Genomic DNA, 56,313 nt, shown 5'->3' with positions numbered 1-56,313 from the left:
GCGACGACCCCGCCGATCCGTCCCGCTGGCGGGCCTGGACCGGCGCGGGCTTCACCGCCGCCTTCCCCGATCCGTACCGGGGTGCGATCCGGGCGCCCGCCTCCTGCCGGCCGGTCGGGCCGTTCCCTGGACCCGTCGGGGCGGTGATCCGCCACCGGACGAGCGGCGCCTTCATCGCGGTGTTCATGGCGAAAGCCGGAGGCGCGTACGAGACGTCCGGCTTCTACTGGACCACCTCCCGCGACCTCCTCACCTGGGACCGGCCGCGCCTGCTCATCGCGGGCAAGACCCTCTACGACGATCCCTGCATGGCCGGCGGACGGATGATCGCCTATCCGTCGCTCCTCGATCCCGCCGCGCGGGGCCGCAACTTCGACGATGCGGGGGACACGGCGCTCCTCACCTATGCGAGCCTGCGCGTCGAGGGCTGCGCGATCACCTCCGACAGGGACCTCCTGCGCCGGCCCGTGGCGATCACCGTCTGGCCGTGACGGCCCCGGCTTGACCCGCCGGCACGGGGAATGCACGCCTTCCTGTCAGGGAGAGCATCTCATGGCGAGCGACACCCACGACGAATCCGTGATCCGCGACGAGACGGCCCTGCGCGCCGGCATCGGACCGGTGCGGGCGCTGGCCGCCGAGAAGGTGCTCGACCACCTCGACGCCTATGCCCTGCGCTTCATTGCCCTGTCGCCCTTCCTCGTGCTCGCCAGCGCCGACGGGACGGGCGACGTGGACGCGAGCCCGAGGGGTGACGCCCCCGGCTTCGTGACGGCGCCGGACGCGCGCACCCTGGTGATCCCCGACCGGCGGGGCAACAACCGGGTCGATTCCTTCGTCAACATCCTCACCAACCCCAATGTGGGGTTGATCTTCTTCGTGCCCGGCATCCCCGAGACCCTGCGGGTCAACGGCGCCGCCGAGATCACCCGCGACCCGGCGCTGTTGGAGCCCCTCGTCGCGCAGGGCAAGGTTCCCGAAACCGGCCTCGTCGTGCATGTGCGGGAAGCGCTGTTCCATTGCGGCAAGGCGCTGATCCGCTCCCATCTGTGGGATCCGGCCCATCATGTCCCGCGTGACGGCTTCCCGAGCCTCGGCCGCATCCTCGCCGACCAGACGCGGGCGCTTCCCGTCGAGGAGGCGGAGGCCTCCATCGCCGAAGCCTACGTGAACCGGCTATACTGACCGCCACGCCACCGCGAGGAGCCTCGCATGGACGATCCGAGACCGCCCGCCAACCGCGCCCGGGGCACCAGCGCCACGGGGGCGCAGACCCTCGGGGCCGGGGCGGCGGGGGCCTATGCGATGGGGGCGCTCGCCCTCGGCGTGGTGGTGTTCGGCGCCTTCGCCGTCGGCCGCCTGTCGATCGGCCGGGCGCGGATCGGCTCCCTGGAGATCGACGAGCTGACCGTGCGCCGGCTGCACATCCTCCGCGAGGAGTGAGACGGTTTCCGGCTGAACGGCACAGTCCTACCCCCGCCGTCTTTGCGAGGCGGAGCCGAAGCAATCCAGCGCGCGACATGTCCGAAGAGGGCCGCGCCGCCTGGATTGCTTCGCTGACGCTCGCAAAGACGATGAGGGCACCGAAGCGAGGGATGAGCGGCGCTCACCGCCCGTCGAACCACGTCTTCCACTGTGGGACGGCCTTGGCGAAGTTGCCCCGGTGGCTGGTGGGGCCGGTGGAGACGGCCTCCACCCGGTCGTTGCCGAGGGACTTCTGGTAGGCCATCGGCAATTGCCCGAGCTCGGTGCGAATGGCCTCGTCGGCCTCGCCGTAGAAGGTGCGGACGGGCGTCTTCACCACCCAGCGGTAGCACTGCGTCTGCGCCACGAGGCGGCCATAGGCTGAATCCGCGAAGAAGCGCGGGTCGTAATAGGCGGGCTTCACGACCTTGCGCAGGTCGGTGGGCACCGCGCTCGGGTCGAAGGGCAGGCGCTCGTAGGCGCGCTTGGCGAGGTCGTAGACCTCGTCGGTGAGGAGCGAGCGGGCGAGCCCCGGCACGCCGTAATAGTTCTCGAAGGAGAAGGCCGACAGGATGAACAGGGTCGGCACCCAGGTCGCGTCGTTCTTGCGCGGATAGTCGAGGAAGCCGCTCAGCGCCGCGAAGACGTCGGCCGGCGTGCTCGCGGTGGCGGTGGCCTTCACCGGCACGCCCGAGGCTTCGAGCTTCTCCAGCATCGCCAGGGTGACGAAGCCCCCCTGCGACCAGCCGCCGAGATACAGGTCGGCTGTGGCGACCTTGAGGTCGGCGAGCACTGCGCGGGCGGCCATCAGCATGTCGGTGGTCGCCTGCTGGTGGCTCGCCTTGACCATGTAGCCCTCCGGCTCCTCCGAGAGGCCGAGGCCGAAATAGTCGGCGCCGATCAGCACGTAGCCCTGCCCGGCGAACTGGGCGAGCATCAGCTGGGTCTCCGGCGATTCCCCCGGGAAGGAGGGCACCTGCCGTTTCCCGTAGACCGTGCCGTGTTGGTACGACACGATCGGCAGGGCGGCCTCCCCGGTCTCCGGCACCGCGACGAGGCCCGACGCCACGGTCGGCCTGTTCCCGCGCTCGGGAATCACCGAGGGGTACGTCACCCGGTAGAGCCTCACTGCGTTCCGGGCCGGCGTGTAGGTCACCGGGATGCCGGCGAAGGCCGGGGTGTCGGTGGTGAGGATGTGGTTGAGCCTGTCCGCGTCCCAGCGGCCGATCGCCTCGTACTGGACGCCGGAGGCGATGCGCACGGGATCGGCCGTCGCGGGGGCCGATCCCCAGATCAGGGCCAGCAGAGCCAGCAGGCGGACGAGGGCGGCCGCGATTCTCACCGGGTGACGTCACGCGCGGCTGAGCGGACGGGGCTCTCTCGCTACACCGGAGGATGCTACGGATTGATGAAGATCTAGGAGAGTTTTCGCAACCTGGGGATTGTCGAATCACAAGAACAAAAGTAGAACTTGTGGGTTGCCTCAGGTGCCTGTGGGATCCTGTCCGGCCGGCATTGCCGAGGGGTGGAGACGAGCGCATGTGTAGGCGGCAAGTGTAGCCCCGTGAGATGCGGAACGCGAGGAGAGATCGATGGCGGGCAGCGTCAACAAGGTGATTCTGGTGGGCAATCTCGGGCGCGACCCGGAGATTCGCCGACTCGGTTCGGGCGATCCGGTCTGCAACCTGCGGATCGCGACCTCGGAATCGTGGAAGGACAAGGCCACCGGCGAGCGCAAGGAAAAGACCGAGTGGCACTCGGTCGTGATCTATAACGAGAACCTGTCGCGGGTGGCCGAGCAGTACCTGCGCAAGGGCTCGAAGGTCTATGTCGAGGGCCAGCTCCAGACCCGGAAGTGGGCCGACCAGTCGGGCGTCGAGAAGTACACGACCGAGGTGGTGCTGCAGCGCTTCCGCGGCGAGCTGACGATCCTCGACGGGCGCGGCGGCGGTGGCGGCGAGTTCGCCTCCGAGGAGGAGGGCGGCGGCCAGATCAGCCGTGGCGGTGATTTCGGCGGCGGTGGTGGCGGCGGCCGGGGTGGCGAATTCGGCGGTGGCCGCGCCCAGGGCGGCGAGCGTCGCCCGGCCCCGTCCACGGGCGGCGGCGGTGGCCGCGCGGGCTACGACCTCGACGACGACATCCCGTTCTAGGGGCGGCCCCTCTTTTCCCTCTCCCCGCCTGCGGGGAGAGGCCCACGGACATCGTGTCGTGTCCGTGGGAAGCGCAGGCGAAGCCGGAGCGGTGGTGAGGGGGCTTCCCGCGAGAGGCTGGTCCGGTGAGCCCCCTCACCGTTGGCTGCCGCCTCGCCGCGCCGACGACGGGGTCGTCGCGGCCCTCTCCCCGCAAGCGGGGCGAGGGGAATGCTCACTGTCGACGCTCTCTCATACCCGCCCGTCACCCAGGCACGGGCAACCCCTCTCCCCGCCTGCGGGGAGAGGCCCACGGACACCTTGTCGTGTCCGTGGGAAGCGCAGGCGAAGCCGGAGCGGCGGTGAGGGGGCTTCCCGGAGGAGTCTCATCCTGCGCGCCCCCTCACCATCGGCTGCCGCCTCGCCGCGCCGACGACGAGGTCGTCGCGGCCCTCTCCCCGCAAGCGGGGCGAGGGGAATGCTCACCGTCGACGCTCTCCCAGACCCGCCCGTCACCAAGGCACGGGCATCCCCTCCCTCCACAGGCGGGCAGAGGGGATGCTCCGCTACCCCCCCGTGACGCTCATGTGCCGGGGCACGGCGGCCGGGCGCTGGCGCTCGATGACGAAGTCGTGGCCCTTGGGCTTGCGCGAGATCGCCTCCTCCACCGCCCGGGCCAGCACGGCATCGTCCTGCGTGGCGCGGAGCACGGCGCGCAGATCCGCCGAATCCTCCTGGCCGAGGCAGAGGTAGAGCTGGCCGGTGCAGGTCAGGCGTACCCGGTTGCAGCTCTCGCAGAAATTGTGGGTCAGCGGCGTGATGAAGCCGAGGCGACCGCCGGTCTCCTCCACGCGCACGTAGCGGGCCGGGCCGCCCGTGCGGTCGGGCAGCGGCGTGAGGGTGTAGCGGCTCTCCAGGCGCTGGCGCACCACCGAGAGCGGCAGGAACTGGTCCGTCCGGTCGGTTTCGATCTCGCCCAGCGGCATCACCTCGATCAGCGTCATGTCCATGCCGAGCCCGTGGGCCCAGGCGATCATGTCGGGGATCTCGTCGCCGTTGACGTCCCGCAGGGCCACGGCGTTGATCTTCACCTGCATCCCGGCCTTGCGCGCGGCCTCGATGCCGCCGAGCACCACCGGCAGGTCGCCCCGGCGGGTGATGTCCTTGAACTTGGCCGCGTCCAGGGTGTCGAGGGAGACGTTGACGCGCTTCACCCCCAGAGCCGCCAGTTCGGGCGCGAAGCGCGCGAGCTGCGTGCCGTTGGTGGTGAGGGTCAGTTCCTTCAACACGCCCGAGTCGAGGTGGCGCGAGAGCCGGCGGAACAGGTGCATGATGTCCCGGCGCACCAGGGGCTCGCCCCCGGTGATGCGCAGCTTGCGCACGCCCCGCGCGATGAACACGCCGCAGAGCCGGTCGAGCTCTTCCAGGCTCAGGAGGTCGCGCTTGGGCAGGAATTGCATGGTCTCCGACATGCAATAGGCACAGCGCAGGTCGCAGCGATCCGTCACCGAGATGCGCAAGTACGAGATCGCCCGCTGGAACGGGTCGATCAGCGGCGCGGGCCTCGCGCCGGCCGGCAGGACCGTCGAAGGGAGGGAGATGTCATCGGCCATTATGCCAGATATGATGGCCGGAACGCCCCCGGGCAAGCGTGCCCAGTGAGCGCAACCCCCGATTGCCGCAACGGTGTGACCCGTGAACCCTGTCCAGACCCAGGACCAAGGCCAGGATTTCTGGCCGACCGAGCTGCGCCTGTCCCCGGACAAGCGGATCCTCAACGTCGCCTTCGAGGACGGCACGCGCTTCGCCCTGCCGGCCGAATACCTGCGGGTGTCGAGCCCGTCCGCCGAGGTGCAGGGTCATTCCCCCGCCGAGCGGAAGGTGCTCGGCGGCAAGCGCAACGTCGCGATCCTCGGCGTGGAGCCGGTCGGCAACTACGCGGTGAAGCTCACCTTCGACGACATGCATGACACCGGCCTCTACGGCTGGGGCTACCTGCACGAACTCGGCCGCAACTACGTGCGGCGATGGGAGACCTATCTCGGCGAACTCGCGGAGCGGGGGCTCGACCGCGACACGGTGGCGCCCGCCAAGTCCGGCGGCTGCGGCTCGGGCTCCTGCGGCTGCCATTGATGCCGGGCTTCGCCTGCACGATCCCTGCGGTGCCGACGGTGCAGCAGGACGACGCCTCCGTGCGCGTCACGCGCTGGGATTTTACGCCCGGCGCGGTCACCGGCTGGCACGAGCACGGCTGGCCCTATGTCGTGGTGATGCTCGCCGACGGCATCCTGCGGGTCCATGACGGACAGGCGGTGAGCGAGACCGCCCTGAAGGCCGGGGACACCTACACCCGCCCGGCCGGCATCCGGCACGATGTGATGAACGGCGCGGATCATCCGATCGCCTTCATCGAGATCGAGCTGAAGCGGCCCGGCGCCCTTTAGAGGCCCTACTCCTCCTCGCCGCCCTCGCCGCCCAGCGACCATTCCTTGACCCGCGCGAGGTGGTCGTAGGCCCCCGTGCCCTTCGCGTATTGCGGGTAGGGGCGTGAGGTGAAGGCCGCCTCCCCGGTGAGGAACCGGGCGATCAGGCCGCGCAGGCGCTGCATGTGGTCGGCGACGATCGCCTCGACGCTGCGCTCGTCGCCGCGGGGCGGCTTCACGGGGATCGGCACGAAGGCCTTCCGCCCGCCCGAGGCTTGGACGTAGAGCAGGTCCGGCGTCTGCGCGGTGCGCGGCAGGTCCTTGAACGCGCCCTGCATCAGCATCGCCGCCTCCAGCGTCAGCTGCGGCGAGAAGCCGGCGAAGATCTCCTTCGCGCTCGGCACGGTGCCGGTCTTGAAGTCCACGATGCAGGCGGTGCCGTCCGGCCGGAGTTCGATCCGGTCGGCGCGGGCGCGCAGGGTGAAGGTCTCGCGGCCGAGCGGAATCGTCCAGCGGCCGAACATCTCGGCATGGACGCGGGTGAGGCCGGGCCGCCGCTCGGCCTCCCAGGGCAGGTAGGCGAGGGCCATTCGCGTATACCGCGGCCGCCATTCGGCAAAGAGGCTCGGATAGGCCTCGCTGATCGGCGCGAAGACCTTCAGAGCGATCTGATCCAGGCGCTCGTGCGCCAGCGGCGGCAGTGCCTGCGGATACGCGGTGGCGAACTCCGAAAAGATGCGGTGGACCAGGGTGCCGCGCTCGCCCGCGCCGGGCTGTGCGGCCAGCGGTTCCAGGGGATCGAGGCCGAGGACGTGCCGCGCGAAGATCGCGTAGGGGTCGCGCACCAGGGTCTCGATCTCGGTGACGCTGAGGCTGCGGGGGAACAGGGCCGGGTCGGGCTTGGGCGCGGGCCGCTTCAGGCGCGGCTGGGCGGGCGCGGCATCGAGGGCGGCGGCGAGGCCCGACAGGCGCCGCCCGGCGTTCAGCGCCGTGCCCCAGGCCTCCTCGCCCGCGAAGGCGCGCATCCGCTGGATCAGCCGCGAGGGGACGGTGGGCGAACCGTCGCGCTTGAGGGCGCGGGTGATCACCACATCGTGGCAGCCCAGGGCCTCGGTGAAATCGTGGGCCATCTGGCCGATCCGCCGCTCCGGCGGGTCGAGGCCGATCCGCTCGCGCATCGGGCGGTTCAGGAAGGCGTCGGTCACGGTGCGCACCGGCCAGACGCCCTCGTCCAGGCCGCCGATCACGATGCGGTCGGCCTCGAGCAGGCGCGCCTCGATCAGCCCGAGGATGCGCAGGCGTGGATGCGGCGAGGGTCCGGCGCAGCCGACCTTCCGCTCCCGCGTCAGGGTGGTGAAGAAGCTCGGATAGTCGGCGAACTCGCCCTCCATCCCGCCGGGCTCGGCCATGTCGAGGTCGTCGAATAGGGTGTCGAGGCAGGCGAGCGAAGCCTCGGCCTCCGCTGCCTCGTCCCCCTCCGGGCCGGAGAGCAGGGCCTCGCAGGCTTTCCGGTGTCCGGCGGCCAGGGCGACGAGGTCGTGGGTGCCCCTGCCGTCTGGGCCGGGGAACTCGGCGAAGGCGCCGTCCAGCCGGTCGAGGATCGAGGCGGCCAGCTCCCAGTCGATCTCCGTCAGGCGCCGCTCGGCCCGGGGCGGGCGGCGGTCCGGGTCCTCCCCCGTCCGCCGCGCGGCGAGCGCCCGGCGCAGGCCCGCCAGGGCCGGGGCGGGGGCGGGGCCGCGCAGCAGGCCGATCTCCAGGGCGGCGGCGCCGCGCACCAGATCCGCGCGGGCGAGGCCGAGGCGCACCATCGGGTGCGACAGCAGGGCGATGAGCCGGGCGGGGAGGGAGTCGGCCTGTTCGCGGGCTAGGTCGGCGGCGAATTCCGCCGCGAGGCGGGCGAGGCGCCCGGCCGGGGCGGCGGCCAGGGCCAGCCCGGCGGAATCCTCCGCGACGATCCCCCAGCGCAGCAGCTCGACGGCGACCCGGCCCGCGAGCCCCCTGTCGGGGGTGACGAGGAAGGCCGTCGCGCCGGGCGTCTCCAGGGTCTCGCGCAGCGCCAGCGCGGCGACCAGCGCCTCCTCGCGCTCGTCGGTGGCCTCCACCAGGGCGAGCCCGTCGAGGCCGAGTTGCGCGGTGGCCTCGCGCTCGGCCGGGTCGAGAATCGACCACGCATCGGTGGTGTCGGCGGGCCGGAGCGCCTGGGAGAGCATCCGGGCGCGGGCCGTCCCGGCGTCGTCGGGGGTGCCGAGCGCGACGATCTCCGTCCGGTTCATGGCGAGGCCGCCCGGCCCGAGCAGCCGGTGCAGGATCGCCTGCGGATGGCCGTGGGCGATGGTGCGGGTGAAGCCCTCGCCGGTCTCGATCCCGTCCCAGCCGGCCTCGTCGAGGTCGAGATCGAGCCCCGGCAGCACCACCGCGCCGCGCGGCAGCCTCGCCACGGCGGTGATGAGCTTGGCGGTGGCGGGCACCGAGCCGAGGGAGCCCGCGACGATCACCGGATCGTCCGGGGTCTTGGCGAGGCGCTCGCCCTCCGCGAGGATCAGGCTGCGGGCGCGGGCGACGGGGTCGGCGAGCTGGCGCGCGTCGAGGAGCTTCGGCCAGTTCTCGGCGGCGATCTTCACGAAGTCGAGGGTCAGGCCGAAGTAGCGGGAATACTCCGCCTCCACCGCCCCCGCGATCTCCGACCAGGGCAGGCCCTCGACGGTGAGCGAATCCATCAGCCCTTCGAGGTCGCCCGCCAGCCCCACCGCGTCGGCGGGGGAGGAGGGCACGAGGAACGGCACCTCGTCCTGCAGGGGCAGGAGCGAGCGGTCGACGGTCTGCGCCCAGGCGCGGACGAGGCGGGCGAGGATCAGCCGCCGCTCCAGCGGCGCGATGGGCGGCCGGGCCGGGGTGGCGCCGAGCAGCGGATCGGCGGCGAGGTCGAGTTCGGCCTCGTCCGCCTCGCCGAGCGGCACGGTGCGCGGCAGCAGCGCCGCGTCGCCCAGCCGCGCGGCCAGGATCGCCGACAGGGCGCGGGCCGCCCGGCGGGTCGGCAGGTAGATCGAGACGGAGGCCAGCGCCAGCGGGTCCCGCGCCACCGGCCCGACCAGCTGCCCGGACAGCAGGGCGTCGGCCACGGCCGGCAGGAACGGCACGCCACGGGAGACGGTGAAGACGGCCTGGCGGGCGGTCATGAAGCGGGCGGGGTTTCGGAAGGCGAGGACGGGCTTCGCGGGAGGCCCTTATACACGCTCCGGCGGGGCGCCGCCCCCGATTGACGCCCGCCGATTGACGCCCGCTTGGCGGGGTGGGAAAGCCATTACCATGAGCATGCCCGCCGATCCCCGTGCCGCCCTCGGCCTGCCGGTCCGAGAGGCCGATGTCGCCGCCATGAAGGCGGAGGCCGCGTCCTGGTTCGCCACCCTGCGGGACCGGATCGTGGCCGCCTTCGAGGCGATCGAGGACGAGGCGGAGGAGCCCCTGCACCCGGACGCCCCGCGCGAGCCCGGCCGCTTCGTCCTGACGCCGTGGCAGCGCACCGACCACAGCGGCGTGCCGGGCGGCGGCGGGGTGATGGCGATGCTCAAGGGCCGGGCCTTCGAGAAGGCCGGTGTCCACATCTCGACCGTGCATGGCGAATTCGCACCGGAGTTCCGGGCTCAGATGCCCGGCGCGGCGGAGGATCCGCGCTTCTTCGCGACCGGCATCTCGCTGATCGCCCATCCCTGGAACCCGCACGCGCCCACCGTGCACATGAACACGCGGTTCGTGGCGACGACCAAGGCATGGTTCGGCGGCGGCGCCGACCTGACCCCCGTGCTGGAACGGCGGCGCAATCAGGACGACCCGGACAGCCGGCACTTCCATGCCTGCCTGCAGAAGGCCTGCGAGGCCCACGGGGCGGATTATGCCGCCTACAAGGCGTGGTGCGACGAGTATTTCCACCTCAAGCACCGGAACGAGCCGAGGGGCATCGGCGGGATCTTCTACGATTACCGCTGGAGCGAGGAGCCCCAGGCGGACCTCGCCTTCACCAAGTCGGTCGGCCTCGCCTTCCTCGACGCCTATCCGCCAATCATGCGCGGGAACATGCGCAAGGCCTGGACGGAGGAGGACCGCCACGAGCAGCAGGTCCGGCGCGGGCGCTACGTGGAGTTCAACCTGCTCTACGACCGGGGCACGATCTTCGGGCTGAAGACCGGCGGCAACGTCGCCTCCATCCTGTCCTCCCTGCCGCCGACCGTGCGCTGGCCGTGAGGTCGCCCCCGCGATGACCGCTGCTTACGCGCCGCAGCAGGACGCGGCCCTGAAGGCGATCGACGCGTGGCGCCGCGACGGCGGCGCGCAGGTGTTCCGGCTGTTCGGCTATGCCGGCACCGGCAAGACGACGCTGGCCCGGCGCATCGCCGAGGACGTCGACGGCACGGTGGTGTTCGGCGCCTTCACGGGCAAGGCCGCCTCGGTGATGCGCCAGAAGGGCTGCCACGAGGCAGCGACGATCCACTCGCTGATCTATCGCACCAAGGAGGCGGAGGAGGGCGGCGGCCCGACCTTCACCCTCAACCGCTCCGGCCCGGTGGCCAAGGCGGACCTCATCGTCATCGACGAATGCTCGATGGTCGATTCCGACCTCGGCAACGACCTCCTGTCCTTCGACAAGCCGGTGCTGGTCCTGGGCGATCCGGCCCAGCTGCCGCCGGTGCGCGGCGGCGGCTTCTTCACCGAGGCCGAGCCCGACGTGATGCTCACCGAGGTCCACCGGCAGGCCAAGGACGACCCGATCGTGCGCATGGCCATGACCGTGCGCGAGGGCGGCCGGCTGGAGCGGGGGGAGTTCGGGGAGAGCCGCGTCGTCTCCCGCCGGGACCTCGATCCGGCGCAGGTCATGGAGTGCGATCAGGTGCTGGTCGGGCTCAACAAGACGCGGCGGCTCTACAACAACCGCTTGCGGGAGATCGCCGGCCACACCGATCCGATGCCGGCGGTGGGGGAGAAGCTGGTCTGCCTGCGCAACGACCGGGTGAAGGGCCTACTCAACGGCTCGACCTGGACGGTCCATGCGCTCCGCGCCCCGCCCCGGCCGGACATGGTCCGCCTCGACATCGTGCCGGAGGACGATCCGGCGCTGCGCCGCCGCCCCACCGACATCAAGGTGCTGCGGGCGATGATCGCCGGCTCCGATGAGGAGATCCCCCTCTACCAGCGCCGGGAGACCGACGAGTTCACCTACGGCTACGCGCTCACCGTGCACAAGGCGCAGGGCTCGCAGTGGGACAAGGTGACGTTGTTCGATGAATCCTACGCCTTCCGCGAGCACCGGGCCCGGTGGCTCTACACTGGGCTGACGCGGGCGGCGCAGGCGATCACCGTGGTGGTGTGACGCGCCTTCCCCTCTCCCCGTCCTGCGGGGAGAGGCCCACGGACACCTTGTCGTGTCCGTGGGAAGCGGAGGCGAAGCCGCAGCGGCGGTGAGGGGGCTTACCGGAAGAGGCGCATCCGGCGCGCCCCCTCACCCCCGGCTGCCGCCTCGCCGCGCCGACGACGGGGTCGTCGCGGCCCTCTCCCCGCAGGCGGGGCGAGGGGACTGCTCACCGTCGACGCTCTTCTATACCCGCCCCTCACCCAGGCACGGGCAACCCCCTCTCCCCGCTTGCGGGGAGAGGCCCACGGACACCTTGTCGTGTCCGTGGGAAGCGGAGGCGAAGCCGCAGCGGCGGTGAGGGGGCTTACCGGATGAGGCGCGTTCGGCGCGCCCCCTCACCCCCGGCTGCCGCCTCGCCGCGCCGACGACGAGGTCGTCGCGGCCCTCTCCCCGCAGGCGGGGAGAGGGGGCTTTAAACCCGGCAGGCCTCGAAGCCCTTGCGGATCGTCGCCTCGTCGAGGTTGCGGCCGATGAAGACCACGCGGCTGACACGCTTTTCGTCCTTCCCCCAATCGCCCTGCACATCCCCGTCGAGGATCATGTGCACGCCCTGGAAGACGAAGCGCTTCGGCTCGTTCGGGAAGGCGACGATGCCCTTGCAGCGCAGGATGTCCGGACCCTGGACCTGCGTGAGGTTCGAGATCCACGGCATGAACGTCTCCGGGTCCACCTCGCCCTCGATCTTCGCGGAGATCGAACGGATCTCCGCATCGTGGTGATGGTGGTGGCCCTCCTCGAGGAAGTCGGGCTCCAGGTCGAGGATGCGGTCGAGGTCGAAGGCGTTGCGCTCCAGCACCGCGTCGAGGGGCACCGCGCAGTTCGTCGTGCGGTGGAGCTTGGCCAGCGGGTTGATGGCGCGGATCTCGCCCTCCACCCGGTCGAGGTCGGCGGGCGAAACGAGATCGGCCTTGTTCAGCAGGATCACGTCCGCGAAGGCGATCTGGTTCTTCGCCTCGGGGGCGTCCTTCAGGCGCTCGGTCAGCCACTTGGCGTCGGCCACCGTCACCACCGCGTCGAGGCGGGCGGCGTCGCCGACATCCTGGTCGACGAAGAAGGTCTGGGCGACGGGGGCCGGGTCGGCGAGGCCCGTGGTCTCCACGATGATCGCGTCGAACTTGCCCCGGCGCTTCACCAACCCATCCATGATGCGGATCAGGTCGCCGCGCACGGTGCAGCAGACGCAGCCGTTGTTCATCTCGAACACTTCCTCGTCCGCGCCGACGACGAGATCGTTGTCGATGCCGATCTCGCCGAACTCGTTGACGATGACTGCGTAGCGGCGCCCGTGATTCTCGGTGAGGATGCGGTTGAGCAGGGTCGTCTTGCCCGCGCCAAGATAGCCGGTGAGCACCGTGACCGGGATCTTGCCGTCCGTCTGGGGGGAATGTGCCATAGCGGCCTGCCGTGTTCGCGAAGGGTCGTCGGGGTTTGCGGCTGTAACATTGTCACGCGAGCCCGCCAACGGAAGACCCCTGGTCCCCCGACCGTCACAGGTCCGTCATGCCCCTCCCTCACACACGGGGGGACCCCTCACGAAACCGTCGTTTGCCGCGCGGCAGCCGAGGTTCTAACCCCCCTCCCGAGACGGTGGCGCGCGTGTCTTCGTGCCATTGCCTTGGAAAAGCGCCAACCTTCGGTTCAACGCTTGCTTCCGAGGCAAGCGCGAATCGCGGTCGATGTCTCCCCGCCCGGCTGAAACGACTTCCATGGACGCCCGCAACCCCCTTCACCAGGATCAGGCAGGCACCTCCCGCACGCGGCCCGTCCGTCGGCGACGGGGCCTCGGCCTTCTGGTCCTTCTCGTCATCCTCGGGGGTGTCGGCGCCTTCGCCTTCCTGCGCCCGCAGGAGGCGCGCGACCTCGGCGAGCGAATCGTGGCCGCGGCCAAGGGCCTGTTCGCCTCGGACGACAAGGACCCCGGGATCGATGTGACGAAGGCCTCCCCGGTGGAGCGGGTGTTCCGCCCGAGCAAGGAGCAGCGCGCCTCCTTCGAGATCCTGCCCGTGGCGACCCAAGTCTTCCGGCCGGAAGGCGCGGCGGAGGGGCGCATCGCCCTCAACGACGACGACAACGTGCCCGTCGTCTCGCCCTATGCCGGCCGTGTCACCAAGGTGCTGGTCCGGGCGGGCGACGACGTGAAGGCCGGGGACGTGCTGTTCGTGGTCGAGGCCACGGACATGGTCCAGGCGCAGAACGATTATCAGGCCGCCCTCAACACCCTGCAGAAGCAGCAGGCCCTGCTGAAGCTCGACCAGACCATCGCCAACCGGCAGCAGGAGCTGTTCCAGGCCAAGGCGGTGGCCCTGAAGGACTACCAATCCGCGCAGAACGACGTCATCGCCGCGCAGAGCGACCTGAAGACCGCCGAGGCCGCCCTCGACGCGGTGAAGAACCGCCTGCGGCTGCTCGGCAAGTCCGATTCGGAGATCGCGGCCTACGAAAAGAACGGCACGATGAGTCCGGAGACTCAGATCCGCGCGCCCATCGCCGGCACCATCGTTCAGCGCAAGGTCGGCATCGGCCAGTACATCAGCGCCTCCGGCGACCCGCAATTCGTGATCGGCGACCTCTCCACCGTCTGGCTCATCGCCAACGTGCGCGAGAGCGAGATCCCCAAGATCCGCATCGGCCAGGAGGTCGAGGCGAAGGTGGCGGGCTTCGGCACTCGCATCTTCAAGGCCCGGGTCAACTACATGGCCGCGAGCCTCGACGCCGCGACCCGGCGGCTCGCCGTGCGCAGCGAGGTCGACAACCCCGACCGGGTGCTCCGGCCGGAGATGTTCGCCACCTACACGATCATCACCGGAAAGGGCGAGCCGAGCCCGAGCGTGCCGCTCGGCGCCGTCGTCTACGAGGGCGGGCGCACCCATGTCTGGGTGGCGCGGCCGGACGGAGCGGTGGAGGCCCGGGACGTCCAGCTCGGGCTGATCAACGCGGACAACGCCCAGGTCGTCTCAGGCCTCCAGGCTGGTGAGCAGATCGTGACCCGCGGCGCCCTGTTCATCGACAGGGCGGCCACGGGCGACAAGGCGTCGTGAGGCGGGCCCGATGAACGGTCTGATCGTCTTCGCGCTCAAGCAGCGCGTCCTCGTCTGCCTGCTCTTCGTGCTGATGCTCGGCATCGGCTACGCGGCGTACACCAAGCTCAACATCGAGGCCTATCCGGACCCGGTGCCGCCGCTCGTCGACGTCATCACCCAGAATCCCGGCCAGTCGGCGGACGAGATCGAGCGCTACATCACCATCCCGCTCGAGGTGGCCCTGGCGGGCATTCCCAACGCCCAGGTGGTGCGGACGATCTCGCTGTTCGGTCTCTCCGACGTGAAGGTGCAGTTCAACTACGAGTACACTTACAACGAAGCGCAGCAATGGGTGCTCAACCGCCTGTCGCAGGCGCCGCAGCTCCCCAACGGCGCCCAGCCCTCGATCTCGCCCACGAGCCCGGTCGGCGAGATCATGCGCTACAAGCTCGTCGGCCCGAAGGGCTACTCGCCCACCGACATGAAGACCCTGCAGGACTGGGTGCTCCAGCGCCGCTTCAAGGCGATTCCCGGCGTGGTGGACGTGACGGCCTTCGGCGGCAAGGCCAAGGAATTCGAGATCGCGGTCGACCTGAACCGGCTCCAGGCGCAGGGCCTGACGCTGGTGCAACTGACGGCCGCCCTGAACAACGCCTCGATCAACGTCGGCGGCCAGACGCTGAACGTCGGCCAGCAATCGGCCGTGGTGCGCGGCGTCGGCCTGATCCGCGACATGGACGACATCAAGGACACGCTGATCAGCCTCGTGAACGGCGTGCCGGTGCTGGTGCGGGACGTGGCCGAGGTGCGCGTCTCCAACGCCCCCCGGCTCGGCATCGTCGGCCACGACGACCAGCCGGACGTGGTCGAGGGCATCGTGCTGATGACCCGCGGCGGCGAGAGCCTGCCGACGCTGCAGCGGGTCGAGGCCGAGATCGACAAGATCAATTCCTCCACGATCCTGCCGCCGGACGTGAAGATCGAGCGGATCTACGACCGCTCGGGGCTGATCCACACCACCACCCACACGGTGATGCACAACCTCGTCTTCGGCGTGGTGCTGGTCTTCGTGGTGCAGTGGCTGTTCCTGGGCTCGCTCACCAGCGCGATCATCGTGGCGGCGACGATCCCCTTCGCGCTCGGCTTCGCCATCCTGATCCTGGTGATCAGGGGCGATTCGGCGAACCTCCTGTCGCTCGGCGCCATCGATTTCGGCCTCATCGTCGATGCGACGGTGATCATGGTCGAGAACGTCTTTCGCCATCTCGCCGAGCCGGAGCATTCCGAGGGGCAGGCGGCACCGGGGGGCCTGAAGGGGCGGCTCGGCACCATCGCCATCGCGGGCTCGGAGGTGAACCGGGCCATCTTCTTCTCGGCCACGATCATCATCGTCGGCTTCCTGCCGCTCTTCACCATGTCGGGCGTCGAGGGCCACATCTTCGGGCCGATGGCCAAGACCTACGCCTACGCGCTGGTCGGCGGCCTGATCGCCACCTTCACCGTCTCGCCGGCCCTGTCGGCTCTGATGCTGCCGAAGAAGCTGGAGGAGCGCGACACCCTGATCGTCCGGGTGCTGCGGGTCGCCCACGAGGCGGCGCTGCGCTTCGGCCTCCACAATCGGGTGCTCACCGTCGCCGTGATGCTGGCGGTGCTGCTCGGCTCGGGGCTCGCCGCGCGCCATCTCGGCCTGGAATTCCTGCCGAAGCTGGAAGAGGGCAACCTCTACGTGCGCGGCACCATGCCGTCCTCGATCTCCCTCGAGGCGGGCAACGCCTACGTGCAGCGCCTGCGCAAGATCTTCCAGGAGGTGCCGGAGGTCACGACCGTCCTGTCGCACCAGGGTCGGCCGAACGACGGCACCGACGCCACCGGCTTCTTCAACGTCGAGATCCTGGCGCCGCTCAAGCCCATCGACCAGTGGCGCAAGGGCCTGGACAAGGACACCCTGATCCACGACCTCAGCGCACGGCTCGACCAGGAGTTTCCCGGCATCGAGTTCAACTTCTCCCAGTATATCGAGGACAACGTCCAGGAGGCGGCCTCCGGCGTGAAGGGCGAGAACTCGGTCAAGATCTACGGCTCCGACCTCGCCCAGCTGACGAAGACCGCCAACCAGGTGAAGGCGGTGCTCTCGACCGTTCCGGGCATCACCGACCTGTCGGTGTTCGAATCCCTCGGCCAGCCGACGGTGCGGATCGACGTCGACCGGCACAAGGCCGCCCGCTACGGCCTGTCGATCAGCGACGTGAACACCACGATCCAGGCGGCGGTCGGCGGCCAAACGGTGGGAGACCTCTACGAATACGGCTCGGACCGGCACTTCCCCATGCGGGTGCGCCTCGCCAAGGAATACCGCTCGTCGCTGGCCACGATCCGCAACATCGCGGTCGGCGCCCAGAACCCGAATGGCGGCGTGGTGCAGGTGCCCCTCTCCGAGATCGCGGACGTGGATCTCGTCTCCGGCGCCTCGTTCATCTACCGCGAGGATCAGGAACGCTACATCCCGGTGAAGTTCTCGGTGCGCGGGCGCGACCTCGGCTCGACGGTGCTGGAGGCCCAGCGCCGGGTGGAGCAGGAGGTCGACATGCCCTCCGGCTACCACATGGAATGGGTCGGCCAGTTCACGAACCTCACCGAGGCGGCGACCCGGCTGAGCCTCGTCGTGCCGATCACCCTGCTGCTGATCGCGCTGCTGCTGTTCGTGAACTTCTCCTCCGTGACCGACATGATGCTGACCCTGTCGGTGATCCCGATGGCGATGATCGGCGGCATCTTCGCCCTGTTCGTGACGGGCACGCCGTTCTCGATCTCGGCGGCGATCGGCTTCATCGCCCTGTTCGGCATCTCGACCATGGAGGGCGTGATCCTGCTCGCCTACTACAACCAGCTCCTCGAGGAGGGCTGGGAGCGGTCGGAGGCGATCTGGAACGCCGCCGTGGTGCGGATGCGCCCGGTGATGATGACCTGCGTCGCGGCCTGCGTCGGCCTGCTGCCGGCGGCGATCTCAACCGGCATCGGCTCGCAGGTGCAGAAGCCGCTGGCCCTCGTCGTGGTCGGCGGCATCATCCTGGCGCCGAACCTGATCCTCGTGATCGTGCCGATCCTGATCTCCCTGTTCTCCCGGCGGAAGACCAACCCTGAGGCCAGGGCCTTGCGCGAACACCGGATGGCGGCGTGATGGCCGGGCTCTTCCGGAGGGCCGTGGCTGGCGGGCCACAGGCGCCCGGCTGGCTGGGCCCGCGATGCGGAGTTCGGATTGACTCCGGCCGCACCGGCGGCGCTTCTCGCGGGGAGCGGAACGGGTGTCGAACCGCGGCGGGGGCATGATGACGAGGAGGGGCCGGAACGGTGCCGCGCGGGTCGCGGCGGCCCGGACGACGCGCGGCGTCGTCGCCGGATCCCTGGCGGCGGCGTGGCTGTCCGCCTGCGCGGTCGGGCCGAACTTCGTCCCGCCCGAGGCGCCGCCGGTCGCCCGCTACACCAAGGAGCCGCTGGCGAACCCCTCGGCCGCCGACACGGTGCGGACCCGCCAGGGCGGATCGGCCGACCAGAGCTTCGTCCCCGGTGCCGACATCCCCGGGCAATGGTGGACCCTGTTCCATTCGAAGGCGCTCAACCGCCTCGTGGAGCAGGCGCTCGCCAACAACCCGAACCTTGAGGCCGCCCAGGCCGGGCTGCGAGTGGCGCAGCAGAACGTGCTCGCCCAGAAGGGCACCCTCTACCCGACGCTCACCGCGACGCCCCTGGCGCAGGAAGCCCTGGCGCCCGGCCTGCAGCTGCAATCGCCGCTCAACAACCAGGCGCGGTATCTCTACTCGCTCTTCACCCCGCAGGCGGTGGTTGCCTACAACCCCGACGTGTTCGGAGCCGACCGCAGGCAGATCGAATCCCTGGAGGCGACGGCCGAGAACCAGCGCTTCCAGCTGGAGGCCGCCTATCTCAGCCTGACCGCCAACGTGGTGGCGGCGGCGATCCAGGAGGCGTCCCTGCGGGCGCAGATCGACGCCACCAAGAAGGTGATCCAGGCCCAGACCGAGGTGCTGGGCCTCTACAACAAGCAATTGTCCCTCGGGCAGATCGCCGGGTCGGACGTGGTGCAGCAGCAGGCGGCGCTGGCGCTGTCGCAGCAATTGCTGCCGCCGCTGGAGAAGCAGCTCGCGATCCAGCGCGACCTGCTGACGGCGCTCGCCGGGCGGCTGCCCTCGGACGAGGTGTCCGAGACCTTTTCGCTGGCGACCCTGCGCCTGCCGACGCGCCTGCCCGTGAGCCTGCCCTCGCGCCTCGTGCAGCAGCGGCCGGACGTGAAGGCCGCCGAGGCGTTGGTGCAGCAGGCCTCGGCGAATGTCGGCGTGGCGGTGGCCAACCGCCTGCCGCAGTTCAACATCTCGGTGACCGGTGGGTCGAGCGCGGTGCGCCTCGCCTCGGTGACGAATCCCGGCGCGGCCTTCTTCACGATCATCGGCCAGACGACGGCCCCGATCTTCGACGCGGGCACCCTGTTCCGGCGCCAGAGGGCTTCGGAGGAGAGCCTGAACCAGGCTCAGGCGCAGTACAAGGCGGTCGTGATCACGGCGTTCCAGAACGTCGCGGATGCGCTGCGCGCCCTCCAATCCGATGCGAAGGCCGTGGCCGCCGCCCAGGCCGCCGAGAAGGCCACGGGTGAGAGCCTGGAACTGATCCGCAAGCAATACACGGCGGGCGCCGTGAACTCGTCGCAGGTGCTGATCGCGCAGCAGGGCTACCTCTCGGCGCTGGTCACCTCGGCCTCGGCCCGCGCCACGCAATATGCCGACACGGCGGCCCTGTTCGTGGCGCTCGGCGGCGGCTGGTGGAACCGCAACGACGTCGCCCCCGCGCCGCCCGAGAAGGACCCGCTGAAGTTCCTGTAGGCCGGTGCATCGATCCGGACGGAGGCATCCGCCGAGTCCGGAAAAATCGCTGCGTGAACAAGGCGCTGAAGCGGTTTCGGCTCGAACCGGATCGTCTTCGCACACGCTCGCAAAGGCGGAGGCCTACTTGCCCAGCACCTTCAGAACAAGCATCTCATTCGCCGGTCTTTTTCCGCAGCATGTCGACCGATCCTCACCTTATCCCCGGCCTATTGACCGGGAACACGGGATCGCTTTAGGCCGCTGCGCATGAATGCCGGCTCGTGATCCCCAGCTCCATAGGATCGTCTCGGAGCCGAACGTCGGACGTTCAGGCCATCAACACTCATCGCGACAAGTTCCATGGATCGCCCGCGATGACAGTCGTATCGCTTCGATGACACTGTGAGCGCGAGCGTGATGAAATTCAATATATTGCGGCGAAACAATAAGTACAAAAGATTTGCGCGCGATTACGACATCATAAAGGGTCATTTTGATGCCGCGTTCTATCGCCGAGAGAACCCCGATCTCGCTGACCCGAAGCTCGATCCGATCCTCCACTATCTGGAACACGGATCCAGGGAGGGAAGGCGGCCGGCGCAGGACTTCGATCCACACTATTACACGAGGCAGTACGGGGGCACGTACGGCGAGGTCGATCCCTTCGTCCATTATGTCAGCATCGGACGGGCGCTCGGCCACAAGGGTGCGGAGTTCGACTTCCTTCACACCAACGAGTTGGTCCGGCCGAACGGCGTAGTTCCTTCACGCCGCCCGCTGGACGAGGACGATTTCGCCCTCGCCATTCCCCTGCCCGACGACCTGCGCGGGTTCGGTTTTCCCCGGGTCGCGGCCATCGTCCACGCCTATTACCCGGACCTCATGGGCGAGATCTTCGAGAAGCTCGAGGAGTGCCCCTGTCCCATCGACGTCTTCGTCTCGACGGATACGCAGGCCAAGAAGACCGAGATCCTTGAAGCCGGCCAGGCTTTCGGGCGAGGCCGCGTCGAGGTTCGCATCGCCCCGAATCGCGGTCGCGACGTCGGGCCGATGGTCACCCTGTTCGGGGACGTCTTCGCGGCCTATCCCGCGCTCCTGCATCTGCACACGAAGAAATCGCTCCATGCCGGCGATGTCCTCGCAACCTGGCGGGAGTACCTTTTCGCCAGCCTGATCGGCTCGAAGGCGATCATGGAATCGAACCTCGCGCTGCTGGATACGCATCGCAAGGGCTTCGTCTTCCCGCAGCACCTCTACGAAGTGCGCGGCATGCTGAACTGGGGGTACAATTTCGAGGCCGCTTCGCGGTTGCTCCGGCGGGCCGGGGTGACGCTGAGCAAGGACATGGTGCTGGATTTCCCCTCCGGCACGATGTTCTGGGCGCGGACCGGCGCGCTGAAGCCCCTTCTGGACCTCGGCCTCACCATCGACGACTTCGACGAGGAGGCCGCCCAGGTCGACGGCACCCTGGCTCACACCATCGAGCGCAGCCTTCTGTACTTCGGGGAGAGCTGCGGGTTCGGCTGGGCGAAGGTCCTCGCCCGGGGCGCCGATTATCCGGTTGCCCGATGCATCCTCGCGGTCGAGACGCAGGCGCAACTCCAGAAGGCCCTCGCGCGGATCGACAGGAGCCTTCTCACCGGCGCGGTGTCGGGCCATCTTCCCCTCGCTCGCGCCATTCCCGAAACGAGGGAAATCCTGTTCACGCGCTCGCCGTCCGAGCGACCGCGCTTCGTGCTGCTGGTGCCGACGGTCAACCCGCAGGGAACGTTCGGTGGCATCTCCACCGCCCTCAAGCTGTTCCGGGACATCGCCAGGGCTTCAGGTGACGAGGTCGATTTCGCCATCGTGGCCACGGACCTGCCCGTCTCGCCGGAGGCCAAAGCGGTGTTCTCCGACTACGTCACGCAGATGATCGACGGATCCGATGAAGACTCGCGCTTCACCCTCATCGACGCGAGTTCGCGCACCTTCTCGCGCCTGCCTGTCCGGGCAGGGGACGTGTTCTTCGCGACGGCTTGGTGGACGGCTCTCCACGCCCGGCAGGCCCAATCGTTTATCGAGAGAAATTTCTCGCGGGCAAGAAAGTTCGTGTACCTGATCCAGGACTTCGAGCCGAATTTTTACGGTTGGAGCGTGAAGTACGCCTTGGCGGAAAGCACGTACTTCAATGCCGACCGTTACGTGGCGATCATCAACTCCGAGGAATTATACCAATTCTTTGGTACCTCGCGGTACAGGTTCGATAAGAAGTTCTGCTTGCCTTATAAGCTGAACGACAATATGAACAAGCTGCTCAACCCGGTGCGGCGGGAGAAGGTCATCGTCTTCTATGGCCGGCCGACGGTGCATCGCAACGCGTTCGAGATCATCTGCGACGCCCTGGCGCGATGGCAGATGCAGAATCCGGTCGAGGCCGCGACGTGGCGGATCCTCTCCCTCGGCGAGGGTTACGACCCGCGGCTGGCGACGCCGATCCAGAACCTTTCGATCCTCGGCAAGCTCACGCTGGAGCAATACGCCTATTGGCTGAACCGCTCCAGCATCGGCATCTCGCTGATGCTGTCGCCCCATCCGAGCTATCCGCCCCTGGAGATGGCCGAGGCGGGACTGATGGTCATCACCAACGACTATGACGACCGGCGCATGACGGATCGCTTCGACCTGACGTCGCTGCCCTATATCGCGCCGGACCTGCTGGTGGAGGCGCTGGAAGCCTGCGTCGAGCGGTATCGCTCGGGCGATTACCCGGTCGACACCCCCCGCGCCGTCCCGAAGCCCTTTCCCCTCGACGCGGCGAGCGTCTACTCGACGCAGAAGCTGCTGGCGTCGCTGGAGGAGTGAGGCGCCTCACACATACATGGTGAGGGCGTCCTGCAGCATCTCGTTGGCGGCGTTCAGCACCTTGGTGTTGGCGCTGTAGGCCTGCTGCGTCTCGATCATCTTGGCGAACTGGTCCGAGATGCTGGCGTTCGACTGCTCGACGGAGCCGGCGGTGACGCTCGATCCGGCGAGGCCGTAGCTCGGGGCGCCCGAACTGGCGGTGGCGACATAGGTGCCGCCGTCGAGGGGGGCGAGGGTGTCCGGGCTGTCGAACTGGGCGAGCGTCATCGTGCCGAGGCTCTTGGTGCTGCCGTCGGCGTTGGTGGCGGTGATCGTGCCGGCCGGCGAGATCGCGAGGCTCGCCGGTGCGTCGCCGCCCGTGGCGACCTGGACCGGCGTGCTCGCCGAGGGGCCGGCGAACAGGTAATAGCCCGCCCCGTTCACAAGATAGCCGTTGGCATCCGCCGAAAAGTCGCCGCGGCGGGTGTAGCCCGTCTGGCCGCCGAAGCTCGGCGTGGCGGTGGAGCCGGTGTTGCCCTTCACGATGAAGTAGCCGTCGCCGGAAATCGCGAGGTTGGTCGAGACCCCGGTGGAGGCGATGGTGCCCTGCAATTGCAGGGTGGAGCGGGTGCTGAGGGAGACGCCCCCCGCCGGCTGCGAGCCGGCCTCCGTCTCGGCGAGGAGATCGGCGAAATGCGTCTCCGTGCTCTTGAACCCCGCCGTCGAGGAATTGGCGATGTTGCCGGAGATGTTGTTGAGGGCGAAGGCCTGGGCGGAGAGGCCGCTGGTGGAATTCGAGACCGCGTCGAGGAGGCTCATGGCGTCGTCGTCCTGCCCGGACGTCCCGCGCGGATCGGGGCGGGTGCCGGCTTGGCCTTTATGGTTTCGGGATCGTTAAGGCCGGGTGTGTTCCTGAATGTTTCGCGCCTACCCGCCCACCGCCGTCAGCAGCACCTCCCGGCGGTGCGGGCGGTCGCGGTGTTCGATCAGGTAGATCCCCTGCCACGTGCCGAGGGCGAGCCGGCCGCCGAGGACCGGGACCACGAGCCCGGAATCCGTGACCATGGTGCGGATATGGGCGGGCATGTCGTCCGGCCCCTCCGAACCGTGGACATAGGCGCCGTGCCGGGGGGCGAGGCCGTCGAGGGCGGTGAGCAGGTCGGTCTGCACGTCCGGGTCGGCGTTCTCCTGGATGGTGAGGGAGGCCGAGGTGTGCCGGCAGAACACGCTGGCGAGGCCGTTCCCGATGCCGCTCTCGTGCACGAAGCCGGCGATGGCGGCGGTGATGTCGGTGAAGCCCTGGCCGGGCGTGGCGACGATGAGCCGGCCGCTCGCCTGCTGCGTCACCGGCCCGGAGGCCAGCGCCTCGACCCGTCCGAACCGACCGCTCTTCATGCGTCCTCCTGCAGGCTGGCGCCGGGGGCGATCTCCGTCTCGCCCCGGGCGAGGATGCGCTCCAGCACGTCGATCCGGTCCGCCTCCGCCGGGGGCTTGTCCCAGCGGATGCGGCTGACGCGCGGGAAGCGCATCGCCACCCCCGACTTATGGCGGGTGGAGCGTTGCACGCCCTCGAAGGCGATTTCCAGCACCAGCCCGGCCTCCCGCCCGTAGGCGACCTCGCGCACCGGGCCGAAGCGCTTGGTCGTGTGGTTGCGGACGTAGCGGTCGAGCTTGGCGAGTTCCGCGTCGGTGAAGCCGTGATAGGCCTTGCCCACCGGCACCAGCTCGTCGCCGCCCTCCGGCGCCTCGCGCCACACGCCGAACGTGTAGTCCGAGTAGAAGGACGAGCGCTTCCCGTGCCCGCGCTGGGCATACATCATCACCGCGTCCACGATGTGCGGCTCGCGCTTCCACTTCCACCACGGGCCCTTGGGGCGGCCGGGCAGGTAGGCGCTGTTGCGCCGCTTGAGCATCACGCCCTCGATCGCGTCCGCATCCTCCCCGGCGCCCACGGAGGCCGGGTCGGCGCGGGCGGCGGCCAACGCCTCCCAATCCGCGAAGGGCACGAGGGGCGAGATGTCGATGCGGGCGTGGTCGAGGCGGCGGATCACCTCTTCCAGCCGCTCCCGCCTCGCCAAGAACGGCTCGGGCCGCAAATCCTCGCCCTCGCTCGCGAGCAGGTCGTAGGCGCGCACATGCGCCGGGAATTCCTCCAGCAGCTTGCCCGTCACGGATTTCCGGTTGAGCCGCTGTTGCAGCACGTTGAAGCTCTGGACCCGGCCCTCGCGCAGGATCAGCAACTCGCCGTCGAGGGCGCCTTCGAACGTGATCGCCTCCGCGAGGTCGGGGAAGGCCCCGGTGATGTCCTCGCCGGTGCGGGAATAGACCCGTCCCACCTGCACGCCCTCGCGGTCGCGTCCGCCGACGAGCTGCACGCGGATGCCGTCCCACTTCCACTCGGCGGAGAAGGCCTCCGGCTCGAGCTTGTCGAGGTCGTCCCGCTCCTCGATCGGGTGCGAGAGCATCGGCGGCCGGAAGGGCGCCGGGTTCAGAGTCTCGGGGCGCTCGGCCCGTCCCTCGACCCAGGCAAACAGGCTGGCGAAGGGCGGCTCCAGCCCGTGCCACACCTCCTCGACGGCGTCGGCCTCGTGCCCGCCAAGCGCCCCGACCGCCGTCTTGGCGAGCCGCGCCGACACGCCGACGCGCAGGTTGCCCGTGACGAGCTTCAGGAGCGCCCAGCGCCCGGTCTCGTCCAGCGCGTCGAGCCACGTGGCGAGATGGCCGGGCAGGTCCTTCTTCGCCGTACTGGCCAGGGTCTCGACCACCTCCGCGAGGCTCGGGGGAGGGGGGTTGTTGTGGCCGATGCCGGCGCGGGATGGCGGCGCAGCGATCCCATCCACGCCCTCATCCTGAGGTGCCGCGACAGCGGCCTCGAAGGAGGGCTCCAGGGATCGCGGAGTCTTCTGGAGCCCTCCTTCGAGGCCCGCCGGGGCGGGCACCTCAGGATGAGGGTGAGACGAGGGGGGAGGGAGGGGCGTGGTGGGCCAGATCAAGGCCGTCGTCTCGGCGAGGTCGCCGACGTAATTGTGCGACAGGCGAAACAGCACCGGGTCGATGCGCGCCTCCACCAGCCCCCGGATCAGGGCCGGCTTGGCCTCGCGGAAGCTCAGGGAGCCGGTCATGGCGCCGAGCGCATAGCCGCGCTCCGGGTCGGGCGTCCGGGCGAAGTAATCCTGCAACAGCCGCAGCTTGGCGTTCCGGCGGGGCTCGTAGCCCAGGCGGTCGAGGAGATGGGCGAAGTCGTTCACGCCGCCTCCTCCGTGCCGGCCGCCACGGGCTCGGCCTCGCCGTCGTCGCCGTAGCCGAGGAGATGCAGCGGCTTGGCCCGGATGCCCTCGCTGCCGCACCAATGGACCAGGGCGTCCTCCTGCCCGTGGGTCACCCAGACCTCGCCGGCCCCGGTCTCGCGGATGGTACGGCACAGGTCCGGCCAGTCGGCGTGGTCGGAGATCACGAGGGGCAGTTCCACGCCCTTCTGCCGGGCGCGGGCGCGCACCCGCATCCAGCCGGAGGCGAAGCAGGTGACGGGATCGGGGAACTTGCGCGACCACACGTCCTGGATGGAGGAGGGCGGGCAGATCACGATGGCGCCCGCCAAGTCCTTGCGCTCGGCGGCCACGACCTTGCGCGTCTCGCCCAGCGGAATGCCCTCGCGCTTGTAGAGGTCGGTCAGCTTCTCCATCGCCCCGTGGAGATAGATCGGCCCGTCCCAGCCCTCCTCGCGCAGGAGCGCCATCACCCGCTGCGCCTTGCCAAGGGCATAGGCGCCGACGATGTGGGTGCGCTCCGGGAAGAGCCTCTGGGACGCGATGAGCTTGCGCACCTCGCCCCGCGTGTCGGGATGGGTGAAGACCGGCAGGCCGAAGGTCGCCTCGGTGATGAACACGTCGCAGGGCACGACCTCGAAGGGCAGGCAGGTCGGGTCCGGGGCGCGCTTGTAGTCGCCGGAGACGACGACCCGCACGCCGTCGCGCTCGATGACGATCTGCGCCGAGCCCAGCACATGCCCCGCCGGCACGAAGCGCACGGAGACGTCGCCGACCCGCAGGGTCTCCCCCAGCTTGGCCTCCTGGGAGGAGCCGCAGAAATCCTCGCCGTAGCGCACGGCCATGATCCGCAGGGTCTCGGGGGTGGCCATCACATGGGCGTGGCCGGCGCGGGCATGGTCGGCATGGCCGTGGGTGATGAGCGCCCGCGCCACCGGCCAGGTCGGGTCGACGTGGAACTGCCCGAGGGGGCAGTAGAGCCCCTCGCGGGTGAGGGTGAGCAGATCGCTCGCGCGTGTGGACATCGGCCCTCGATCAGACACCTTGCGGGGCTTCGCCCCGCGCCCGCAAAAGGGCTCGCCCTTCTCCAAACCCTGTTCGACGCATGTACGTCCCCCAGAGTTCCGGCGATCTCCTCGCCGACCGCCGTTATCGCTACGCCGAGGCCTGCCTCGTGGAGGGCGACGCAGCGGCCTGCGCCGATCTTGCCGCCCAGGCGGTGGAGATCGCCCCGGGCTATGCCCCCGCGTGGCTGCTCCTCGGGCGGGCGCGGGAGGCGCTGTTTGCCGCCACCCGTGAGGCCGCCGAACAGGAGGCCGCGCTCGTGGCCTACGCGACGGCGCGCGGCCTCGACCCGGAGGATCGGATCGGCGCCGGGCTGCATCTCGCCCGGCTCGGACGAGGGGAGGGGGCCGCCCTCACGCCCGCCTATGTCCGCGCCCTGTTCGACGGCTACGCGCCGCGCTTCGAGCGCCACCTCGTCGAGGGGCTGCGCTATGTCGGGCCGGCCCTCGTGGCGGACGTGCTGCCCGCCGCGCCGGCACGGTTCGAGGCCGCCCTCGATCTCGGCTGCGGCACCGGCCTCGCCGGGGCGGCCATCGCCCATCGGGTCGGGCGGCTCACGGGGGTCGACCTGTCGCCCGCCATGCTGGCGCAGGCCCGCGCCAAGGGCTGTTACGACAGGCTGGTCGCGGCCGAACTCGGGGCGTTCCTCCGCGAGGAGCCGGCGGCCTCGGCGGATCTCTGCATCGCGGCGGACGTGTTCATCTACTGCGCCGACCTCGCGCCGATCCTCGCCGGCATCGCCCGCGTGCTCAGGCCGGGGGGATGGGCGGCCTTCACCGTCCAGTCGCCGCCGGACGACGCGGCGGACCCTCCGGCGCGCCTCGGCACGGACGGGCGCTACGCTCATGCGGATGCTCACCTGATCGCGGCGGCCGGGTCGGCCGGTCTCGCGGTGCGGGTCCTGCGCGAGGCGACGGTCCGGTTCGAGGCGGGAAGGCCGGTGCCCGGTCGCATTGCCGCACTGCAACCAGAGCTTGGATGAAACCTCGGGCGGCTCCGTCCATTAATGGTCGGCCGCCACGGGGCGGCCAAGGTCACGGGGGGTGACGCATGGTCAATGAGCGGATCGAGACGGACAAGGCCGGGCTCCCGGCGGACAAATCGTTCCCCGCCGATCCGCGCACCCGGCTGTTCTTCGCCATCGCCCTGGCGATGCTCGCCGGGACGGCCGATTCCATCGGCTTCCTCGAATTCTCGCAGCTCTTCATGTCGTTCATGTCGGGCAACACCACCCGCTTCGGCGTGGCGGTGGCGAACGGCGATTGGGACAACGTCACCCGCGTGGCGAGCACCATCGCGGTGTTCTGTTTCGGCGCGTTCCTCGGCACGCTGATCGCGGCGGCGGTGGGCCGCTGGCGGCTCTCGGTGCTGCTGACGATCCAGGCAGCCTTGCTCGCCACCGGCCTGCTGATGCCCTGGGGCAGCTTCGCCTACCCGCTCCATGCCTACCCGATCGTGCTGGCGCTCGGCCTGCAGAACGCCACCCTGCAGGACGAGGGCGGGCGCTCCCTCGCGCTCACCTACGTGACCGGCGCCGTGGTCCGCTTCGGCACCGGCTGCGCCAACCTGCTGATGGGCACCGTGGCGCCCTCCTTCTGGATCCAGGCGCCGCTCTGGGCGGGGCTCAGCACCGGCGCGGTGCTCGGCGGCCTGCTCGATTACCGCTTCGGCGAGATGGCCTTCCTGTTCCCCGCCAGCCTCGCGGCGATCCTCGCCCTCATCGCCATCGGGCTCACCGTCGCCAAGCCGGGCAGCACCCTCGTCGCCGGCTCCTCGCCCGCGCCGGACGCGAGCCCCAAGGCGAAGATCATCGACGCGATCCACTGACATCGCCCGGCGCTGGTTGTGGGCGGGGCGCGGCGTGCGGTTTCCCGCAGGCCGCGCCTGCCGTAAGCCTGCACCGCCCGGAATCAGGCGGCTCCCCGCCCGTGCCCGGGGACGGAATCGCACGATGGACTCCCGCCGCACGGGCCCCGAACCGACAGATGGCCGCGCGTGAGCACCGGCCCCCATCCCAGCCCTCGCCCCCGCGTGGTCGCGGTCGCCGTCCAGAAGGGCGGCACCGGCAAGACCACGCTCTCCGCCTCCCTCGCCGTCGCGGCGACCCAGGCCGGCGAGCGCGTGACCGCCTTCGACGCCGATCCGCAGGGTTCACTCTGCGCCTGGGGAAGTCTCCGGGGTGAGGCCGAACCCGTCGTCGACCGGCTGAGACCCTGGGAATTCGCGCAGTTCCAGCCGATCCTCGACCAGCAGGCCGAGCAGGGGCGCACCCTCGCGATCATCGACACGCCCGGCTCCTCCATCGGCGGTGTCGCGGCGATCCTGCGGCTCGCGGATCTCGTGCTCATCCCGATCCGCCCCTCGCGCCTCGACCTGATGGCGGCCCTGCCGACCATCGAACTCCTGGCCGGGCAGGGTCTCGCCGAACGCCTCGCCCTCGTCCTCAACCAGTGCCCGCCGCCGCCGTCGCCGCGCACCGGACTCTACGCGCAGCAGCTCGCCGGGCTCGGGATGATGGCCGAGCCCGCCCTGCTCCAGCGCGTCGATCATCAGGACGCCATCGCCCTGGGCCGGGGCGTCACCGAGCACGCCCCCGCCAACTACGCGGCGGCCGAGATCCGCGCCCTCTGGTCCTGGATCGACCGGCGGATCGCCCGCCGCTGACGGCCGGGGCAGAGGATTAGTCCCGCACTCCACGCCCGATGTGTGTCGGCGCACGTTGTATTGATAGTATACGGATTAAATTACAGATAGATATACTGTGCGCATGCGCACTTATACATTCGAAAACAGGCGCTATGTTCTTCTCATCGGCGCAGGACAGGGGGTTCGGCGCCAAGGCACCTCGAAGGGGTTATGAGATGAAGCGCTTTGCGATCCTGGGCCTGGCCGTCACCGCTCTCGCCCTGCCGTCCCTGGCCCATGCCGAAGGCGGCGACGGCAGCCGCCAGGCCGCCGGCGGCGGCCACATGAGCAGCTACGTCAGCGACCCGTACCACAACCCGAAGTCGCTCCATTCCCAGCGGATGGGCACGGGCCAGATCGCCGGCGCGCCGATGTACCATGACGGCCACCGGGCGACCGTCAGCCGCGGCGACATCGTCGCCCCGCACTGGGCCTCGGGCACCGCGCCCCGCCGCGCCCATCGCTAAGACGGTCTGACACGAAGAACCCCCGCGATCCGAGGATCGCGGGGGTCTTTTGTTGGAGGAAGCGAAGACGAAGTCGGACGAAGGGGCGGTTATCCGCCCTGTTCCCGTGTCACGAGGGTGCGGTTCGGCGCGGTGTCCTTCTTGTCCTGGTAGAGGGGGACGATGGCGCGCAGCCAGCCCCGGGTCTCGTAGCCGCCGTAGTTGCGCTCGATCACGTCGCGGGTGACGTAGGCCTGCAGGTTCACCGGTCCGAAATTGTAGCCGACGAGGCCGCCCACCGCGATCTGCCCCTGCCGCCGGTAGCCGGCGACGTTGGTCGGCAGGTCGGTGGAGCCGAAGGCCACCGGGCCGATCTCGAACTTTCCGAACTTCTTCGTCGCGGTGACATCGAGGTTCAAATAGTCCGGGTAGAGCACGCCGAAGGGCGAGCGCTCGTTCAGGAACGTGCCGTAGAGCAGGTTTGCCGTCAGGTTGAAGCCGTTGCCGGTGTAGCTCGCCGCGAAGCGGTGCGAGAGCGAGGCTTCCTGGGTGAGGAAGCGGGTATCGATCGGCAGGTAGCCGCCGAACAGGTAGCTGACGCCGACATCGTTGCCGAGGTCCCAGGCGAGCTGCCCGGCGAGGAGTTGCTGGCCGATGCCGCTCTGGTAAGGCCCGCCGCGCGGGCTCGACGCCGCCACCGGCTGGGTGAAGAAGAACTGGACCCTTGCGCCGAGCACCGTCCAGGGCGTCGCCAGGGCGAGCGTCGGCAGGTTGACGTTCGACTCCGACGAGGCCGGCGCGGTGTCGCGCACGCCGAAGCTCGACAGGTTCACGAAATACAGGCCGACCGGCAATTGCGCGCCGGTCGGCAGGCCGATGGTCTGGCCCGGCTGCGCCGCCGAGCCCGCCCGCGCCGCGCCTCCCGCGAGGGCCGCGCTCAGCCCCAGGCCGAGGGCCGCGCCCCCTGTCATGAACTCCCGCATTCCGCCTGCCTCCTCCCATCGGTTCCATCGATGAGACGGCTTAGCTTCGGCGGGCCATCCCCTCGGGGCGGGGGAATGGGCGGGTGGGGTGTCCTACGGCACGGGGCTCTCAGCCCCTGGCGCCCAGGGCGGAGAGAATCCGCGCCCACGAACGTGTGCCCTTGTGGAAGCTCGTGAGGTCGTACTTCTCGTTCGGCGAGTGGATGCGGTCGTCGTCGAGGCCGAAGCCGATGAGCAGCGTGTCCTTGCCCAGCAGCCGCTTGAAGTCGCCGACGATCGGGATCGAGCCGCCCGCGCCCACGGTCACGGCGGGCACGCCCCACTCCTCCTGCAACGCCGCCTTGGCGGTGGCGAGTTCCGGCATGTCGAAGGGCAGGCTGATCGCCCGCGAGCCCTTGTAGGTGATGACCTCGACGGAGCAATCGGCCGGCACGCGTTCGCGCACGAAGGCCTCGAAGCTTTTGGCGAGGGCGGCCGGGTCCTGGTCGTCCACGAGGCGGAAGGAGACCTTGGCCGAGGCGGTGGAGGCGATCACCGTCTTGGTGCCCTCGGCGGTGTAGCCGCCCCAGATGCCGTTCACGTCGCAGGCAGGCCGCGACTGCACCAGTTCCAGCGGCAGGCGGCCCTTCTCGCCCGCCGGCTCCTTGAGGCCGATGGGGCCGAGGAGCGTCTCGGCGGTCATGCCGAGGCCGCGCCATTGCTCGATGACCTCCGCCGGGCGCTCGTGGACGCCCTCGTAGAAGCCGGGGACCGTCACCCGGCCGTCCGCGTCGTGCAGGTCGGCGACGATGCGCGACAGGACGTGGATCGGGTTGCGCGCCGCGCCGCCGAAGAAGCCCGAATGCAGGTCGCGGTCGGCGCAGGTGACCTTCACCTCGAAGTAGCAGAGGCCGCGCAGCGACGAGGTGATCTGCGGCGTCCGCGGGTCCCACATCCCCGTGTCGCAGACGAGGACCACGTCGCAGCCGAGCCGGTCGCGGTTGGCCGCGACCCATTCCGGCAGACCCTGCGATCCGCTCTCCTCGGCGCCCTCGATGAGGATGGTGACGCCGCAGGGGAGTTCGCCGCTCATGGCGAGATGCGCCCGGCAGGCTTCCACGAAGGTCATCACCTGGCCCTTGTCGTCCGAGGCGCCCCGGGCGACGATTCGCTTGCGGCCACCCTCGTCGGTGAGGCGCGGCTCGAAGGGCGGGTGGGTCCAGAGGTCGAGCGGGTCGACCGGCTGCACGTCGTAATGGCCGTAGAACAGGACATGCGGCGCGTTCGCCTTCGGCTTGTGGGCCAGCACCACCGGGTGGAGCGAGGTGTCCTCGACGCTGGTCGCGAAGCCGAGCGCCGTGAGGTCGGCGGCGAGCCACGCGGCGGCCTCCCGGCACTGGCCGGCATAGGCCGGATCGGTCGAGATCGAGGGGATGCGCAGGAAGGCGAAGAGCCGTTCGAGGGCGTTGTCGAGATCCGCGTCGATGTCGTTCAGGATCGCGTCGAGGGCGGCCATGGCTTGGCTCCGGAATGCCTTACGGTCGGCCCAGGGTTAGCCGAGGCCGGCGGCGGGCGGCAATGGGCAGGGGCCGTCGTATCGCCGGAGGGCGCGGGGTCCCCCTCTCCCCGTCTTGCGGGGAGAGGCCCGTTTGCACCTCGTCGTGCAAACGGGAAGCGGAGGCGAAGCCGCAGCGGCGGTGAGGGGGCTTCCCGGAGGAGTCTCGTCCGGGGAGCCCCCTCACCCTCTCCGCCGTCCTCTCGCTCCGCCGTCATTGCGAGGCGAAGCCGAAGCAATCCAGGGCGCGACGTCTCCGGACGAGGCAGCGCTGCCCTGGATTGCTTCGCTGCGCTCGCAATGACGGGGTAGGCGGACGGGGAACGTGGTGCGGCCGGCACCCACGGTCGCACCGTGTCCGTCCGCCCGGAACACCCGCAGTTTGGAATGGTTATCGACGGACCCGGTCGCGGGTGGGCCGTCGCGATGCGCCCCGCCGCCGGAACCCGACCATTCCCGCCGGCCCCGCCGGCCCCTTTCGCGGACGACGCCATGCAGCTCGAACAGAGTCCGCCGGTTTCGGCGGACACGCCCATCGGCATCACGCTCACCATCAACGGCCAGCGGCGGGAGCTGCAGGTCGCGCCCTGGACCACCCTCCTCGATCTCCTGCGCGAGCGCCTCGACCTCACCGGCACCAAGAAGGGCTGCGATCACGGCCAGTGCGGCGCCTGCACCGTGCTGGTGAACGGCACCCGGGTGAATTCCTGCCTCACCCTCGCGGTGATGAAGGACGGCGCCGAGATCACCACCGTCGAGGGTCTGGCGAGCCTCGGTGAGCGCAAGGGCAGCAACGCCCTGCACCCGATCCAGGAAGCCTTCATCGAGCACGATGCCTTCCAGTGCGGCTACTGCACCCCCGGCCAGCTCTGCTCGGCGGTGGGCATGATGGGCGAGGGCCACGCCCACAGCCGCGAGGAAATCCGCGAGGCGATGAGCGGCAACATCTGCCGCTGCGGCGCCTACACCAACATCGTCGATGCCATCGAGGACGTGATGCACCAGGGGGGCGCACGATGAACCGCTTCGAATACGTCCGCGCCGGCACGGTGGCGGAGGCGGTCGGCGCCTTCGGGGCGGGTGCCCGCTTCATCGCCGGCGGCACCAACCTCCTCGACCTGATGAAGTACGAGGTCGAGAAGCCCGGCCGGCTCATCGACATCACCCACCTGCCCCTCAAAGGCATCGAGGAGAAGGACGGCGGCCTGCGCCTCGGCGCGCTCGCCACCAACGCGAACGTCGCCTACGATTCCCGCGTGGCGGAGCGCTACCCGCTCCTGCGCAACGCGATCCTGGCCGGTGCCTCGGCGCAGCTGCGCAACGCGGCCACGACCGGCGGCAACCTGCTCCAGCGCACCCGTTGCTACTACTTTTACGACGCGGGCACGCCCTGCAACAAGCGCGAGCCCGGCTCGGGTTGCCCGGCGATCGGCGGGGTGAACCGCATCCACGCGATCTTCGGCCCCAGCGACCAGTGCATCGCCACCCACCCGTCCGACATGTGCATCGCGCTCGCCGCCCTGGAGGCGACGGTGCAGGTGAGCGGGCCGGAGGGCGAGCGCACGATCCCCTTCGCCGAGTTCCACCGCCTGCCGGGGAACGAGCCCCAGAAGGACACGAACCTGAAGCCCGGCGAGATCGTCGTGGCCGTCGACCTGCCGGAGCAGGGTTTCGCGCAGAACTACACCTACCTGAAGCTGCGTGACCGGCTCTCCTACGCCTTCGCCCTGGTCTCGGTGGCGGCCGCCCTCGAACTCGACGGCGACACGATCAAGACCGCCCGGCTGGCGCTCGGCGGCGTCGCCCACAAGCCCTGGCGCAACAGGCAGGCCGAGGCCGAACTCGCCGGCAAGCCCGCCACGCGGGAGACCTTCTCACGCGTCGCCGAGATGATCGTGGCCGAGGCGAAGCCTCAGTCCGAGAACGGCTTCAAGATCGAACTCGCCCGGCGGGCCATCGTGCGCGGCCTCGAACAGGCCGCCGCCGGCACGCCCCAGTCGCTCAGCGACAAGCGCATTCAGTGAGGTCACAGCCCATGGCTACCCAGATCAGCCCCGCCTCCGGCACCGACCGTCACGTCGGCAGCCCGCGCAGCCGCGTCGACGGCCCCGCCAAGGTGACCGGCCTCGCGAAATACGCGGCCGAGTTCTCCGCCCCCGGCCTGACGCACGGCTACATCGTCACCAGCACCATCGCCCGCGGCACGATCACGGGCTTCGACACGGCGGCGGCCGAGGCCGTGCCCGGCGTGATCAAGGTTCTCACCCACGAGAACCGTCCGGACATGGCCGAGGACCCGGATGGCTACAAGGACATGGTCGGCCCGCCCGGCGTGCCCTACCGGCCGCTCCTCGACGCCAATGTGATGTTCTCCGGCCAGCCGGTGGCGGTGGTGCTGGCCGAGGATTTCGAGACGGCCCGCTACGCCGCCTCCCTGGTCAAGGTGTCCTACAAGGCCGAGACCCCGAAGACCGACATCGACGCCCTGCTCGGCGAGGCCTACGACCCGCCGACCAAGCGCGACGGCATCAAGCCGCCGCCGGATCCGTGGGGCGACGCGGACGGGGCCTTCGACAAGGCGCCGATCAAGGTCAACCAGCAGTACCGGTTGGCGAACGAGCACCACAATCCGATGGAGCCGCACGCCACGACAGTCGTGGTCGAAGGCGACGACAGCTACACCGTCTACGACAAGGTCCAGGGCGTCGCGAACACGCAGATGTACCTGACCGGCGCCTTCGGCCTGAAGCCGGAGCAGGTGCGGGTGCTCAACCCCTATCTCGGCGGCGGCTTCGGATCGGGCCTGCGCCCGCAATTCCAGGCGTTCCTGGCGATGCTCGCGGCCCGCGATCTCAACCGCTCGGTGCGGATCGTGCTCACCCGCGAGCAGATGTGGAGCTTCACCTACCGGGCCGAGGCGGTGCAGACCGTCTCCCTCGGCGCGGGCCAGGACGGCGCCCTCCAGGCCCTCAAGCACGATGCCGTCCACGGCACCTCGGCTTACGAGGATTACCAGGAGAACATCGTCAACTGGTCGGGCACGCTCTACGCCTGCGACAACGTCAAGCTCACGTACAAGCTCGCCAAGATCGACACGGCGACCCCCGGCGACATGCGTGCCCCCGGCGCGGTCTCCGGCCTGTTCGCCCTCGAGAGCGCCATGGACGAGCTGGCCGAGAAGCTCGGCAAGGACCCGATCGAGCTGCGGCTCATCAACTACACCGACCGGGAGCCCATCGAGGACAAGCCGTTCGGCTCGAAGGCGCTGAAATCCTGCTTCACGCAGGGCGCCGAGCGGTTCGGCTGGGCCAAGCGCAGCCCGGAGCCCCGCTCCATGCGCGAGGGCCGCGAGCTCGTCGGCTGGGGCGTCGCCTCCGGCATCTGGGAGGCGCTGATGATGCCCTCCAAGTGCCGGGCGGTGCTGAGCGCGGATGGGAAGCTCGAACTCGGCAACTCCACCGGCGACATCGGCACCGGCACCTACACGATCCTCACGCAGATCGGCGCCGACACGCTGGGCCTGTCGATGGAGGACGTGACGACGAAGCTCGGCGACACGTCGCTGGCCGAGGCCCCCGTGGCGGGCGGTTCGTGGACGGCGGCCTCCTCCGGCACGGCGGCGATGAAGGCCTGCCGCGAGATCGCGGCCCAGGTCTTCGTGCTCGCCCGGCAGATGGACGATTCGCCCCTCGCCAACGCCGATTTCGAGCGGGTGGTCTTTTCGAACGGGCGCATCGCGCTGGCCGACGATCCGTCCCGCTCGGTGGCCATCGTGGACGCGATGAAGGCCGGCGGCTTCGAGCGGATCGAGGTCGTGGGCGAGGCCGGGCCGGATTCGGACTTCGCCAAGGAGTTCGAATGCTTCACCCACCAGGCGGTGTTCGTGGAGGTGAAGGTCGATGAGGAGCTGGGTCAGGTCCGCGTGACGCGGGTGGTCTCGGCCATCGCGGCGGGCAAGATCCTCAACCCCAAGACGGCCCGGAGCCAGATCATCGGCGCCACCGTGATGGGGATCGGCTCGGCGCTCCACGAGGAGTCGATGCTCGACCACACCCTCGGCCGCTGGATGAACCGGAACCTCGGCGAGTACCACGTGCCGGCGCATGCCGACATCCACGACCTCGACGTGATCTTCGTGGACGAGGAGGACAAGGCGAACCCGCTGGGTGTGAAGGGCGTCGGCGAGATCGGCATCGTCGGCACGGCGGCGGCCATCGCCAACGCGGTGCACCACGCCACCGGCAAGCGCGTCCGCGACATGCCGATCACCATCGAGAAGCTGCTGTAGGCGTCGTTGCCCCCCTCTCCCCGCTTGCGGGGAGGGGGGAATGATCGCCGACGGCACAATTCCACACACCCGTCATTGCGAGCGAAAGCGAAGCAATCCAGGGCAGCGGGCCGTCTGCGGACGTAGCGCGTCCCTGGATTGCTTCACTGCGTTCGCAATGACGGGGTGGCGAGGTGGGCCGCGCTCCCGCAGGGCGTGGTATCCCTGGCCCGGGCGGGTCGACCCGCCGGAGGGCGATTCTTGACCGTGCTTCTGCAATCCTGGCGCTTCTGGGCGATCCTGTCGGCGGTGTTCGCGGCGATGACCGCCATCCTCGCCAAGGTCGGCGTCTCGGGCGTCCCCTCCGACGTCGCGACCTTGGTTCGCACGGTGGTGATCCTGCTCTTCGCCGCCGCCATCGTGGTGGCGACGGGGCAGGGGGCCGCGCTGGGAACGATCTCCGGCCGCAGCCTCCTGTTCCTGATCCTGTCCGGCCTCGCCACGGGGGCGTCGTGGCTGTGCTACTTCCGCGCCCTGTCCCTGGGGGAGGCGGCCCGCGTCGCGCCCATCGACAAGCTCAGCGTGGTGCTAGTGGCGATCCTCGGGACGAGCCTGCTGGGCGAGACCCTGAGCGCGGCGGCCTGGGCCGGCGTCGTGCTGATCGCGGCCGGCGCCGCCCTCGTCGCGTCCGGCTGGTAAGCCGGATCGTAACCTTTCGCGCCGATCCTCGGATCTCAACGCGGGAGGTGACGATGGAATGGGTCTATCGCGGCTTCGAAACGTCGCTCCTCGCCCTGACGCTGGCGCTGGGCCTCGCCGCCCTGGCGAGCCTCGGACCCCCGAAGGAGCCCGAGGCGGCCTTGAGCGTCACGCTGCCGATGCTCAGCGTGACGGCATCCCGGTAGAAGGCCTCAGCCCTCCTTGAACCCGTATTCCGGCGTGCCCTCGTCGTTGCCGTAATACTTGTAGGGCAGGAACTTGCCCGACATCGTCAGCTTCACGCGGTCGCCCTTGTTGTTGGCCTCGCGCGCCATGTCCATGTTGAAGTCGATGGCCGACATGATGCCGTCGCCGAACTCCTCCTGGATCAGCTCCTTGAAGGTCGTGCCGTAGACCATCACCAGCTCGTAGAAGCGGTAGATCAGCGGGTCGGTCGGCGGCATGGAGGGGATCGAGCCGCGATAGGGCGCTTCGTTGATCATGCGCTCCTCGGCCTCGGTCAGGCCGAACAGTTCGGCGGCACGCTTCGCCTGCGCCTTGGGCAGCTTCATCTGGCCCATGCAGGCGGCGGTGATCAGGAAGGGCGACAGGCCGCCGATCTGCTCGTGAATGTACTTCCAGCTCCAGCCCTTTTCCCGCTTGATATCGAGCAGCTTCTCGGTGAGGTCTTCGCGCTTCATCCTGTCCTCCGCACCGTGACGTGCCTTCGTTGGTGTCACGGCGTCCCGCCGTGGCAAGCGCCGTGCCAGCCTGGACCGGGAGTCGCGGGCGTGCTTTCCCTGCACCGCCCTATCGCGTTACAGGCGCGGCGGCGGGATAGGGCTTGCATCGGTCCCTGCTTTACGGACCATGCGCGCAAGCGCGCGGAGGTGGTTTTGGGCGGCGACGATCAGGACGTGCGCGAGGAAGCCGGCGAGGCGGGATCCGCCTGGGAATTCGTGTTGCCCGACGAGATGGCGACCGAAGACCTCGGCCTGTTCCTGTGCGAGTTCCTGCTGCCGGGGGACCGGGTGGCGCTCTCCGGCGGCCTCGGGGACGGCAAGACGACGCTGGCCCGCGCGATCATCCGCGAATTGACGGGCGATCCCGCCCTCGAAGTGCCGAGCCCGACCTTCACCCTGGTCCAGCCCTACGCGGCCCGCGACGGGCGCCCCATCGTCCATGCCGACCTCTACCGGCTGCGCGACCCGGACGAGTTGGTCGAACTCGGCTTCGAGGAGATGGCCGAGGGGGCGATCACCCTGGTCGAGTGGCCGGAGAAGATGCCGGCCCATGGCGGCCCGCTCCTGTCCGTCGCCCTGGCCCTGCGGCCGGAATTCGGCGAGGGCTCGCGCTTCGCCCGGATCGAGGGCTTCGGCGGCATGCAGGCCCGCATCGACCGGGCGCGGGCGGTGCGCAAGCTCCTGGCCCGCGCCGGCTGGGACGATGCCGAGCGCATCCTGATGCAGGGGGATGCCTCGTCCCGCGCCTACGAGCGCCTGCGCAAGCCCGACGGCACCACGGCGGTGCTGATGATCTCCCCGGCGCGGGCGGACGGTCCGCCCGTGCGCGACGGCAAGCCCTACTCGGCCATCGTCCACCTCGCGGAGAGCGTCCACGCCTTCGTCGCCCTCGACCGGGGCCTGCGGGCGCTCGGCTTCTCGGCGCCGAAGGTCTACGGCGAGGACCTGACCGAGGGGCTGCTGATCCTCGAGGACCTCGGCAGCGAGCCGGTGATCGAGAACGGCGCCCCCCGGCCGGAGCGCTACGCGGAGGCGGTGCGGCTGCTGGCCAAACTCCACGCCACCGACCTGCCCGCCGTGCTGCCGGTGGCGGCGGGGATCGACCACGTGATCCCGCCCTACGACAAGGACGCGCTGCTCTTCGAGGCGGAGCTGCTGCCGGAATGGTACGCCCCCGCCATCCGGGGCGTGAGCCTGTCGCAGGAAGTCCGCGACGAGTTCGTCGCCCTGTGGCGCGAGGCGCTGGACGGCGCCATCCCCGCCCGCCCGACCTGGACCCTGCGCGACTACCATTCCCCCAACCTGATCTGGCTGCCGAACCGGGAGGGTCTGGAACGGGTCGGCGTCATCGACTTCCAGGACGCGGTGATGGGCCATCCGGCCTACGACGTGGCGTCGCTGCTGCAGGATGCCCGCGTCGACGCCAGCGCCGACTTCGAATTGCGGCTCTTGGGCCTCTATGTCCGCGAGCGCCGTGCCCGCGACCCGAACTTCGACATGGGCGCCTTCGCCACCGCCTACGCGCTCCTGGCGGCGCAGCGGGCGACGAAAATCCTCGGCATCTTCGCCCGGCTCGACCGGCGGGACGACAAGCCCGGCTACCTCGCCCACCTGCCGCGGATCGAGGGCTACCTCGCCCGCAACCTCGCCCATCCGGCGCTGGCGGCCGTGCGGGACTGGCACGCGCGGCACCTGCCCGGCACCGTCGCCGACAGCCAAGAGGCCGACAGCTAAGAGGCCTGATTCCGCGCGACGGCCAGGATGACTTCCATGAGCGACGCCCCCGAGACCCCGATCACCCGCGCCTTCGTGCTGGCCGCCGGCCTCGGCACGCGGATGCGGCCGGTGACGGACACCCTGCCGAAACCGCTGGTGGCGGTGGCGGGCAAGCCGCTCCTCGACCACGCCCTCGACCGGGCGGCCGAGGCGGGGCTGACGGACGCGGTGGTGAACGTCCACTGGCTGGCCGAACAGATCGAGGCGCATCTCGCCCGGCGGGCGGGGCCGCCGCGCCTCACCGTCTCGGACGAGCGCGAGGCGCTGCTGGAGACCGGCGGTGGCATCCGCAAGGCGCTGCCGTTGATGGGCGCGGCGCCCTTCGTGGTGCTGAACTCCGATTCCTTCTGGCTCGAAGGCCCGGAGCCGAACCTGTCCCGCCTCATCGCCGCCTGGGACGGCGCGCGCATGGACGCGCTCCTCCTCGTGGCGCCCACCACGACGAGCCTCGGCTACGAGGGCGCGGGCGACTTCCTGATGGCGGCGGACGGGCGCCTGGAACGGCGCGGCGAGCGCAAGGTCGCCCCCTTCATCTACGCGGGCGTCGCGATCCTGAAGCCCGCCCTGTTCGCGGACACGCCGGAGGGGGCCTTCTCCCTCAATCGGCTGTTCGACAAGGCCATCGCCTCGGAACGGCTCTTCGGCATGCGCCTCGACGGGCAATGGCTGCATGTCGGCACCCCGGAGGCGATCCGCGCCGCCGAGGAGCGGGTCCGGGCCAGCACCCGGATTCCTTGAGTTCAAGGGCCGCCGGGCCCACCCCGCGACGGAGATCGCACCATGCAGGAAACCCCAAGGTCGGCCGAAGGCCGCATCGCCCTCGTGACGGGGGCGGCGCGGGGCATCGGCCTCGCCAGCGTCGAACGCTTCCTCGCGGAGGGCTGGAAGGTCGCCCTCCTCGACATCGACGGCGGCAACCTGGAGGCCGCGATGGGCCGCCTCGCCAAGCCCGACGCGACGCTGGCCATCGTGGCCGACGTGTCCGATCCGGCGCAGGTGAGTGCAGCGGTCCGGCAGGTGGAGGAGCGGTTCGGCCGGCTCGACGCCCTCGTCAACAATGCCGGCATCGCGATCTTCAAGCCGCTCCTGGAGACGACCTTCGAGGATTGGTCGAAGGTGCTGGCCGTGAACCTGTCGGGGCCGTTCCTCTGCACCCAGGCGGCGGCGCCCCTCATGGCCGCCCATGGCGGCGGGGCGGTGGTGAACATCACCTCGATCTCAGGCCTGCGCGCCTCGACGCTGCGGGTCGCCTACGGGACCAGCAAGGCCGGGCTCGCCCAGCTCACCAAGCAGCAGGCGGTCGAACTCGCCCAGCACGGCATCCGCGTGAACGCCGTCGCCCCCGGCCCCGTGGACACCGCCATGGCCAAGGCGGTCCACAGTCCCGAGATCCGCGCCGCCTACCACGACGCGGTGCCGCTCGCCCGCTACGGGCTTGAGAGCGAATTGGCGAACGTCATCGTGTTCCTGTGCTCGGACAAGGCGTCCTACGTGACGGGGCAGGTCGTGGCCGTCGATGGCGGCTTCGAGGCCACCGGCATCGGCCTGCCGGCCCTGCGCGGGCACAACGGTTAATCGCGCACTAAACACATATGCGCGATTTTGTTCGATATCGGCGGCGGGACAACCTTAAGGCAACGTCTTGCCGTTATTGCGGGTGACGGAGGCGATGGCGACCGCGAGAGACGCGGCGCCCGCCCGCAGAGGATTCCGCCCCGTGAACTACACCGTCACCGCCCGCTGCGCCCTCGGCCGCCGCGATCATCGTCATGCCTCGCTCCTGGCGGCCCTGGATCAGGCGATGAGCCTGTCCGCCGCCGGCCTCGCGGAGGTGGCGATCATCGACGGCGACGGGCGCTCCGTGACGCCGGGCGCCCTCTACCGGACCCTGTTCGACCCGCGCCCCGCCGCGCAGCCGGCGGCGAAGGCGGCCTGAGCCGCCCGCGTCTCAGCCGACGCTGCGCAGATAGACCGGCCGCCGGGTGGATTCGGCGGCCATCTCGCGGATGAAGGACGCGATGCGCGGCGCGATGATCGAGCGGTAGCGCGAGCCGTTGAACACGCCGTAATGGCCGACGCTGTCCTGCAGGTGGTAAGCCTTGCGAGAGGCGGGCAGGTTCGGCGTCATGTCCAGGGCGGCCTTGGTCTGGCCAACGCCGGAGATGTCGTCATTCTCGCCCTCGACGGCCAGGATTGCGCAGCGGCGGATGGCGGCCGGGTCCACCGGCACCCCGCGCGAGAGCATCTCGCCCTTCGGCAGGGCGTGGTTCACGAACACCGTCTCCACGGTCTGAAGGTAATACTCGGCGGTGAGGTCCATCACCGCGAGGTACTCGTCGTAGAAGTCCCGGTGCTTCTCGGCCGAATCGCCGTCGCCCTTCACCAGATGGTCGAACATGTCGGTATGGGCGGTGACGTGCCGGTCGAGGTTCATCGCCATGAAGCCCGACAATTGCAGGAAGCCCGGATAGACCCGCCGGAAGGCGCCCGGATAGATCGCGGGCACGAGGCTGATCGTGTTCCGCTCGAACCAGTCCTGCCCGCGCTCCTGGGCGAGGCAGTTCACGGCGGTGGGCGAGCGGCGGGTGTCGATGGGGCCGCCCATCAGCGTCATCGAGACGGGGACGTGCGGCTCGTCCTCGGCCTCCATCAGCGCCACGGCGGCCATCACCGGCACGGCCGGCTGGCACACGGCCATGACGTGCAGGTCCGGCCCGAGTTCGGCGAACATGTCGCGCAGGTAGTCGATATAGGTGTCGAGGTCGAAGGGCCCGGCGAGCAGCGGCACCATCCGCGCGTCGGTCCAATCGGTGATGAACACCTGATGGTTCGGCAGCATCGCCTCGACGGTGCCGCGCAGCAGGGTGGCGTAGTGGCCCGACATCGGCGCGACGATGAGGAGCTTCGGCTGCGGCTCGGCGGGCGGGGTGCGGAAGGCGCGGTCGAAGGCGATCAGCCGGCAGAACGGACGCTCCGAGACGACCCGCTCGGTCACGGGGACGCGCTGCCCCTCGACGACGGTCTCGGTCAGGCCGAAGGCGGGCTTGCCGTAGCGCCGCGTCACCCGCTCGAACATCTCGCAGCCCGCCGCGATGGAGCGGGCATAGGGCGAGTAGGCGAGGGGGTTGGCCGGGCTCTGGATGCTGTGGCGGGTGAGGTCGGCGGCGAAGCGCGCCGGAGCCATCATCAATCGCGCGCCTTCGAACAGTCCATAGGCCAGCAGCATGGTGGTTTCCTCGTCGGCGGGGCGCGCCCCGTCGGGCCCGTGGCAACCCCAAGCTTACGATGAAGGTTCCGCCTGAACGAGGCCGTAACGGCGCGGCCCCTGGCCTCAGCCTTGCCCGACGAGGCTTATCGTCCAGGCTTTCTCTCGCGATCGATGTCGGTTTTGGCCGGAGCACCCTAGTTTCCCAGGATGCATACGATTCAGGAGCGACTGGCCGGTCTCGACGGCAGGGCGCGGCAGCTTCGGCTCGATACCTTCGTTCGGCTCCGCTGGCTCGCCATCACCGGGCAGAGCGCCGCCGTGGTCGGGGCGCAGTTCGGGCTGGGCCTGAACCTGCCCTTCGGCTGGTGCTTCCTCGTCATCGCCGCTTCGTCGTGGCTGAACCTCGCCCTGCGCATCCGCTTCCCGGCGAGTTACCGCCTGAACGCCGATTCGGCAGCCTTGCTGCTCGCCTTCGACATCGTGCAACTGGCCGCGCTCCTGTTCCTCACGGGCGGGTTGCAGAACCCGTTCTCGCTCCTCTTCCTCGCCCCGGTGCTGATCTCGGCCACCGCCCTGCCGCCGGAGCGCACCCTGGCGCTGGGGCTGCTCGCCATCGGCCTCGCGACGCTGCTCGCCCTGGTCCACCGGCCGCTGCCGTGGTTCGCGGACGGAAAGATCGAACTGCCGTTCCTCTACGTCTCGGGGGTGTGGACCGCGATCCTCCTCGGGACCGCCTTCACCGGCGTCTACGCGTGGCGGGTGGCGGAGGAGGCGCGCCAGCTCGCCCAGGCGCTCGCCGCCACCGAACTCGTCCTGGCCCGCGAGCAGCACCTGTCGCAGCTCGACGGGCTCGCGGCGGCGGCGGCACACGAACTCGGCACGCCGCTCGGCACGATCATGGTCGTCTCGAAGGAACTGATCCGCCAGCTCGGGCCGGATGCCTCGCCGGCCGTCGCGGAGGATCTCGCCCTCCTGCGCGAGCAGGTCGACCGCTGCCGCGGCATCCTCGGCAAGCTCACCTCCCTCGACGGCGAGGGCGACGGCGACGGGGGCGACTTCCTCACCACCGTCACCTTCAGCCACCTCGTGGAGGAACTGGTGGCGCCGCAGCGGGCGCTCGGCGTGGTGATCGATGCTTCGTGCCACGGGGATGGGCCGGAGCCCTCCTGCCGCCGCAACCCCGGCGTCATGTTCGGGCTGGGCAACATCCTCGACAACGCGGCGGATTTCGCCACCACGCGCGTGACCATCACCGGGCAGTGGAACCACGACCGGGCCTGGATCGAGATCCGCGACGACGGGCCGGGATTCTCGGCGGAGGTGCTGCTGCGGGCGGGCGAGCCCTACATCACGACCCGCAGCGCCGAGCAATCGCCCCCCGGCGGCAGTGAGACGGTGGGCCTCGGCCTCGGTTTGTTCATCGCCAAGACGCTGATCGAGCGGTCCGGCGCGCAGATCGGCCTGTCGAACGCGGCCGGCGCCGGCGAACATGGCGCCATCGTCCGGGTTTCGTGGGCGCGCCACATCTTCGAAAGAGGTGCGGTACCCCGTCACTCGCCCGAGATAAGTGGTTCCGCGCCCCTGCCGCCACGCGACATCGTGCCTATATAGTGGTCTCAACGGAGACATCTTCGAAAGGACCCCCGATGCTCACGCAATCAGGGACCTCTGCGACCGCCGAGGCCGCGATCCTTAGTGAAACCGATCCGCTCGCTGCCTTCACCGATCGCAGCCTCCTGATCGTGGACGACGACAAACCCTTCTCCACCCGCCTCGCTCGGGCGATGGAGAGCCGCGGCTACCATGTACAGGTCGCCGAGAGCGTGGCCGAAGGCGTGTCGGCCGTCGAATCCCATGCACCCGCCTTCGCGGTGATCGACATGCGGCTCGGCGACGGCAACGGCCTCGACGTCATCGCCCGGCTCAAGGAGCGCCGGCCGGAGGCGCGGGGCGTCATCCTCACCGGCTACGGCAACATCGCCACGGCGGTGACGGCCGTGAAGCTCGGCGCCTTCGACTATCTCGCGAAGCCCGCCGATGCCGATGAGATCCACGGCACGCTGATGGCCCAGCCGGGCGAGCGCGCGGATCCGCCGGAGAACCCGATGTCCGCCGACCGGGTGCGGTGGGAGCACATTCAGCGGGTGTATGAACTCTGCGGGCGCAATGTCAGCGAGACGGCGCGCCGCCTGAACATGCACCGCCGGACGCTCCAGCGCATCCTGGCCAAGCGCGCCCCGCGCTGAGTGGGCGAGACGGGCGGCGCTGCTTGCGCCGCCTGCCCGCCCTGAGGTAGCAGAACGCCTTGCGAGCCCGGTCGACGGGCGGCGGGAAGGGCTGAACTCGTGAACGCACGCAATGCGGTCACCATCCTGAGCATGATGGTTCTGGTGGGCACGGAGGTGTTCGCCGTGGCGATCGCGGCCGGCTGGGCGCTGGCGGGTCTGTTCGACCTCGGCGATCGGGTCGGCCATGTGCTGATGGGCGTGTTCAGCCTGTTCGCCGCCTGGATCATGCTCCAGCTCTGGCGCCGCGCCACGAGCATCGAGCCGATCACCGCCCCCAAACGGTCCTGACCCTGCGTTGCATGCAGGGGCGCGGACCTTTCTGAACGTTCGACAAGGTGAGCGGGCTGATCTAAGGATCGCCGGTCACATGTTCGATGTCGCCGGCGCGGTGCGCGCTCGGCAACCGGTGAGTTACACAGCGATGAAAGCCCGAATCACCGTCACCCTGAAGACCGGCGTGCTGGATCCCCAGGGCAAGGCGATCGAGGCGGCTCTGAAGTCGCTCGGTATCGCCGGCATCGAGGGCGTCCGGCAGGGCAAGGTCTTCGATCTGGAGGTCGCCGCCGCCGATTCCGCGTCGGCCCAGGAGACCCTGAAGGCGGCCTGCGAGAAGCTTCTCGCCAACACCGTCGTCGAGAATTACGCGATCGAGATCGCCTGATGCACGCCGCCATCGTCGTCTTCCCCGGGTCCAACCGCGAGGCGGATGTCGCACGGGCGTTGCGTCTGTCGGGGGCGAAGGTCTCGATGGTGTGGCATGCCGACACGGCGCTGCCCGCCGGCACCGATCTCGCCGTGCTGCCCGGCGGCTTCTCCTACGGCGATTACCTGCGCTGCGGCGCCATCGCGGGCCGCGCGGCGGCCATGGACGCGGTGCGGGCCCACGCGGCCCGGGGCGGCCTCGTGCTCGGCATCTGCAACGGCTTCCAGATCCTGTGCGAATCGGGCCTGCTGCCCGGCGTGCTGATGCGCAACGTCGACCGTCGGTTCATCTGCCACCGCCAGACCCTGCGGGTCGAGCGCACCGATACGCGCTTCGCCCGCGCCTACACGCGGGGCGAGGTGATCGACGTCTGCGTCGCCCATGGCGAGGGCAATTACTTCGCCGATCCCGACACCATCGCCCGCATCGAGGGCGAGGGCCGTGTGGCCTTCCGCTATTGCGACGAGGCGGGCCGGATCACGGTCGAGTCCAACCGCAACGGCTCGCTGAACAGCATCGCCGGGATCTATTCGGAGAAGGCCAACGTCCTCGGGATGATGCCTCACCCGGAAAACTTCGTCGAAGGCCTGATCGGCGGCACCGACGGGCGCGGCCTGTTCGCGAGCCTCGCGGCCTGATCCGTTTGGCGACGGTCCGTCATTGCGAGCGAAGCGAAGCAATCCAGGGATACGCGACGTTCTGCTGCGTCCAGCCGCCCTGGATTGCTTCGCTCTGCTCGCAATGACGGGTTTTGTACTGTTTAGGGACGGTTTGGCGGCGGCCGCCGGACTTTCCTTAACAGGCCGTTAAGGTTTTTACTTCATAAAGGCGTCATCCAGTTTTCTGGATGTCGAGTGCGACTCGGTTTCGTCCACTCTGTTTGATGCCTCCCTGATGACTCGCTCAGCCGCCCCCCTCGGGGCGGCTTTTTTCGTCGCCCCGAGGGGAGGGGAACGCCGCCTCATTCGGCGGCGCTCGCGTGGATGCGGGGCGCGGCGGGGCTCTCCCGCGCGGCGGCGGTCTCGCCCTCCTGCACCGCCTTGCGGCGGAACAGGCGCATCACCACCACGAAGAAGACCGGCACGAAGAACACCGCGAGCACGGTGGCGGTGATCATGCCGCCCATCACGCCGGTGCCAATGGCCTGCTGGCTCTTCGAGGCGGCGCCGGTCGCGATGGCGAGCGGCACCACGCCGAAGATGAAGGCGAGCGAGGTCATCACGATGGGCCGGAAGCGCAGGGTCGCCGCGTCGATGGCCGCCCGCGTTACCGAGGTGCCGGGCTTCCACAGGTCGCGGGCGAATTCCACGATCAGGATCGCGTTCTTGGCCGAGAGGCCGATGATCGTGATGAGCCCGATCTTGAAATACACGTCGTTGGGCATCCCCCGCAGATGCACCGCCGCCACCGAGCCGATGACGCCCAGCGGGATGACGAGCAGCACCGAGACCGGGATCGCCCAGCTCTCGTAGAGGGCGGCGAGCAGCAGGAAGACGATCAGCACCGAGAGGGCGAGCAGCAGCGTCGCCTGACTGCCCGCCTGCTTCTCCTGCTCCGACTGGCCGGTCCAGGCGTAGCCGAAGCCCTTTGGCAGTTGGAGCATCAGCCGCTCCATCTCGGCGATGGCATCGCCGGAGGTGTAGCCCGTCCGAGGCTCGCCGGTGATGCGCACCGACTGGTAGCCGTTGAAGCCGACGATCTGGCTCGGCCCGACGCCCCATTTCAGCTCGGTGAAGGAGGACAGGGGCACCATCGTGCCGGAGCTGTTCTTCACCGCGTAGTTGAGGATGTCTGACGCGTTCAGGCGCTGCAACTGCTCGGCCTGGACATAGACGCGCTGCATCTTGCCCCGGTTCGGGAAGTCGTTGGCGTAGACCGAGCCGAGGTTCACCTGGATGACGTCGTTGATGTCCTCGAACTTCACCCCGAGCGCGGCGGCCTTCTCGCGGTCGATGACGAGTTCCGCCTGGGGCGTCGGGGGCAGGCCCTCGATCTTCACGTTCTTCAGCACGGGGCTGCGCTTGGCGACCGCCATGAGTTGCGCCTGCGCGGCGGTGAGGGCCGCGTAGCCCCGCTGCGCCCGGTCCTGCAGGCGGAAGGAGAAGCCCGCCGCGTTTCCGAGGTTGTCGACCGGCGGGGGCTCCTGCGCGTCGATGGTGGCGTCGCGGTAGCCGGCGAGGGCGTCGTTGGTGCCCTTCACGAGGTTGGCGGCGGAATTGGCCGCGTCGCGCTCGTCCCAGGGCTTCAGGGTCACGAAGGCCTGGCTGGTGTTGGGTCCCTGGCCCGAGAACGAGAAGCCGTTGAGGATCGTGACCGTGGCGACGCCCGGCTGAGCGAGAAGATGCTCCTCGACCTTGCGCACGGCGGTCAGCGTCCGGTTGAACGAGGCGCCGGGGGGCGTCTGGACGTCGACGGTGAAGAAGCCTTGGTCCTCCACCGGCAGGAAGCCCTCCGGCAATTGCACGAAGGCGTAGGCCGTGCCGGCGACCAGCGCGACGTAGACCAGCATCACCCGGCCGGACTTTCGGATGAACCACGCGGTGCCGCGCCCGTAGCGGGCGGTCTCCCGGTCCACGAACCGGTTGAACAGCCCGAACACGCCGCCCTTCGCATGGCCGTGGCCCTTCTCGATGGGCTTCAGGAAGGTGGCGCAGAGCGCGGGCGTCAGCGACAGGGCGAGCAGCGCCGAGAAGGCGATGGACGTGACCATCGCGATGGAGAACTGCCGGTAGATGATGCCCACCGAGCCGGGGAAGAACGCCATCGGCACGAACACCGCCATCAGCACCAGGGTGATGCCGATGATCGCCCCGGTGATCTGATCCATGGCCTTCTTGGTGGCCTCCTTCGGGAGCAGCCCCTCCTCGTTCATGATGCGCTCGACGTTCTCGACGACGACGATGGCGTCGTCCACGAGGATGCCGATGGCGAGCACCATGCCGAACATGGTGAGCACGTTCACGGAGAAGCCCGCGAGCCACATCACCGTCACCGTGCCCATCAGGGCGATGGGCACGACGATGGTCGGGATCAGCGTGTAGCGGATGTTCTGCAGGAACAGGAACATCACGAGGAAGACCAGCACCACCGCCTCCACGAGGGTGTGCAGCACCTTCTCGATGGAAGCCTTCACGGCCGGGGTGATGTCGTAGGGGATGTCCCATTTCAGCCCCGGCGGGAAGAACGGCGACAGCTCCTCCATCTTGGCGCGGATGGCCTTGGCGGTCTCCAGGGCGTTGCCGTCCGGGGCCAGCGTCACCGAGATGCCGGCCGCCTGACCGCCGTTGAGGCGGGTCGAGAACTGGTAGGCGTCGCCGCCGAGTTCGATCCGGGCGACGTCGCGCAGGCGCACGTTGGAGCCGTCCGAATTCGCCCGCAGGACGATGGCCCCGAAATCCTCCACCGTGGAGAGCTGCCCCTTCACGACGATGGGCGCGGTGAGGGCGTTGGCGGACGGGCTCGGCTGTGCGCCGACCGCGCCCGAGGCGATCTGGATGTTCTGGTTGCGGATGGCGGCGTTGACGTCGCCGGGGGTCAGCGACAGGCCGCGCAGCTTGTCGGGATCGACCCAGACCCGGAGGGAGCGCTCGGTCGAGTAGAGCGTGGCGCGCCCGACGCCGGGGATGCGGCGGATCTCGTTGATGACGTTGCGGATCAGGAAGTCGCCGAGCCCCACCTCGTCCATGCCGCCATCGGTGGAGATGAGGGTGATGATGTTGAGCGTTGCGGCGGAGGCCTCCTCCACGAGGATGCCGTTCTGGCGCACTTCGAGGGGAAGGCGGGCCTCCACGCGCTTGAGACGGTTCTGCACCTCCACCGAGGCGAGCGACGGGTCGGTCCCCGGCCGGAAGGTGGCGGTGATGTTCACGGAGCCGAACGAGTCGGTGGTCGACTCGAAGCTCATGATGTTGGCCGCGCCGTTCAGCTCATCCTCGATAAGCCGGGTCGTGCCCGTATAGAGGCTCTCCACCGAGGCGCCGGGGAAGGCGGTCGAGAGGGCGATGGAGGGCGGCGCGATCACCGGATACTGCGCCACCGGCAGGTTCGGGATCGCCAGCGCCCCACCAAGCAGGATGAACAGCGCGACGACCCAGGCGAAGACCGGCCGGTCGATGAAGAAGCGGGCCATGAAGCGCCTCCCTCAGCGGCGCTGCGCGGCGGCTTGCGCGCGCTGCTGCGTGTCGGCCTTCTCGGTCGCCTCGTCGGCGTCGGTCTGCGGCGCGGCCTCGGCATGGGGCGGGGTCTGGTCGACGGGCTTCACCGTCATCCCCACCGTCACCTTCTGGAAGCCGTCCACGATCACGCGCTCCCCGGCCTTCAGGCCGGAGCGGATCAGCCAGTCGCCGCCGACCACCGGGCCGACCTCCACCGGCTGGCGCATCACGGTCTGGTCCTCGCGGATCAGCCAGACCTCGGCGCGGCCGTCGTCGGTGCGCTGGATCGCCTGCTGCGGCACGGCGATGGCGTCCGAATCGATGCCCTGCTTGATGCGGGCGCGGACATACATGCCGGGGAACAGCTCGTCGTGCGGGTTCGGGAACTGCACCCGCAGCGTCACCTGGCCCGTGCTCGGGTCGGCGGTCACGTCCGAGAAGAGCAGGCGCCCGGCGAGCGGGTAGAGGCTGCCGTCGTCCATGATGAGGTGGACGTTGGCCGAATTCTCTTCCAGCCGCGCCAGCTCGCCGCTGGCGAGGTCCCGGCGCAGGCGGTTCAGTTCGCCGACCGATTGGGTGATGTCGACGTAGATCGGGTCGAGCTGCTGGATGGTGGCCAGCGCCCCCGTCTGGCCCGGCTCGATCAGAGTGCCCTCGGTGAGGAGAGCCCGGCCGATGCGGCCGGTGATCGGGGCGCGGACATCGGTCCAGGAGAGGTTCAATTGCGCCCGGTCGCGGGTCGCCTTGGCGCCGGCCACCTCGGCCTCGGCCTGCTTCTTCCCGGCGAAGGCGGCATCGTACTGCGCCTGGCTCGCGGTGGCGCGCGAGAGCAACTGCTCCAGCCGGTCCGCCTGCTGCCGGGCGAGGACCTGCGCGGCCTCCTGGCGGGCCAGGGCCGCCTCGGCGCTGGCGAGCTCGACCTCGTAGGGGGCGGGGTCGATCTTGTAGAGGATGTCACCTTCCTTGACCTGGCTGCCCTGCTCGAACAGCCGCTTCACCACGAGGCCGGAGACGCGGGAGCGCACCTCGGCGATGCGCATCGGCGCCACGCGGCCGGGCAGGTCGCGGACATAGGGAATCGCCTGGGCGTGGACGGTGACGAACCCGACCTCCGGCACGGGGGGCGTCGGGGCGGCGGCCTCGCGCTGGTTGCAGGCGGCGAGCGACAGGCCGAGCGCGGCGACCGGCAGGAGCGCCAGGGCGCGGACGGAAGGGAGGGGCAGGCGGATCACGGGTTGCGACGCTCCTGACTGGCGTCTCGCGGATGCGGACGGCAATCGTGTGGGCCGATCGAAAGGCTGGGTCGAGGGACTCATGGCGGCGCCGTCGGCAGGTCCGGGCTTTGGGGCACCATGGCCCCGGTCCGTGTCCGAATTCCGATGCGCGTCGGCTCAGGCCGCGCGGGGAGGGCGCAGGGGCGAGGCGATCGGCGCGGGCGTCGGCAGGGCCGTGTTCGCCTCACGGAAGGGCGCGGGTCCGAAGCGGGGCACCGGTACGGGCTGCGCCGCCGGGGAGGGCAGGGCCGAATCGGCGGAGATTTCGGCATCGGCGGCGGCGACGACAGGACCGTCCCGGTCGAGCCGATGCATCAGCGGGGCCTCGACCGGCGCGGTGTGCGGCGCCACCACCGCCAGGGCGGGCCGGAACGCCGCGACGGAGGCAGGCGTTTCCATGTGAGCAGGCCCGAAGGCGAAGACGGCGAGGCCGACCAGGCCCAGCACGACGAGCCCGAGGCCCGCGGCGAATGCCGCGAGCCGCGTGCCGGGCCGGGAGGCCACGGGCTCCGCACCGAGGCGGGCCGAGGGGGCAGGCGGGCTGATCACGCCGCTGAGATAAGCGCGGCCACTCGCGGTTGCAATCGCAACCGTCGCCGCAGCGTGTGTGGCAGCGATCGCACACCCGGCCGGAAACCCGCCCGCGCCCCGCCGGGCGGCCTCATCCCTGCCGCGATGCGGATGCCCGTTCCGGTTGAGGACCCACGGGTCTGCCTATCGATGGACGCAAGGATACTGCATGTCGGGACGCATCGCGACGCTGGCGATCGCCGGATTGATGCTCGGGGGCATACCCCTTCAGGCCGTGCCGGCCCGGGCCGATTTCTTCGACCGGGGACCGCTCGCCGATTTCCTCAATGGCTTCCGCACCCAGGCGATCCCACGGGAGACGGTGGCGTGGTCGGGCAAGGAGAAGCCCGGCACGGTGGTGGTCTCCACCCGCCAGCGGCGGCTCTACTACGTGCTCGGCGGCGGCGAGGCGATCCGCTACGGCGTCGGCGTCGGCCGCGAGGGCTTCTCGTGGTCGGGGGTGAAGACCGTTTCCATGAAAAAGGAATGGCCGGATTGGCGCCCGCCGCAGCAGATGCTGGCCCGCCGCCCCGACCTGCCCCGCTACATGGCCGGCGGCCAGGACAACCCGCTCGGCGCCCGCGCCATGTATCTCGGCTCGTCGCTCTACCGCATCCACGGCTCGAACGAGCCCGAGACGATGGGCGCGGCGGTCTCCTCCGGCTGCATCCGCATGACCAACAAGGACGTGGTCGATCTCTACGACCGGGTGAAGGTCGGCACGAAGGTGGTCGTGCGGGATTGATGGCGTCCGAAGGGCCTCCGAAGGCGTCGAACCCTTCGGAGGCCCGGCCTCGGCTTATTTCGGCACGAAGGCCCAGTAGTCGAGGTCGAGGATCACCGACGGGTCGTAGCCGTCGTTGAACTTGTCGGGGAAGGCGGTGCAGGGCTGGTTCTTGGTCGCCACCGTGCGCAGGCGCAGCAGGCCGACATCGTCCCGGCCGACATCGGCGGTCTCGATCACCTCGCTCCAGGCATAGACCGTGTCGCCCGCGAAGAGCGGGCCGACATGCCGGCCGGCATTGATGCCCGCGATGGCGAAGGCGTTGCCCAGCCCGTTGTAGCTCAGCGCGCGGGCCAGCGAGATCACGTGCCCGCCATAGATCAGCCGGCGGCCGAAGCGGGTGTCCTTGGCGGCGAGCCCGTCGAAATGCACCTTGGCCGTGTTCTGGAACAGGCGCGTGGCGATCTGGTGCTCGGCCTCCTCGACGGTCATGCCGTCGACATGGTCGATGCGCTCGCCCGCCTGATAATCGCCGAAGCGGTGCGGGCTGCCGGCCAGCGCCACGTCGTAGGCCGACACGATGAGCGGGGGCAGGGCGCCCGCGAGGTCCTTCGGATCGACGGCCTTGGCCAGTGTCGGCACGTGCTCCTCGGCGATCACCGCCTCGGGGTCGCGCTTGCGCACCAGCACCCAGCGGCAATAGCTGAGCACGGTCTCACCGTGCTCGTCCGAGCCGACCGAGCGGACGTAGACGACGCCGGTCTGCCGGTTGGAGCTCTCCTTCAGGCCGATGACCTCGGAGACGGTGGAGAGCGTCTCGCCCGGATAGACCGGCCGCCGGAAGCCGCCCTCGGCATAGCCGAGATTGGCCAGCGCGTTCAGCGAGACGTCCGGCACGGTCTTGCCGAACACCACGTGGAAGGTGAGCAGATCGTCCAGGGGGCTCTTCGGATAGCCCAGCGCGCGGGCGAAGGCGTCCGACGACTGCACGGCGAAGCGCGGCCCGTAGAGGCCGGTGTAGAGGGCCACGTCCCCGGTCGTCACCGTGCGAGGGGTCGCGTGGCGGATGGTCTCGCCGAGGCGGAAATCCTCGAAGAACCGGCCGGGATTGGTTTTCAAGGCGTTCCCCCTGCAGAATAGTGTCGCGTTAGCCGAATCACATCAGAAATCGCACGAGATCGACCGTAATCAGCCTCTGCACGAACAGCAGGAGCAAGATCAAGATGATCGGCGAGATGTCGACGCCACCAAGATTGGGGAGCAGGTTCCGGATGGGCCTGAGCGCGGGCTCGGTGATGCGATAGAGGGTTTCGCCGATCTGCGCGACGATGGGATTGCGGACGTTGACGACGTTGAAGGCGACGAGCCAACTCAGCACGGCGCTCGCGATCAGCACGTAGATGAAGAGCTGTATGACGGTGGTGATGAGCCAGAGCAGGGCGTACATGCGGTCTGCGCGATGTCCTCGGGAGGGGCGGTTTCCGCGCGCCGCCGCCGCGAAAGCGAGACGGACATGCGAGACGGGAATTGACAGGCTGAGGCACCCGCGCCTACAAGGCCGGCGCCTCGACGGGGCTGTAGCTCAGATGGGAGAGCGCCGCAATCGCACTGCGGAGGTCAGGGGTTCGAATCCCCTCAGCTCCACCAGGTTTCTTTAACCTGTTGGACGGCAACGAACTCATTGCTCGGCAATGAGTTTCCGGGCTAGATTGGTACACCAGACTGGTACACCAAGCTGCCCGAACCCCATGGCAAAAAAGGACGCACGTCTGCAGCTTAGGGGCAGCACGTGGTGGGTCAGGGTCAAAGTGCCCGAGACCCTGCGTCGAGCTGGGCTGATCAAAAAGCGCGAATTTCGAAAATCTCTGGGTACGGGCGATTTTTCAGAAGCTCGGCGGCTGTTGCTGCGTGAGCTCATCGCGATCGATGCTCAAATTGCCGCAGCCAAGCGTCAGCTTAATCCCTCACCGGTTCGGGCGCTGACACGCTCCGAGGCGGAGCACATCGCATGGGCTTGGTTTCATGAGCGTGAGGACGTTCGGCTCGAACGGAAACGAAGCGCAGCCCCTGCTTGGTCGCGGCAGGATGAGTTGATGGACCTGGAGATCGAAGAGGCGACCTTCGCGGACCCAGCGGACACGAACGGTCAGGCCAGCACGTTCAGCACAGCCAAACGGCTCCTTGAGCGCCACGGCATTGCGGTCGATCTCAACGCACCCGAGTTCCGGCATCTCATCCACCTGGTACGCCGAGCCGCGCTGGAGCAAGCGAGACGAGAACTACGAGACGCGAGAAGCGATTTCTCCCACCACGCTGGAGATACCTTTTTTGCGGGCGCACCAGCCGATCTCCCGCACCCGTCCGGGGCGGCGAAGCGCACCACACTGGCCGAGTTGATAGCTCAGCACCGAGCTGAGCCTGCTTGGCAGGGCATGGCACCGAAATCGAAGCTGAAAGGCGCCGCTCAGGCCCGCCTGTTCGAAGAGGTGTTTGGCGCCGAGCGGGATGTCTCACAGATCAAGCGCGCCGATGTGGCCGAGCTGGTGAGTCTTTTGATCAGGCTACCCGCAAGCGCCACGAAGCGATTTCCTGACCTTACAGCGTCTCAGGCTGCGGATGCCGCAGCCAAAATGGACGCCCCGCTTATGACCCGGCTCACAGCAAGTTCCTACTTGTCCGCCTTCTCCACTCTGATGAAATTCGCCATCACGCGGGGCGTGCGGGCAGATAATCCGACCACCGGTCTTTCCGTCGGCGTCGATGGTGTAGCTGCTAAGGATCGACGACATCCGTTCTCGACAGAGCAACTCGTCAAGATCTTCAACGCCCCGCTCTACACTGGTTGCCAGAATGACGAGGCCGGCTATGCGCGCATAGGCAATCAGGTTATCCGTCGCGGCCGGTTCTGGGTGCCGCTTATCGCGCTCTTCACTGGGATGCGAATGAACGAGATATGCCAGCTACTCGTTCGTGATGTCGCTCGAATTGATGGAACCGATGTCATCATTGTCGCCCCCGATGATGCCGGTGTGAAACGTGTGAAGACAGCGGCGGGCGAGCGGTTCGTACCCATCCATCCCGAGTTGAAGCGTTGCGGCTTATTGCAGTATCGGGATGCCCTAGCCGACCGCGGAGAGGAGCGCCTGTTCCCTGAACTCACTGCGGCAGAAGCGTCCGGCTACTGGAGTGATATCTTTTCGAAGTGGTTTGCCCGCTTCCTAGACCACTGTGGCGCAGCCAAGCCACGAACAGCTTTCCATAGCTTTCGGCACAATTATCGGGACGCGCTGCGCGAGGCCGACATCTCGCCCGAACGAGTGCGCGCGCTCGGCGGATGGTCAAGCGGTCGAACGGAAGACAACTACGGATCAGGATTACGGGCAAAATCACTGGCTCAAGAGATTGATAAGGTACGGTACGAAGGGCTTGACCTCTCACATCTCCATATTCAGCTGGCCGATCGCTGAGGGTCGACTGCACCCCGGTGCAAAAGCCACTTATTGCCCTGGCTCAGAGCAGTTTCGCGGGGTCCAAGCTGACCTGGGCTTGCCCGCACCCATCCTTTGGCTCACGTTTAAAAAACCCACGACCCTCGATGTCCGCTTGGAGTGGCTTTCTGCCAGCCTGCTTTGAAGCAGCAATGAGCGAAAGCGGATGTCGCCGCTGCGTCCGCTAGAGCGGGTCCCGATCAGCTTGAAGCATAAGCATCATCCTCGTAGCCGGCCGCGGTGAAGTAGTTGCGGCACTCCTCGGGCGAGAAGCGCGTGAAGGCTTTGTGGATCGTCTCCCAGAGA

General features: G+C 69.3%; 49 protein-coding genes, 1 tRNA gene and 1 pseudogene (1 of these 51 only partly in view). 33 read left to right on the top strand and 18 right to left on the bottom strand.

Annotation, left to right across the window (positions count from 1 at the left end):
* The 3 genes from ACS5Q7_RS22720 to ACS5Q7_RS22710 all read left to right on the top strand — a co-directional run.
* A protein-coding gene (locus ACS5Q7_RS22720; RefSeq protein ID WP_478341536.1) for a hypothetical protein crosses the window boundary here: on the top strand, positions 1 to 491 show its end. The gene continues 670 nt to the left of window position 1, outside the view; only the last 491 of its 1,161 coding nucleotides appear in the window; its start codon lies off the left edge, out of view; its stop codon occupies positions 489 to 491.
* Positions 492 to 552: 61 nt separating this feature from the next.
* Positions 553 to 1,185, top strand: a complete 633-nt coding sequence (locus ACS5Q7_RS22715; protein WP_478341535.1) for an MSMEG_1061 family FMN-dependent PPOX-type flavoprotein — start codon at positions 553 to 555, stop codon at positions 1,183 to 1,185.
* 27 nt (positions 1,186 to 1,212) lie between these two features.
* The gene (locus tag ACS5Q7_RS22710) at positions 1,213 to 1,443 is read left to right on the top strand and encodes a hypothetical protein (protein WP_478341534.1); all 231 of its coding nucleotides are present in this window, start codon (positions 1,213 to 1,215) and stop codon (positions 1,441 to 1,443) included.
* A gap of 163 nt (positions 1,444 to 1,606) precedes the next feature.
* On the opposite strand, the gene ACS5Q7_RS22705 is transcribed toward ACS5Q7_RS22710, so the two are convergent.
* Positions 1,607 to 2,806, bottom strand: coding sequence for an alpha/beta hydrolase family protein (locus ACS5Q7_RS22705; protein WP_478341533.1), 1,200 nt, complete (start codon positions 2,804 to 2,806; stop codon positions 1,607 to 1,609).
* Between the two features lie 250 nt (positions 2,807 to 3,056).
* Here ACS5Q7_RS22705 and ssb point away from each other — a divergent pair, with 250 nt between their 5' ends.
* A complete protein-coding gene (gene ssb, locus ACS5Q7_RS22700; protein WP_478341532.1) occupies positions 3,057 to 3,614 on the top strand; it encodes a single-stranded DNA-binding protein in 558 nt (185 codons plus the stop codon).
* A gap of 545 nt (positions 3,615 to 4,159) precedes the next feature.
* Here ssb and moaA read toward each other — a convergent pair.
* The gene (moaA, locus tag ACS5Q7_RS22695) at positions 4,160 to 5,206 is read right to left on the bottom strand and encodes a GTP 3',8-cyclase MoaA (protein WP_478341531.1); all 1,047 of its coding nucleotides are present in this window, start codon (positions 5,204 to 5,206) and stop codon (positions 4,160 to 4,162) included.
* Between the two features lie 82 nt (positions 5,207 to 5,288).
* Here moaA and ACS5Q7_RS22690 point away from each other — a divergent pair, with 82 nt between their 5' ends.
* Both ACS5Q7_RS22690 and ACS5Q7_RS22685 read left to right on the top strand, forming a co-directional pair.
* Positions 5,289 to 5,726, top strand: a complete 438-nt coding sequence (locus ACS5Q7_RS22690) for a gamma-butyrobetaine hydroxylase family protein (protein ID WP_342162186.1) — start codon at positions 5,289 to 5,291, stop codon at positions 5,724 to 5,726.
* Positions 5,726 to 6,037 (top strand): cupin domain-containing protein, encoded by a 312-nt coding sequence (locus ACS5Q7_RS22685; RefSeq protein WP_342162185.1) that lies wholly within the window; start codon positions 5,726 to 5,728, stop codon positions 6,035 to 6,037. The genes ACS5Q7_RS22690 and ACS5Q7_RS22685 overlap by 1 nt, the downstream gene beginning before the upstream one ends.
* Positions 6,038 to 6,042: 5 nt before the next feature.
* On the opposite strand, the gene addB is transcribed toward ACS5Q7_RS22685, so the two are convergent.
* Entirely contained in the window at positions 6,043 to 9,192 is a 3,150-nt protein-coding gene (gene addB, locus ACS5Q7_RS22680) for a double-strand break repair protein AddB (protein ID WP_478341530.1), read from the bottom strand.
* A gap of 130 nt (positions 9,193 to 9,322) precedes the next feature.
* Between addB and hemF the strand changes: the two genes are divergently transcribed.
* On the top strand, positions 9,323 to 10,255 hold the full coding sequence (gene hemF, locus ACS5Q7_RS22675) for an oxygen-dependent coproporphyrinogen oxidase (RefSeq protein WP_478341529.1): 933 nt from the start codon (positions 9,323 to 9,325) through the stop codon (positions 10,253 to 10,255).
* A gap of 13 nt (positions 10,256 to 10,268) precedes the next feature.
* Positions 10,269 to 11,378: an ATP-dependent DNA helicase gene (locus ACS5Q7_RS22670; RefSeq protein ID WP_478341528.1), complete on the top strand. Its 1,110-nt coding sequence runs from the start codon at positions 10,269 to 10,271 to the stop codon at positions 11,376 to 11,378.
* A gap of 454 nt (positions 11,379 to 11,832) precedes the next feature.
* On the opposite strand, the gene ACS5Q7_RS22665 is transcribed toward ACS5Q7_RS22670, so the two are convergent.
* Positions 11,833 to 12,813: a CobW family GTP-binding protein gene (locus ACS5Q7_RS22665; RefSeq protein WP_478341527.1), complete on the bottom strand. Its 981-nt coding sequence runs from the start codon at positions 12,811 to 12,813 to the stop codon at positions 11,833 to 11,835.
* A gap of 313 nt (positions 12,814 to 13,126) precedes the next feature.
* On the opposite strand from ACS5Q7_RS22665, the gene ACS5Q7_RS22660 reads away from it, so the two are divergent.
* From ACS5Q7_RS22660 to ACS5Q7_RS22645, 4 genes are all read left to right on the top strand, one after another.
* Entirely contained in the window at positions 13,127 to 14,458 is a 1,332-nt protein-coding gene (locus tag ACS5Q7_RS22660) for an efflux RND transporter periplasmic adaptor subunit (protein WP_478341526.1), read from the top strand.
* A 10-nt stretch (positions 14,459 to 14,468) separates the two neighbouring features.
* Positions 14,469 to 17,618, top strand: coding sequence for an efflux RND transporter permease subunit (locus tag ACS5Q7_RS22655; protein ID WP_478341525.1), 3,150 nt, complete (start codon positions 14,469 to 14,471; stop codon positions 17,616 to 17,618).
* A gap of 145 nt (positions 17,619 to 17,763) precedes the next feature.
* The gene (locus ACS5Q7_RS22650) at positions 17,764 to 19,329 is read left to right on the top strand and encodes an efflux transporter outer membrane subunit (protein ID WP_478341524.1); all 1,566 of its coding nucleotides are present in this window, start codon (positions 17,764 to 17,766) and stop codon (positions 19,327 to 19,329) included.
* A gap of 414 nt (positions 19,330 to 19,743) precedes the next feature.
* Positions 19,744 to 22,155, top strand: coding sequence for a rhamnosyltransferase WsaF family glycosyltransferase (locus ACS5Q7_RS22645; protein ID WP_478341523.1), 2,412 nt, complete (start codon positions 19,744 to 19,746; stop codon positions 22,153 to 22,155).
* Positions 22,156 to 22,161: 6 nt separating this feature from the next.
* Here ACS5Q7_RS22645 and ACS5Q7_RS22640 read toward each other — a convergent pair whose 3' ends face one another.
* From ACS5Q7_RS22640 to ACS5Q7_RS22625, 4 genes are all read right to left on the bottom strand, one after another.
* Positions 22,162 to 22,953: a flagellar hook basal-body protein gene (locus ACS5Q7_RS22640; RefSeq protein WP_478341522.1), complete on the bottom strand. Its 792-nt coding sequence runs from the start codon at positions 22,951 to 22,953 to the stop codon at positions 22,162 to 22,164.
* Positions 22,954 to 23,061: 108 nt separating this feature from the next.
* Positions 23,062 to 23,529, bottom strand: coding sequence for a secondary thiamine-phosphate synthase enzyme YjbQ (locus ACS5Q7_RS22635; RefSeq protein WP_478341521.1), 468 nt, complete (start codon positions 23,527 to 23,529; stop codon positions 23,062 to 23,064).
* The gene (locus ACS5Q7_RS22630) at positions 23,526 to 25,382 is read right to left on the bottom strand and encodes a cisplatin damage response ATP-dependent DNA ligase (protein ID WP_478341520.1); all 1,857 of its coding nucleotides are present in this window, start codon (positions 25,380 to 25,382) and stop codon (positions 23,526 to 23,528) included. Before ACS5Q7_RS22630 ends, ACS5Q7_RS22635 begins: the two co-directional genes overlap by 4 nt.
* Positions 25,379 to 26,425, bottom strand: a complete 1,047-nt coding sequence (locus ACS5Q7_RS22625) for a ligase-associated DNA damage response exonuclease (protein ID WP_478341519.1) — start codon at positions 26,423 to 26,425, stop codon at positions 25,379 to 25,381. The genes ACS5Q7_RS22630 and ACS5Q7_RS22625 overlap by 4 nt, the downstream gene beginning before the upstream one ends.
* A gap of 80 nt (positions 26,426 to 26,505) precedes the next feature.
* Between ACS5Q7_RS22625 and ACS5Q7_RS22620 the strand changes: the two genes are divergently transcribed.
* The 4 genes from ACS5Q7_RS22620 (at position 26,506) to ACS5Q7_RS22605 (ending at position 29,617) form a co-directional block, all read left to right on the top strand.
* Entirely contained in the window at positions 26,506 to 27,447 is a 942-nt protein-coding gene (locus ACS5Q7_RS22620) for a class I SAM-dependent DNA methyltransferase (protein WP_478341518.1), read from the top strand.
* A 68-nt stretch (positions 27,448 to 27,515) separates the two neighbouring features.
* Positions 27,516 to 28,292: a YoaK family protein gene (locus tag ACS5Q7_RS22615; protein ID WP_478341517.1), complete on the top strand. Its 777-nt coding sequence runs from the start codon at positions 27,516 to 27,518 to the stop codon at positions 28,290 to 28,292.
* Positions 28,293 to 28,460: 168 nt separating this feature from the next.
* Positions 28,461 to 29,129 (top strand): nucleotide-binding protein, encoded by a 669-nt coding sequence (locus ACS5Q7_RS22610; RefSeq protein WP_478341516.1) that lies wholly within the window; start codon positions 28,461 to 28,463, stop codon positions 29,127 to 29,129.
* A gap of 197 nt (positions 29,130 to 29,326) precedes the next feature.
* Positions 29,327 to 29,617, top strand: coding sequence for a DUF2790 domain-containing protein (locus ACS5Q7_RS22605; protein ID WP_478341515.1), 291 nt, complete (start codon positions 29,327 to 29,329; stop codon positions 29,615 to 29,617).
* An 89-nt stretch (positions 29,618 to 29,706) separates the two neighbouring features.
* On the opposite strand, the gene ACS5Q7_RS22600 is transcribed toward ACS5Q7_RS22605, so the two are convergent.
* A complete protein-coding gene (locus tag ACS5Q7_RS22600) occupies positions 29,707 to 30,579 on the bottom strand; it encodes a transporter (RefSeq protein ID WP_478341514.1) in 873 nt (290 codons plus the stop codon).
* A gap of 109 nt (positions 30,580 to 30,688) precedes the next feature.
* Positions 30,689 to 32,074, bottom strand: coding sequence for a M20/M25/M40 family metallo-hydrolase (locus tag ACS5Q7_RS22595; RefSeq protein WP_478341513.1), 1,386 nt, complete (start codon positions 32,072 to 32,074; stop codon positions 30,689 to 30,691).
* Between the two features lie 531 nt (positions 32,075 to 32,605).
* Between ACS5Q7_RS22595 and ACS5Q7_RS22590 the strand changes: the two genes are divergently transcribed.
* The 5 genes from ACS5Q7_RS22590 to ACS5Q7_RS22570 all read left to right on the top strand — a co-directional run bounded on the left by ACS5Q7_RS22590 (position 32,606) and on the right by ACS5Q7_RS22570 (position 37,285).
* Positions 32,606 to 33,133, top strand: a complete 528-nt coding sequence (locus ACS5Q7_RS22590) for a (2Fe-2S)-binding protein (protein ID WP_478341512.1) — start codon at positions 32,606 to 32,608, stop codon at positions 33,131 to 33,133.
* Positions 33,130 to 34,137: an FAD binding domain-containing protein gene (locus tag ACS5Q7_RS22585; RefSeq protein WP_478341511.1), complete on the top strand. Its 1,008-nt coding sequence runs from the start codon at positions 33,130 to 33,132 to the stop codon at positions 34,135 to 34,137. The genes ACS5Q7_RS22590 and ACS5Q7_RS22585 overlap by 4 nt, the downstream gene beginning before the upstream one ends.
* An 11-nt stretch (positions 34,138 to 34,148) precedes the next feature.
* Positions 34,149 to 36,401, top strand: a complete 2,253-nt coding sequence (locus ACS5Q7_RS22580; protein WP_478341510.1) for a xanthine dehydrogenase family protein molybdopterin-binding subunit — start codon at positions 34,149 to 34,151, stop codon at positions 36,399 to 36,401.
* Positions 36,402 to 36,641: 240 nt separating this feature from the next.
* Complete coding sequence (locus ACS5Q7_RS22575) at positions 36,642 to 37,079, top strand: EamA family transporter (RefSeq protein WP_478341509.1); 438 nt, start codon at positions 36,642 to 36,644, stop codon at positions 37,077 to 37,079.
* 53 nt (positions 37,080 to 37,132) lie between these two features.
* Entirely contained in the window at positions 37,133 to 37,285 is a 153-nt protein-coding gene (locus ACS5Q7_RS22570; RefSeq protein WP_478341508.1) for a hypothetical protein, read from the top strand.
* A 6-nt stretch (positions 37,286 to 37,291) separates the two neighbouring features.
* Here ACS5Q7_RS22570 and cynS read toward each other — a convergent pair whose 3' ends face one another.
* Entirely contained in the window at positions 37,292 to 37,780 is a 489-nt protein-coding gene (gene cynS / locus ACS5Q7_RS22565; protein ID WP_478341507.1) for a cyanase, read from the bottom strand.
* A gap of 195 nt (positions 37,781 to 37,975) precedes the next feature.
* On the opposite strand from cynS, the gene tsaE reads away from it, so the two are divergent.
* From tsaE to ACS5Q7_RS22545, 4 genes are all read left to right on the top strand, one after another.
* The gene (gene tsaE, locus ACS5Q7_RS22560; protein ID WP_478341506.1) at positions 37,976 to 39,556 is read left to right on the top strand and encodes a tRNA (adenosine(37)-N6)-threonylcarbamoyltransferase complex ATPase subunit type 1 TsaE; all 1,581 of its coding nucleotides are present in this window, start codon (positions 37,976 to 37,978) and stop codon (positions 39,554 to 39,556) included.
* A 36-nt stretch (positions 39,557 to 39,592) separates the two neighbouring features.
* A complete protein-coding gene (locus ACS5Q7_RS22555; RefSeq protein ID WP_478341505.1) occupies positions 39,593 to 40,336 on the top strand; it encodes a nucleotidyltransferase family protein in 744 nt (247 codons plus the stop codon).
* Positions 40,337 to 40,378: 42 nt separating this feature from the next.
* Positions 40,379 to 41,173 (top strand): SDR family NAD(P)-dependent oxidoreductase, encoded by a 795-nt coding sequence (locus tag ACS5Q7_RS22550; RefSeq protein WP_478341504.1) that lies wholly within the window; start codon positions 40,379 to 40,381, stop codon positions 41,171 to 41,173.
* 142 nt (positions 41,174 to 41,315) lie between these two features.
* Entirely contained in the window at positions 41,316 to 41,534 is a 219-nt protein-coding gene (locus ACS5Q7_RS22545) for a hypothetical protein (RefSeq protein WP_478341503.1), read from the top strand.
* 12 nt (positions 41,535 to 41,546) lie between these two features.
* Here the strand turns inward: ACS5Q7_RS22545 and ACS5Q7_RS22540 are convergent, their stop codons facing one another.
* The gene (locus tag ACS5Q7_RS22540) at positions 41,547 to 42,824 is read right to left on the bottom strand and encodes a polyhydroxyalkanoate depolymerase (protein ID WP_478341502.1); all 1,278 of its coding nucleotides are present in this window, start codon (positions 42,822 to 42,824) and stop codon (positions 41,547 to 41,549) included.
* A gap of 189 nt (positions 42,825 to 43,013) precedes the next feature.
* On the opposite strand from ACS5Q7_RS22540, the gene ACS5Q7_RS22535 reads away from it, so the two are divergent.
* From ACS5Q7_RS22535 to purQ, 5 genes are all read left to right on the top strand, one after another.
* The gene (locus ACS5Q7_RS22535; RefSeq protein ID WP_478341501.1) at positions 43,014 to 44,417 is read left to right on the top strand and encodes an ActS/PrrB/RegB family redox-sensitive histidine kinase; all 1,404 of its coding nucleotides are present in this window, start codon (positions 43,014 to 43,016) and stop codon (positions 44,415 to 44,417) included.
* A 35-nt stretch (positions 44,418 to 44,452) separates the two neighbouring features.
* Complete coding sequence (locus ACS5Q7_RS22530; RefSeq protein WP_478341500.1) at positions 44,453 to 45,052, top strand: ActR/PrrA/RegA family redox response regulator transcription factor; 600 nt, start codon at positions 44,453 to 44,455, stop codon at positions 45,050 to 45,052.
* Positions 45,053 to 45,151: 99 nt separating this feature from the next.
* Positions 45,152 to 45,382, top strand: coding sequence for a hypothetical protein (locus ACS5Q7_RS22525; RefSeq protein WP_478341499.1), 231 nt, complete (start codon positions 45,152 to 45,154; stop codon positions 45,380 to 45,382).
* Positions 45,383 to 45,515: 133 nt separating this feature from the next.
* Positions 45,516 to 45,755, top strand: a complete 240-nt coding sequence (purS, locus tag ACS5Q7_RS22520) for a phosphoribosylformylglycinamidine synthase subunit PurS (protein WP_243956038.1) — start codon at positions 45,516 to 45,518, stop codon at positions 45,753 to 45,755.
* Positions 45,755 to 46,435 carry a phosphoribosylformylglycinamidine synthase subunit PurQ gene (gene purQ / locus ACS5Q7_RS22515; protein WP_478341498.1) on the top strand — a complete coding sequence of 227 codons (681 nt, stop codon included), beginning with the start codon at positions 45,755 to 45,757 and terminating at the stop codon, positions 46,433 to 46,435. The genes purS and purQ overlap by 1 nt, the downstream gene beginning before the upstream one ends.
* A gap of 323 nt (positions 46,436 to 46,758) precedes the next feature.
* Here purQ and ACS5Q7_RS22510 read toward each other — a convergent pair whose 3' ends face one another.
* From ACS5Q7_RS22510 to ACS5Q7_RS22500, 3 genes are all read right to left on the bottom strand, one after another.
* Positions 46,759 to 49,926, bottom strand: a complete 3,168-nt coding sequence (locus ACS5Q7_RS22510; protein ID WP_478341497.1) for a multidrug efflux RND transporter permease subunit — start codon at positions 49,924 to 49,926, stop codon at positions 46,759 to 46,761.
* Positions 49,927 to 49,938: 12 nt separating this feature from the next.
* Entirely contained in the window at positions 49,939 to 51,267 is a 1,329-nt protein-coding gene (locus tag ACS5Q7_RS22505; protein WP_478341496.1) for an efflux RND transporter periplasmic adaptor subunit, read from the bottom strand.
* A 75-nt stretch (positions 51,268 to 51,342) separates the two neighbouring features.
* On the bottom strand, positions 51,343 to 51,729 hold the full coding sequence (locus tag ACS5Q7_RS22500) for a hypothetical protein (RefSeq protein WP_478341495.1): 387 nt from the start codon (positions 51,727 to 51,729) through the stop codon (positions 51,343 to 51,345).
* A gap of 235 nt (positions 51,730 to 51,964) precedes the next feature.
* On the opposite strand from ACS5Q7_RS22500, the gene ACS5Q7_RS22495 reads away from it, so the two are divergent.
* Positions 51,965 to 52,540 carry a L,D-transpeptidase gene (locus tag ACS5Q7_RS22495; protein ID WP_478341494.1) on the top strand — a complete coding sequence of 192 codons (576 nt, stop codon included), beginning with the start codon at positions 51,965 to 51,967 and terminating at the stop codon, positions 52,538 to 52,540.
* 54 nt (positions 52,541 to 52,594) lie between these two features.
* Here the strand turns inward: ACS5Q7_RS22495 and ACS5Q7_RS22490 are convergent, their stop codons facing one another.
* Positions 52,595 to 53,638, bottom strand: coding sequence for a MaoC family dehydratase (locus tag ACS5Q7_RS22490; protein ID WP_478341493.1), 1,044 nt, complete (start codon positions 53,636 to 53,638; stop codon positions 52,595 to 52,597).
* A 37-nt stretch (positions 53,639 to 53,675) separates the two neighbouring features.
* Positions 53,676 to 53,966 (bottom strand): YggT family protein, encoded by a 291-nt coding sequence (locus ACS5Q7_RS22485; protein ID WP_478341492.1) that lies wholly within the window; start codon positions 53,964 to 53,966, stop codon positions 53,676 to 53,678.
* Positions 53,967 to 54,090: 124 nt separating this feature from the next.
* Here ACS5Q7_RS22485 and ACS5Q7_RS22480 point away from each other — a divergent pair.
* A tRNA-Ala gene (locus ACS5Q7_RS22480) sits at positions 54,091 to 54,166 on the top strand.
* Positions 54,167 to 54,210: 44 nt separating this feature from the next.
* Entirely contained in the window at positions 54,211 to 55,986 is a 1,776-nt protein-coding gene (locus ACS5Q7_RS22475) for a DUF6538 domain-containing protein (RefSeq protein ID WP_478341491.1), read from the top strand.
* A gap of 221 nt (positions 55,987 to 56,207) precedes the next feature.
* Here the strand turns inward: ACS5Q7_RS22475 and ACS5Q7_RS22470 are convergent.
* Positions 56,208 to 56,313, bottom strand: a pseudogene (locus tag ACS5Q7_RS22470) (IS630 family transposase); the annotation flags it as partial.

This window comes from Methylobacterium sp. Gmos3 (genome assembly GCF_056430985.1).
This window is presented reverse-complemented; position numbering and strand designations above follow the sequence as displayed.

What these genes read in the sequence shown, in the direction of transcription:
- ACS5Q7_RS22715 (WP_478341535.1), top strand. Translation starts at nt 553, where the DNA reads ATGGCGAGCGACACCCACGACGAATCCGTGATCCGCGACGAGACGGCC.
- ACS5Q7_RS22710 (WP_478341534.1), top strand. Translation starts at nt 1,213, where the DNA reads ATGGACGATCCGAGACCGCCCGCCAACCGCGCCCGGGGCACCAGCGCC.
- ssb (WP_478341532.1), top strand. Translation starts at nt 3,057, where the DNA reads ATGGCGGGCAGCGTCAACAAGGTGATTCTGGTGGGCAATCTCGGGCGC.
- moaA (WP_478341531.1), bottom strand. Translation starts at nt 5,206, where the DNA reads ATGGCCGATGACATCTCCCTCCCTTCGACGGTCCTGCCGGCCGGCGCG.
- ACS5Q7_RS22685 (WP_342162185.1), top strand. Translation starts at nt 5,726, where the DNA reads ATGCCGGGCTTCGCCTGCACGATCCCTGCGGTGCCGACGGTGCAGCAG.
- addB (WP_478341530.1), bottom strand. Translation starts at nt 9,192, where the DNA reads ATGACCGCCCGCCAGGCCGTCTTCACCGTCTCCCGTGGCGTGCCGTTC.
- hemF (WP_478341529.1), top strand. Translation starts at nt 9,323, where the DNA reads ATGAGCATGCCCGCCGATCCCCGTGCCGCCCTCGGCCTGCCGGTCCGA.
- ACS5Q7_RS22670 (WP_478341528.1), top strand. Translation starts at nt 10,269, where the DNA reads ATGACCGCTGCTTACGCGCCGCAGCAGGACGCGGCCCTGAAGGCGATC.
- ACS5Q7_RS22665 (WP_478341527.1), bottom strand. Translation starts at nt 12,813, where the DNA reads ATGGCACATTCCCCCCAGACGGACGGCAAGATCCCGGTCACGGTGCTC.
- ACS5Q7_RS22660 (WP_478341526.1), top strand. Translation starts at nt 13,127, where the DNA reads ATGGACGCCCGCAACCCCCTTCACCAGGATCAGGCAGGCACCTCCCGC.
- ACS5Q7_RS22655 (WP_478341525.1), top strand. Translation starts at nt 14,469, where the DNA reads ATGAACGGTCTGATCGTCTTCGCGCTCAAGCAGCGCGTCCTCGTCTGC.
- ACS5Q7_RS22650 (WP_478341524.1), top strand. Translation starts at nt 17,764, where the DNA reads ATGATGACGAGGAGGGGCCGGAACGGTGCCGCGCGGGTCGCGGCGGCC.
- ACS5Q7_RS22640 (WP_478341522.1), bottom strand. Translation starts at nt 22,953, where the DNA reads ATGAGCCTCCTCGACGCGGTCTCGAATTCCACCAGCGGCCTCTCCGCC.
- ACS5Q7_RS22635 (WP_478341521.1), bottom strand. Translation starts at nt 23,529, where the DNA reads ATGAAGAGCGGTCGGTTCGGACGGGTCGAGGCGCTGGCCTCCGGGCCG.
- ACS5Q7_RS22625 (WP_478341519.1), bottom strand. Translation starts at nt 26,425, where the DNA reads ATGTCCACACGCGCGAGCGATCTGCTCACCCTCACCCGCGAGGGGCTC.
- ACS5Q7_RS22620 (WP_478341518.1), top strand. Translation starts at nt 26,506, where the DNA reads ATGTACGTCCCCCAGAGTTCCGGCGATCTCCTCGCCGACCGCCGTTAT.
- ACS5Q7_RS22615 (WP_478341517.1), top strand. Translation starts at nt 27,516, where the DNA reads ATGGTCAATGAGCGGATCGAGACGGACAAGGCCGGGCTCCCGGCGGAC.
- ACS5Q7_RS22605 (WP_478341515.1), top strand. Translation starts at nt 29,327, where the DNA reads ATGAAGCGCTTTGCGATCCTGGGCCTGGCCGTCACCGCTCTCGCCCTG.
- ACS5Q7_RS22600 (WP_478341514.1), bottom strand. Translation starts at nt 30,579, where the DNA reads ATGCGGGAGTTCATGACAGGGGGCGCGGCCCTCGGCCTGGGGCTGAGC.
- ACS5Q7_RS22595 (WP_478341513.1), bottom strand. Translation starts at nt 32,074, where the DNA reads ATGGCCGCCCTCGACGCGATCCTGAACGACATCGACGCGGATCTCGAC.
- ACS5Q7_RS22590 (WP_478341512.1), top strand. Translation starts at nt 32,606, where the DNA reads ATGCAGCTCGAACAGAGTCCGCCGGTTTCGGCGGACACGCCCATCGGC.
- ACS5Q7_RS22585 (WP_478341511.1), top strand. Translation starts at nt 33,130, where the DNA reads ATGAACCGCTTCGAATACGTCCGCGCCGGCACGGTGGCGGAGGCGGTC.
- ACS5Q7_RS22580 (WP_478341510.1), top strand. Translation starts at nt 34,149, where the DNA reads ATGGCTACCCAGATCAGCCCCGCCTCCGGCACCGACCGTCACGTCGGC.
- ACS5Q7_RS22570 (WP_478341508.1), top strand. Translation starts at nt 37,133, where the DNA reads ATGGAATGGGTCTATCGCGGCTTCGAAACGTCGCTCCTCGCCCTGACG.
- cynS (WP_478341507.1), bottom strand. Translation starts at nt 37,780, where the DNA reads ATGAAGCGCGAAGACCTCACCGAGAAGCTGCTCGATATCAAGCGGGAA.
- ACS5Q7_RS22555 (WP_478341505.1), top strand. Translation starts at nt 39,593, where the DNA reads ATGAGCGACGCCCCCGAGACCCCGATCACCCGCGCCTTCGTGCTGGCC.
- ACS5Q7_RS22550 (WP_478341504.1), top strand. Translation starts at nt 40,379, where the DNA reads ATGCAGGAAACCCCAAGGTCGGCCGAAGGCCGCATCGCCCTCGTGACG.
- ACS5Q7_RS22540 (WP_478341502.1), bottom strand. Translation starts at nt 42,824, where the DNA reads ATGCTGCTGGCCTATGGACTGTTCGAAGGCGCGCGATTGATGATGGCT.
- ACS5Q7_RS22535 (WP_478341501.1), top strand. Translation starts at nt 43,014, where the DNA reads ATGCATACGATTCAGGAGCGACTGGCCGGTCTCGACGGCAGGGCGCGG.
- ACS5Q7_RS22530 (WP_478341500.1), top strand. Translation starts at nt 44,453, where the DNA reads ATGCTCACGCAATCAGGGACCTCTGCGACCGCCGAGGCCGCGATCCTT.
- purS (WP_243956038.1), top strand. Translation starts at nt 45,516, where the DNA reads ATGAAAGCCCGAATCACCGTCACCCTGAAGACCGGCGTGCTGGATCCC.
- purQ (WP_478341498.1), top strand. Translation starts at nt 45,755, where the DNA reads ATGCACGCCGCCATCGTCGTCTTCCCCGGGTCCAACCGCGAGGCGGAT.
- ACS5Q7_RS22510 (WP_478341497.1), bottom strand. Translation starts at nt 49,926, where the DNA reads ATGGCCCGCTTCTTCATCGACCGGCCGGTCTTCGCCTGGGTCGTCGCG.
- ACS5Q7_RS22505 (WP_478341496.1), bottom strand. Translation starts at nt 51,267, where the DNA reads ATGAGTCCCTCGACCCAGCCTTTCGATCGGCCCACACGATTGCCGTCC.
- ACS5Q7_RS22495 (WP_478341494.1), top strand. Translation starts at nt 51,965, where the DNA reads ATGTCGGGACGCATCGCGACGCTGGCGATCGCCGGATTGATGCTCGGG.
- ACS5Q7_RS22485 (WP_478341492.1), bottom strand. Translation starts at nt 53,966, where the DNA reads ATGTACGCCCTGCTCTGGCTCATCACCACCGTCATACAGCTCTTCATC.
- ACS5Q7_RS22475 (WP_478341491.1), top strand. Translation starts at nt 54,211, where the DNA reads ATGAGTTTCCGGGCTAGATTGGTACACCAGACTGGTACACCAAGCTGC.